This is a genomic window from Slackia equolifaciens (assembly GCF_003725995.1).
Lineage (GTDB): Bacteria > Actinomycetota > Coriobacteriia > Coriobacteriales > Eggerthellaceae > Slackia > Slackia equolifaciens.
Genome location: NZ_QIBX01000014.1, coordinates 1 through 57,671, shown reverse-complemented (window position 1 = coordinate 57,671; position 57,671 = coordinate 1). Strand labels below are relative to the sequence as shown.

Genomic DNA, 57,671 nt, shown 5'->3' with positions numbered 1-57,671 from the left:
AACGCAAGAAGCAGGCCCATGGCGAGCGTGAGCGATGCGAATGTTCCGATGGTCGCGATGGCTATCATGCTCTCACGCCCCTTGAGGTGCGGCGCTGTCGGAGCCCAATATGTTGGCGCTCTCGCCGGGGCGTTCGGGCCGCAGAGCACCGTCCTTGGGATCGAGCCCCAGCACGTGCACATCGCGCTTCGCTCCGGCGACGCCCGGATCGGCAAATACTCGATCGGCCTGCGCTTGCGCCTCTTTAAGAAAATCCTCCTCGGTGCCTCCCTGCGCGCAATGCTCGAGGGCGAGCTGGTAGAGGCTCGCGCCGAGCTTCTCGGCGCTGGCGGCCTTTTTTTCGGGGCTTGCCAGCTGCTTGAAATCGGCCACTACAGCTCCCGCCCGTCCCCTCATGAGGAGATAGCCTTCGTCGCGCAGCACGGCATACGCCTTGTTCACCGTGTGCAGGTTTATGCCCAGATCGCTTGCGAGCGCGCGCACGCTGGGCAGCCTGTCTGCCGGCAGCAGCTCGCCGCGCGCGATGGCGGCTACAATCTGGTCGCGAATCTGAAGGTATACGGGGTTGGGCGACATCTGGTCTATGCGAAGGATCATGACGGCTCCTTCTGACGCGAATAAAAGGTTAAATGTTATATATCATATATAACATTTAACGATGGACGGTACAAGTGCCGCGTTCCCCGAAAGTCTTTGCCGGAGCACCCTCTGTCGTGTGCGCATTTGGCAATGCGGTCGATTGAGCCTGCATGGTTCTGCGGTGTTTCCTGCCGGGCGGTGCTTTATGGCGATTTGCGTCTGTGAATGGCTCATCAGGGGAGCCGATCACGGACGCTTTCGTTTGGCCTGGCCTTTCGCTATAACCGCCAGATAGAACACCATCGCCACGCCGATGAGTCCGGCCATTGCGAGGTATACGCCGTTGTATCCCACCAGGGGAACGAATGCGCCTAGCAATACCGGGCCCAAACCTACGCCACCGTCCATCAGCACGTAGTACGTTGAGTTGGCCAGGCTGATGCGCCGCACCGACGCCTTCTGCAACGCTATGGTCAGGCCGCACGATTGCAGCGTGCCGATTCCCGCTCCCAAAAGCGCCGCGCCCAGCAGCAGGATTGCGCCGTTGACCGCCAGCCCCACCGCCGCCATTCCGGCAATCGCCAACACGAAAGCGGGAATCATGACCACATTGGCTCCGCGTCGGTCAAAAATCTTGCCAGTGAACAGGCGCGATATGAACATTGTGATCGCGTAGGCGACAAAGAAGAAGCTTGCGGCGGTTTGGATGCCCGCCCGTTCGGCGTACGACGATAGAAACGTCAGGATGCTTGCGTATCCGAAAAACACCAGGCACGCCACGACGCCGATAGGGATAGCCGTGGGCTCGATGAAATCACGCAGATGCGCCCCGCCGCCTGCGAACGGCTTGCGCTCCTCGCGCGGAGGTTTGAACCATAGTAGGCTGGCCAGGCAGATAAGAGCAATGGCCAGGCACACCGCGAACAGCCCTCGAATTCCGATTGCCTGTGAAATTGCCATGCCCATGAAGGGCCCGATGGCGGTGCCGAGCGTATTGCTCAGCATGAAATAGCCTACGCCTTCGCCCTTGCATTCCTCCGGAATAATGGAGGTCACGATGGTGCTCACCGCAATGGATGCCGCGCCGTATGAAATGCCGTGCAGGATTCTGATGATGAATAAAAACGCCAGCCCCAGATTGAGGAAATACAGTGCCGACATTACGCATTCGGCAACCACGGCAACTATCAGCATGCGCCGCCGACCGATGGAGTCCAGGATGCCGCCCCCAACTAGTCGGGCGATAAGGGCGCCTACGATGAAAATGCTCGCCACCAGGCCTGCGAACGATGCAGGAGCGCCGTATTCCTCCATTGCATAGTCGGCCGTGATCACCATGAGTGCGAAATAGTTCGCCATGATGAGAAAGTTGATACCCGCACCGATAATGAAGTCGCGCGTCCAGAGCTTGAGCTTTGGTTTAGGCTGTGCCTCTGTCTGTGCCATGGCTTATGCGTGCATCCCTTCTTTTGCGATGAGCACGGCGCATTTCTCCGAGCGCTGTACCACCGCGTAGCTTACGCTGCCCAGATATCCTTTGGCGCCGCCCACGCCGCGGCTACCCATGACGATCAGGTCGCACTCATTGTCGTGAGCGCATGAAAGCAGCAGGTCAGCGGGTGAATCGCCACGCAAGAGCTCCACACGGGTTGGGTTAGGCACCTCCGCGAGCTGCTTTTCAAGGTCGTCGGCCAGTGCTTCGGCTTGACGGATGATGCTGTCTTGCGCGACTCCAGCGCCATATATCTTCAGAATATGCGCCGCGATGATTTCTATATCTTGATCCTGTTTGGCTACGTCAACCGCCAGCTTGAGTGCATTCTTAGAAGCCGCCGAACCGTCATACGCTAAAAGAATCCGCTTGCACCACATACGCTACTGCCTCCTATGATTGCGTTGCCACATGCTGTATTGCTACACGCTGCGTTGCTGCACGCGCCCGATGATACTCTTCGTTCCCGAGGCGTTCCACCTTCTTTTCATCCGGCACGTGTTCCCGAAGTGCCCCACACCTTTTCATCCGCCGCGCGGAAAGGCTCTGCCATGGCAACGGTGTCGTACTCGCCTCGCCCGTCAGCATGGAGCATTCGCTGAAGATGTCTTGATCGCCCACTTCGAGCGCTTTGTTAAAACTCTTTACCCGCCAACTTCGATTCCTCGGTATAAAAAACGCTTTATCTGCCAACTTTTAAGGTCCTCGGTATAAAAACATCGTTATATGTGTGGCCGTCTAGCACGATTGATGTAAAAGTGTGCGGTGCGAGCAGGGCGGAGTTTTTTGACCTGGTATTTTGTGAAAGTTCCTGCTGAGTTTTTGGCAACACGCAGCGTTTACGGGTCGAGGGAAGGTTCATATAACGACGTTTTTATACCGAGGGCGCCATTTCTTAGCAGATAACGCTGTTTTTATACCGCTGGCAATGTGGCTGATTGGGAGCCAGGATGGGATCGAACCGGATGCCAGTCGACCTCGATCCCGAGCTCAATCCGTGTCGCTCAGTCACCTCGACCAGCGGCACGCCCCGCTCCGTAGCGTTCGCGCTCAGCCCGCGCCGTTCGGTCGCCTTCTCCTAGAGTGGGCTAACCGGCGTATCGTCTTTCACGCACACGAGAGGAATGTGGCTGCGTAGCAGCGCCACCCACCCAATAAGGCTTACCAGCATGAATCCCGCCATCAATGCGCCCACGCCAAACACGTAGGTGGGCCACGGCAGCGCGGCAAGCACCATGCCGAAGCTGCCGATGCATGTGCGAATGCAATTCATGAGGGCCGACGCGCTGCCGGCATCGTGTGCGTTCTGCTCCAGCAGGATGTTCATGCTGTACGGGCGCGTGCACGATTCCGCCAGCGCGAACACGATGAAAATGCCACAGAACACGAATGGGTTGCTTCCGCCTATGAGCATCTCCGCAACGCCGGTGCACGCCGCAAGCGCAATCATGACGGTCGTGAATCGCCTTACCGATATGCGCCTCGACACGGCTATCCAGATAAGCGGCCCCGCTGCGGTGACGATGGCAGCCACGGCGAAAAACGCGCTGTATCCGGCTTCTCCCACTCCGAAATAGTCAACGTAAATGTAAGATCCAACGGCGATGTAGCCCATGAAGCCCACTTCAAATAGGCTTGTTATCAGCAGAAACGTCATAAATCCAGGGTTGCGCCCCACTACGGCAAGCTGCCCTATGGTGTGAGCGAGTCCTCCGGTGTAGCGGTCGCCTGCATCAAGCGTCTCCTCGAAGAGCACGGCGAGCACCAGGCACAGGGCGCCCACAATCGTGAGGATCCAAAACGTCATGCGCCAATCGGCAACCGCCAGCACCCCGGCGCCGATGACGGGTGCGGCGGCGGGTCCCACCACGAACAGTACTTGAATGATGGAGAGGATACGCTCGCGCTGCTTTACTTCGAACGAATCCTTGACCGCAGCGGTGCACACGGCGCTGATGGATCCTGCGCCCAGCGCCTCTACGATGCGCGCAGCGATCAGAAACTCGATGCTTATGGATGCCGCACACGCCGCCGACCCCGCGACGTACAGCGCGATGCCCAGCAGCAGCACAGGACGCCGCCCGAACTTGTCGCTCATCGGGCCAAACACGAGCATCCCCAGCGCGAAGAAGAAGTAATATCCCACGAGCGTCATATTCACCATGCCGGTGTCGGTGCCGAAGTACTCCGCCATATGAGGCACCGCGGGCGTGTACATATCCAGCGAAAGAGGCGTGATGACCGATGAGATAACCAGCAGAATGAGGAGTCCGACTGCCCCCAAGCGGGGCTGCGGTTTCACAAGCCATGTCGAAATGGTGCGGGTCATGGGCCTTTCCTCCGGTTGGGGTTTGCTCGTCTTACTTCGTTTCGCGCTCTTTGCACTGCGACCTGCGGAGCGAGGGGCGCGCCTCGAGTTGCGTGCTCTATCGGTGGTGCGGACCGCATGCTCGTTTGAACGGCCGACGTCGCAATCGTTGGGCGTGTGGGTTTCCGCCTTTCGCTTCATGTGCAGCGTTCGCCATTCTAACGCAGGTGCGTGACAAACCCAACGTAGGCGCACGGCAATCGATGCGGGGCAAACGGCGCTTCTGCTTTGCGTAAGGTGTCCTAGAGTTGGGTGGGCAGAAAAACCTTTATAATGGCAAGTACCAAAGGAAAAGCGCAGGTGTGGGGAAAGATGCGGGCGCTAGGGGAGCGATACGCGTCCTAAAGCATAGCCTGCACCGTGAAAGCGCGGATATGAAAACATAGTGTGGAACCAGAAGGGGGCATCCGTGGGTGTATTCAACAGGATGTTCGAGGGCGCCCGAGCTGAAAGTGCCGAGATAGAGCAAAACTTTCAGCTCTTGGTGGACGATATCGTGGGCACCATTCGTAAGAATCAGATCGACATAGAATGCCTTTTCGTCCTTGCCGACCTTATGGCAGAGGATGTGACAATTTCTGAACCTGGAACGAGTATCGGGGATCATCTGCGTTACCGGTTCGCCGACCATGGCTTTGCCTCTCCGTCGAACCCCGCACGGCTCGCCCGCTCCCTTGCCCAGCGCCTGAATTGCGATGTGGTCGAAGTATACAACGAGAAGTACGACGGCAGTCGTGGTACCCTCCGGGGCTATAGATTGGATTCGCGCGATTTCGCTCAAAAGCGCAGGGAGGAAGAAGAGCGGTGCAGGCGCGAGCAAGGCAAGCTGAGGAGGTGCTAGGCGATGAACGTTTTATGCATGTATGAAGATCCCAATAAAGGCGGTCTGATTGAATCGAGGAATCACGGCATTGTTGTTGATCTTGATACTGGGGTCAATTACTTTGCGAAGGTTAATTACTGCGTCAATGAGGTGATTTGTCCGCGATTAAACCCTGATGGCTCGTTGTTCGTTACTCCGAAGGCAGAGCTCGAACGCCTGCGCGCCCAGGCGAAGGGCCAGAATCACGGCCCGCGGTATATCTAACGGCATCGCGCATCCGGCGGAACGTCGCACTCCCGGATGTTCGTGTTTCAAGGTTCAAAACTCCCATGTATTGAAGTCGCATTTGCAAATAGGGCGAGTTTTGAACCCTCGTCTGGCGATTCCGGGCGCCTCCGATATTAATCGCCGGCGTTTTCCCGGGTCAAAATTACTCAAGACTTAGGAGGCCGCTCTTCTTCAAGGGTGAAGGGTTCAAAACTCGCCTTATTCGCAACTCAGCTGCAATTGTGTTGAGTTTTGAACCCTGGCAGGCCATTTGGGTGACGTGGGGCCGAAGTGGGGCGCGCGGATGATTCGGAGTTGGGACGAGTTATGCGCGCGGCGATACGGTTTGAGCCTCCGAGGCTTAAGTAAGTGGCAAACAAGTGAGCGAAACCGCGCGTCCGAAAAACTTTTCGGAAACTTGAAAAAAGTTCTTGCATCGGTACGCGGGCGGCGTTATTATAACCGAGCTGCATTTGAGAGCTGCGCCGTTACCTCAGCTGGATAGAGGGACTGACTACGAATCAGTACGTCGGGGGTTCGAATCCCTCACGGCGCACCACTTCTTTTTAAGAGGATGCAGTTGCGGCGCCTAGGGCGCCTTTTTTATTTGTCCGAAGAAAGGTCAGACTTGAAGGTTCGAAAACACATCACCCGTTAACGACCTTCGCCTGGGGCTTCTGCCGCGGCGCTGGTCGTCGCGCGAAAGGAAGCCCATGTTCTACCTCTCCAGCATGCTGGGTCGGCCGGTGTATGATTCCGCCGGCGAAAAACTCGGAGTCGTGTCCGACCTCGCCATCTCTACCGGCGAGGTGTTCCCCCGCATCACATCGCTCGCCTTCAAAGGGCCGGGCCGCACCCCGTTCATGATTAGCTGGCGCAAGTACGTCGCTGATTTCACCGAGGACGAGGTCACGCTCAACACCGAGTCCTACAACATTCGCTTCAGCTACCTCCAGCCAACCGAGGTCCTGCTTGCGCGCGATCTGCTCGACCAACAGATCGTGGACACGCAGGGAATGAAAATCGTGCGCGTGAACGACCTCAAGCTTTCGCCATCGGGCACGCAGCTGCGCCTACTGGGCGCCGAGGTGGGCATTCGCGGCATTCTGCGCCAGCTTCACCCCTTGCTTGAACGTGCGGTGGTTGGCGTATCGGGGACATTCCATAAGAAAATAGATGAGAAAATCATCGCGTGGAACTATATGGACCTGCTCGATCGCGACCTGTCAAAGGTGAAGCTCTCCGTTACCCACAAGCGCTTGGATGAGCTGCATCCCGCCGACGTGGCCGACATTCTGGAGCAGCTCGATCCCAAGCAGCGCGCCGAGGTGTTCAAACATCTGGATGAGGCTCGAAGCGCCGAGGTTATCGCCGAGCTGGAAGACGACGTGCAGGCCGAGACCCTGGACGATTTGGATGATCGCCAGGTGTCCAGCATGTTGGGTCAGATGGATCCCGACGACGCGGCAGATATTATCCGCGATTTGCCGTACGAGAAAGCCGAAACGCTGCTGCGCCTGATGGGCGTGGAGGATGCGGCCGAGATTCGTGCGCTTCTGGGCTATCGCGAAGACACCGCCGGCGGCATGATGACCACGCAGTTCGTGGCCATGAGCGAGACCTCTACCGTGCGCGACACCGTGGAAGTGTTGCGCGGGTTGGACGAGGATTTTCCTACCGTCCACTTCGTTTACGTGCTCGAGGAAGATACCGAGAAGCTGGTGGGCGTGCTCTCTATGCGCACGCTGCTTTTGGCGCACCGCGAGCAGCAGCTGCATGAGATTATGTATGACGAGATGCTTACGATCTCTCCCGACGACCCTGAGGAGGAAGTGGCCGACGACATCGCCAAGTACGACATGGTGGCGTTGCCGGTTGTTGATGAGTCTGGCCGTATGTTGGGCCTGGTCACGGTCGATGACGCGCTGGATGTCATCGAGGAGAGCACCGAGAGCGAGAAGACCACCAACCTATGGCTCAGAATTTTGGTGGGCGCTCTGTGCGGCCTTGCGTTCCTTGCGGTGTACACCGCTGTGCTCCTGCGTGTCGTGGGGGTCGTGTGATGGTTATCAAGAAGAATGCATCGTATGACGAGGTAATGCAGGCGGTTGCCGAAGGGGATCGGGATGCCCAGCGCCTTGTGCGAGAAAACGAGCTCTCTTCGCGTCAGGATTTAGATGCTGCCGAGGGCGCGCAGGCGCTTGGCGAAGGGGCGGCTTCCGGGGCGCCGGATGCGGCGGGCAACTCCGCTGGCGTGGCTGCTTCTGGTTCCAAGGCGCGTCCTAAACTGCTGCTCATCCTGGCTGCCATGGGTCCTGGCGTTGTGAGCGCCATGGCCGGCAACGACGCCGGTGGCATTTCAACCTATTCGACGGCGGGCGCCAACTTCGGATACGCCACGCTTTGGGTTATTCCTATCATGTGCGTGCTGCTGTTGGTGGTGCAGACCACCGCCGCGCGCATGGGTGCCGTTACGGGCAAGGGTTTTTCGGCGCTCATTCGTGAGCGCTTTGGCATTCGCCTGACCACCTTGGCCATGAGCGCGCTGCTGGTGGGCAACGTGGCAACCACGTTCTCTGAGTTCGCCGGTATTGCGAGCGGAATGGAGCTTTTTCATGTTCCTACCTGGGTAAGCGTGCCGTGCGCGGCTGTGGTGGTGTGGCTGTTGGTGGTCAAGGGCAGCTATAAAAGCGTCGAAAAGATTTTCCTTGCGGTGTCGTTGGTGTTCGTCACCTATGTTGTGGCGGCGTTTTTGGTGGGGCCCGATTGGGGCCAGGTGGCGCACGATACCGTGGTGCCGCAGGTACCCGCCGACCCAAGCTTCATTTCGCTGGTCATAGCCATGATCGGCACCACCATTGCTCCGTGGATGATGTTTTTCACGCAAAGCAATGTGGTGGACAAGGGCGTTACTGACGACCCCGAAGAAATGATGCTTCAAAAGGTGGACGCATGCACGGGCACCATAGTGGCGTGTCTGGTGGCCTGGTTCATCATCGTATGCACGGGTTCGGTGCTCTACCCCCAAGGCATCGCGGTTGATTCGGCCGTGAGCGCTGCAAGCGCGTTGGCCCCCATCGCCGGAGAATACGCGCAAGTGCTGTTTGCGGCGGGTCTGACCGCAGCGAGCTTTTTGGCCGCATGCGTGCTGCCCCTTACCACGTCGTTTGTGATTTGCGAGGCGTTCGGCTGGGAGGCCGGAATGGATTTCACCTGGAAAGAGGCCCCTATGTTCAAGGGCATCTTTACGGGCGTGATTGTGATCGCCGCTGTTGTGGTGCTGATTCCGGGGCTTAATCTGATGGGCGTCATGCTCACCGCGCAGTTCATCAACGGCATCATTCTTCCCATCCTGCTTGCGTTCATGGCGTTGATTGCTGCCGACAAGCGCATTATGGGCAAGCATAAAAGCGGCCCCGTGGGCAAAGTGATTATTTGGGCCACCGTAGGCATCGTGGCCGTGCTCACGGTAGCGCTTCTGGTGATGCAGGTGCTGGGGATAGGGTGACGCTCAAGCCAGAGGTTCCTTAACCTCACTTCTTAACCTCACTTTGTGATGATGTGAAGTTAAGAAGTGAGGTTAAGACGACGTGACGTCAAAATTTGCTGTTAAACAGCCGATAGAATGTGGCAGGGAGATATTTGTTTGGTCGCAGATGTGCGATACGGTGAGCTTGGAAAACGACATGCGTTCGCATAGGTAATTGACTGCCGCTGCAACGCGTAGCCGCTTTTCTTCCGTTCCGCCTCTTTCGCGTGCTCATGCCGCTTGAGGTGAGCCGGGTGATCCGAGAAGCCGGACGTGTCCTTTAAAAACTTTTTCGCTCTATTGTAATAAAGTGGACGAGAATCTTACGAATTGGCGCTACAATAGGCTGACCCGCTCGTAAGGCGGGTCTTTTCGTAATGGAAATCAGTGTGGTGTCCTGGTAGACAGGCGGGCGCGTGCGGCGGAATGCGAATACCCCAATGGGGCCTGCTCGCCGTGGCGCTGGGCGCAGTCGTGGAGATGCTGCCGCAGTTGCGCGGGACGATTGCGCCAGTGCCACTGCATGCCGGCGATGAAGCGTGCGACGCTTTCGAGGATGTGCGAAGGAGGATAGGCGCCATGACAAAGGTGTATAACTTCTCGGCGGGACCTGCGGTTTTGCCGGAAGCCGTGCTGCAAGAAGCGGCGGCTGAGATGCTGGACTACCAGGGGTGCGGCATGTCCGTCATGGAAATGAGCCATCGCTCCTCCGCGTTCAAAGGCATCATCGACCAGGCCGAGAAGGACCTGCGCGACCTTGTGGGCATCCCTGAAAACTATCGCGTGCTGTTCCTTCAGGGCGGCGGCTCCACGCAATTTGCTATGGTGCCCATGAATCTCATGAGGGGCATCGCGGTCGGCGGCGCCGACGGCTCGGTTGGCCATGCGGATTACATCGTGACCGGCACGTGGTCGAAGAAGGCCCTCGCCGAGGCGCAGCGTTTCGGAGACGCGCGCTGCATCGCCACATCGGTCGATACCAACTTCGATCGTGTGCCTGACATGGCTAATATCCAGGTCAACGCCGATGCGGATTATGTCTACATCTGCATGAACGAAACGGTGAACGGCAACGTTTTGCGCGAGCTGCCCGACACGCAGGGCAAGCCGCTCGTGGCCGATATGTCGTCGTGCTTTCTCTCTGAGCCAATCGATGTGGAGCGCTATGGTCTCATTTTCGCCGGCGCGCAGAAAAACGTGGGTCCCGCCGGCGTGACCATCGTCATCGTGCGTGAGGACCTGATTCCCGAGGGCGATCTTCCCGGTGTGCCCACCATGATGCAGTATCGTACGCATGCCGACGCGGGCAGCCTTTACAACACCCCGCCGTGCTACGCCATCTATATATGTGGCAAAGTGTTCAAATGGCTGAAAAGCCAGGGTGGTCTGGCGGGCATGCAAAAGACCAACCAGGATAAAGCCGCGCTGCTGTACGACTATCTCGATAAAAGCAATCTGTTCCGAGGCTTCGTGCGCCCGCAGGATCGCTCGCTCATGAATGTCACGTTCACGGCGGGTGATGAGCTTGACGCTGCATTCGTCGCAGAGGCCAAGGCGCGGGGCTTCGAAAACCTCAAAGGCCACCGAAGCGTGGGCGGCCTTCGTGCGAGCATTTACAACGCCATGCCCGTTGAAGGAGTTCAGGCGCTCGTCGAATTTATGCGCGAATTCGAAGCGCACCACTCGTGTTCATCACAGTCTATCTAGGGGGAGTGCGGCACGATATGCCGCTCTCGCAGCGTATGCGCCTTGCGGCTCCCCCGCCTCTCAACGCCGTCACCAAGCGGCGTTTTCTGTTTGACTACATGCGTTACTCAGGTATCCATCCAGCAACACGAGGAGATTCATCATGCGATACATCAAAACCATCGACGACATCACCAAAGACGGCCAGGTGACTTTTGGCGAGGGCTACGAGTTTGTGGCCGACGCCGATCAAGCAGACGCCATCCTCATGCGTTCCACCGACCTTCATGGCTACGACCTGCCTGAAAGCGTTCGCGCCATCGCCCGTTGCGGTGCGGGCGTGAACAACATCCCTGTTGAGGAATACGCCAAGCGCGGCGTCGTGGTGTTCAACTCGCCCGGAGCAAACTCCAACGCCGTGAAAGAGATAGTCATCGCCATGATGGTGCTTTCGAGCCGCGGCGCGCTGCAATCCATGCAGTGGGTTCGTGACAACGCCGACGACCCCGATATCTATACGCATGCTGAAAAGGCCAAAAAGGCGTTCGTCGGCCATGAGCTCAAGGGCAAGCGCGTGGGCGTAGTGGGCCTGGGCAACGTGGGGTCCAAGGTTGCCAACGCCTGTGTTCAGCTGGGCATGGATGTGTACGGCTACGATCCGTTCATTTCGGTCGAGCATGCGTGGGCTCTTTCGCAGGAAGTCCAGCGCGTGGCCACGCTTGAGGATCTGTGCCGCGGCTGCGACTATCTGACCGTACATGTGCCCTCCAAGGCCGACACCATTCGCATGATCGGCGCGAAGCAGATCGACATGCTGGCTCCCGGTGCGGTGCTCATCAACTTTTCACGTGAAACCATCGTGAATGAAGACGCGGTTGACGAGGCGCTACGTGCGGGTAAGCTTTCGTGGTTCGCCACCGATTTCGCCACGCCCAAAACGGTGAAGATGCCCAATACGTTCGTGACCACGCATCACGGCGCCGGCACGCTGGAGGCCGAGGCCAACTGCGCCGACATGGCAATCTCCGAGCTCAAGGATTATCTGGAAAACGGCAATATCGCCAACTCGGTGAATTACCCCACATGCTCGATGGGCAAGGCGCGCGCCGCGAGTCGTATTGCCTGCCTGCATGCCAACGTGCCCAATATGATCGGTCAGATAACCGCCGTGCTCGCCAAAGACAACGCCAACGTGCAGCGCATGGTTAACGAAAGCGCCGGCGAGAATGCCTACACCATGTTCGATACCGACGAGCACCTGGACGATGAGACCATCGAGGAGCTCAAGCGCATTCCGTCGATCTATCGCGTGCGCGTGATCAAGTAGTCATCCGTTGCCGTCCGCCGGAAGGGTCGCCTGCCCCGAACGGCACACCCGTTCAGCTAGCGCTCGCTTCGCTTGCTATGCGCCTCACTAGGCTTATCAGTTTTTGAATTGAATTATTTGAGAAAGCCGAATGCTGCCTTTTCGGGACAAGCGACCCTTCCGGCTGCTGAGTGTGTAGCGGGGCACGATGAAAGGAACTCCCTATGCTTATTAAGCCGTTTGCAGCCATCCGCCCTCGCGAAGATGTTGCGGCGCAGGTGGCGGCGCTGCCGTATGACGTGTATGACCGTACCGAGGCCCGGCGTGCGGTGGAGGGCAAGCCTCTCTCGTTTTTGAATATCGATCGCCCCGAAACCCAGTTTGCGCCCGACGCTGATATGTATGCGCCCGAGGTCTATGCCAAAGCCCGCGAGCTGTTCGATGCGCGAGTGGAGGACGGAACGTTCGTGTGCGACGAAGCCCCGTGCTTTTACCTGTATGAGCTTGAGATGGACGGGCGTGTGCAAACGGGCATCGTGGCGTGCTGCCTGATAGACGATTACCTGAACGGCACCATCAAGAAGCATGAGAACACGCTTGAGGCCAAGGAGCGCGATCGTATCAGCCACATCGACGCGCTGGATGCCCAGACGGGTCCGATTTTTCTTGCGTACCGCGACAACGCACAAGTGGCGCAACTTGTGGAACAGGCGCGTTCGCAAGAGCCGCTCTACGATTTCGTGGCCGACGATGGCGTGGCGCATCGCGCGTGGCGCATTGGTGCGCCGGCCGATGTGGAGGCGCTTGCTCAGGCGTTCGCGGGTGTGCCGGCGGCCTACGTTGCCGATGGGCACCACCGCACCGCATCGGCCGTGAAGGTTGGCCTCGCCCGCCGCGCCGAGCATCCCGATTATGACGGGTCCGAAGAATTCAACTATTTCCTTTCGGTTCTCTTTCCTGCAAGCGAGCTGGCTATTTTGCCGTACAACCGCGTGGTGCACGATCTGAACGGCTTAACCGTAGAAGAATTTCTTGCGCGCGTGCAGGATACGTTCGAGGTTCTGCATAAGCAATCGCAGCTGCTCGATCCGGTGGACAAGGGCGCTGTTGGCATGTATGTGGACGGAGAGTGGTATGGCTTGGGCGTGCTGCCCGAGCTGGAAAACGATGACCCGGTGGCGGGGCTCGATGTGGCCATTCTGCAGGAGCGCGTATTGGGGCCCGTGCTGGGCATCGATGACCCGCGAACCGATCCGCGCGTCGAATTCGTGGGCGGCATTCGTGGTCTGCATGCGCTTGAGCATCGTGTGATGCTCGCTGATGAGTCCGCGCGCGAGGCGGGCACGTTGAAAGAGAGGGGGCCCGCGGTCGCGTTCGCGATGTTCCCCACGTCGATCGACGAGCTCATGGCTGTGGCGGATGCCGAACGCCTGATGCCTCCCAAGAGCACCTGGTTTGAGCCAAAGCTGCGAAGCGGCCTGTTCATTCATCGTCTCGATGACTAACCGCGCCTGAGGTAACGCGCAGCCTCGAATTCAAACGATTCCGAACTTTTCTTTGAATTGAGGAAAGTTCGGAATCGTTTTATTGTTCCGAGAGTCGCATAGCGATGCCGCACGCCCTTACCGCTCTCCGTAACGGCTGCGTCACAGCTTGATTTCGTCGTTCCCAACGTGCGCGCTATCGCGTACTATAGTGCCCATGCCTTGAAGGGATTCATGCATGACGAAAGGGTTTATATGAACATATCCGCTCACACCGGGCGGACGGCTCCCGGCTCCTTCGCTCCCGTCGAGCGAACCGCCGCTTCCGTCGCAGCTCAAACAGGCCTGTCCGATCCCGACAACCTCGCTGCCGACCCCGCCGTGGTGGCTGCGGAGATTAAACGATCGCTCCCTCTTTATTCCGATTTATCCCACATTCATTCGATTGACCCCTGCTACTACAGCGCATACGATGTGAAGCGAGGCCTGCGCAACGCTGACGGAACCGGCGTCGTGGTGGGTGTAACCAACATATCCAACGTCCACGGCTATGTGGTGTCCGAGGGGGATAAAATCCCTGATGAAGGGCGCCTGTCGTACCGTGGCTACAGTATCAACGATTTGGTTGACCATGTGGTCGAAGAGGGCCGGTTCGGCTTTGAGGAAACAGCGTATCTGCTGATGGCGGGCGAGCTTCCCACGGCAGAACAGTTGACGTCGTTCCGCACGTTGCTTGATGCGGCGCGTAACCTGCCCGATGGCTTCACCGCCAATTACATCATGAAGCCGCCCACGCGTGACATCATGAACGCCATGGCTCGATCGGTGTTGCAGCTGTACGCGTTTGACCCGCACGCCGAAGATCGCACGCTCGAGCACGAGGTGGATGCGGCCATCATGCTGCTTTCGCGTCTGCCGCGCATTATGGTGCTGTCGTACCACGTGATGCGCGATAAATTCTTCGGCGACTCGATGTTTATCCATCACTACATCCCGGGTCAGACTACGGCGGAGACCATCCTTTCCATGCTGCGCCCCGATCGCTCGTTTACGTCCGAGGAGGCGCATCTGCTCGACCTCATGCTCATGCTGCATGCCGAGCATGGCGGCGGCAACAACTCGACGTTCACCTGCCGCTGCTTGACCAGCGCCGATACCGATCCGTACTCGGCTTATGCGGGCGCCATCGGCAGCCTGAAGGGCGCGCGTCACGGCGGTGCGAACAACCGCACGCTCAACATGACCGACGACATCAAGGAGCATGTGGCCGACATCACCGACGAAGGCCAAGTGGCCGATTACCTGCGTAAGATTGTGCGCAAGGAGGCCTACGACCGGACCGGCTTGATTTACGGTATGGGTCATGCGGTGTATACCAAGAGCGACCCGCGCGCCAAGTTGTGCCACAAGTACGCCGAGCGCGTGGTGGCGGGCACCGAGTTCGAGGCCGACTTCCGCCTCCTCGAGATTATCGAGCGTCTGGCGCCCGTGCTGCTCGCCGAAGCGGGAAAGAGCAAGGATATCTGTGCGAATGTTGACCTGTACAGCGGCTGTGTGTATACCGCGCTGGGCATTCCGCGCGATTTGCTGACGCCTATTTTCGCGTGTGCCCGTATGGCGGGCTGGAGCGCGCATCGTTTCGAGGAAATCGTGTCCAGCAAACGCATCATGCGCCCCGCTTACAAAAAAACGGGTCACGCTCGAGATTATGTTCCCATGGAGCAAAGGCAATCGGGCAACTAAAGACTAAGCGAGAGTAAAGAATGGGCGGCTCTTCCGAGAGCCGCTTTTTTATGCTGGGGCCCCTCCTTCGACTGGCGTATTTCGATGCCTCTTTCGTCACGATTGGGGCTCGGATTGTGTTTCCGCCAACCGCGTACGTTATGATGCCAGTATCGGGGAAAGCTCCCTCTGGCGTATCGGTGGGGGTCGGGAGGGGAATCGTGGATATTAGGCAGTTGGAATACTTTGTCCAGGCGGCGGAAGCGGGGTCCTTTTCTGCTGCCGCGAAAAAAGTGTACGTGACGCAGCAGGCAATCTCGGCAGCGGTTTCTTCGCTCGAGCATGAGCTCGGTCTTCCGTTGTTCGACCGCCATCCCTCGGGCGTCTCGTTGACGGATTTTGGCTCGCGCGCCCTCGACGCCGCAGAGCGAATCATCGGTCAAGTAGGCGATTTGAAACTTACGGCCCTGCAGTATAAAAGCGCTTGGGAAGGGGTTGTTGGATTTGCCTACGCTTCGGCCGCCATCCCTTCGACCGGGGGATCGTTTTCTCTGAGGAGCTTGCAGGAGTTTAAGAATGAGTACCCCAACGTGGACCTTCGGGTATTCGAATCATCAAGCGATGCGTGCTTGGCGGCTATAGAACATGGAACGGCAGACGTTGCGTTAGTGGCCGGTCGCCCCGATGCGAAGTATTTTGAATCAATCAAGGTGGCCGATGCGCGGTTCAAGGTTGCGATGAGCGTGAGCCATCCTTTGGCCGATAAGGAATCCATCCACTTTTCCGATTTAAAAGGCGTTCCGATTTTTCCTCCACCCGACCTTAATCTGACCGTAAGGCTTCTCACTGCCGCGTGTGAGAGGTATGGGTTTAGGCCGACGTATGCAATGATGCCGTTTAGCGTAGAAAATGCCTACGATTTCGTGAAACGGGGCGAAGGGGTGAACTTTACTCCGGTGCATCTTGCGTTAAATGAAACCGAGGGGATCGTCTACAAACCTCTCGCTGACGAAGACGATTTCTCTCTCAGCCTATATCTGGCATACGGAGAGGCAGGAAAGATAAAGCCGGCGGCTCGGTTGCTGCGATCGTATATCGCGTCGTGCTGCGGCGTGTCGCTTGACGGCGGTGCTGTATAGCGTAATGCCCAGGATGTATCTCTGTCTTTTTGGGCAGTGGCGCGATGATTGGCTACACCGCCGCGCCCCAATATGCATCGCGCCGTGCTGCAGATACGTACGACACGGCGCGATGCGGAGGGAAGAAAGGAGGGGTTCTTCCTGGAGGAGGGGTGAGGTTGGTAGCTTTTGGACGCTTGTAGCCGTTCGCTGGGTTGCCGGGCAGTCGCGCGTAAAAACGACTGCCCATATTGAGACGCAGCCTTTATGCTTGCGCCGCCGTCACGCCTGCGAGATAGCCGCTTGCGACGCAGAAGCCCTGGCACGATCCACCTTGGAAATACGGTACGGCCCAGAAATCGCCATCAACGCCCGCGATGAAGAGGCCTTCGATAGGCTGGGAGTCGGCGTTGACCGCGCGGCAATGTCCATCGGTCTTGATGCCGCCGAGGGTCACCCATGCTGCGGCCTCGAGCTCGATAGCGTAGAAGGGTCCCTCTGCAAGCTCGCGCAGGAATTGAGCTTCTTTGAACATTTCGTCGTCATGGCCGTTCTGGCAGTAACCGTTATAGGCTTCGGCTGTGGTGGCGAGGTTGGCAAGGCTAGCGGCCTCGGCAAGTTCTTCGAAGGTGTCAGCACGCCAGACCCAGCCCTCTTCGATGCCAAGTTCGAGCTGGTCGGGCAAAGAACTCATCGTTTTGCCCTCGAAGCCCATTTGAACGTTGGGGGCCATGTTGGTGAAGGCGTCGTCGGTGATGAAATCGCGTGCAGGATTCGAGGCCAGCTGGTCAACAAAGCCCTGATCAACGATGGCGTAATAACGACCTTCACGCAGAAGGGGCTCGCCGCAGTACATGGTTTGCTTCGCCATCTTCCCCTCGTCGAGGAAACGGTCGCCCATACGATTCACGAACAATCCGCCGAACAGGGGCATGCTGAGCACGGGCGTCTCGTTGCAGTCAGTCAGGCTAACGAAGCGAACGGAAGACTTCATATTGCAGGCGCCAGACTCGTTGATGGAAGTGCTGAAGTTTTTGCCGATTTGAGCGCCTGCTGCGATAGCCATGTTGATGCCTGCGCCATCGTTGTACAGGTTGCCGGGACCGTACATCAAGCCGCCTGCGTAGTATTTGCGCAGCATCTCTTCGTTCTGCATGAAACCGCCGGTGGCAACAATGACGTTCTTGGCCTTGATGTCCACCGTGGAGCTGTCGGATGCGGTGTAGCGCACGCCAACCACTTTTCCATCTTCGACCAGAAGGTTGGTTGCCTCGCATTCCCAACGAGAATCAACGCCGAAAGAGTCCATCATGCCCTGCAGTGCCGTAGCACGCTCTTCGCCGCTTGTGGCATAGATATGGCCGCCGCGGTTGAGGAGGGCGGTGTTCTCGTCGGCTCCTTGGAAGGCGTACATGAAAGGCACACCGGCATCAATCATCAGATCCATGCCCTTGCCTGACGCTTCAAGGAGGTTGCGAAGAGCGGGGGCATTGCTCTGATAATGGGTGCCCTCCCAGATGAACTTAAACATGTCCTCAACGGTTAACGCATTGGGCTCGGCGAGTTCGGGTGTGGAGCCAACGGCGAAAACGCCGGACACATTCGCGGCGTTGGTTCCCGCCATTGAGTTTGCGCGGTCGAGGCCAATCACTTTGGCGCCTTCGCGCGCCGCAGCGGAAGCAGCGACGCAGCCGCTGGTTCCCATGCCCACCACAACAACGTCGCACTCCTCGGTGGAGTCGGCGGGGGCGAGCTCGCTGGCTTCGGCCTGACCCTGCTCGTCAGCGGATTCGTTGTTGGCGGGCGTGCTTGGCGTGCAGCCAAACATACCTAGGGCGCCAACGCCTGCGGCGGCGGCTCCGATTCCCAAGAACGAACGACGGGAAATATCGAGTTCCTTGGTCATAACTATCACCCTTTCTTTCGTGCCGTATGCGTCGGCACCTCCCTGTGTTAAGTCTTCGGCGCATGGCTTGCCCCGTTTATATGGATGCAAGTTGAGCACGTATGGTTCTTGGACCAAGTGCGCGCAAAAGACTTGCCGCGATGCTTTTCAACATCATCAGGCTGAATTGAAGTATCCGATGCGTTTGGCTGCGCGAGAAGCGGTTGCTATATTGGCGCGCTACAAATAATATTTGTAGCCAAAATCGCGCGGAGAAAAGCGCGCAGGGGTTGGGCGGTTTTGTGCGCCAGCATGCGATGGTGGGTAATCCGGCGGGTTGATGCCGCACAGGAAAGGGTTTGCGACCCATTTGCCACTGTGCCCCATCGTCCACTGTGGTGTTGAGATGCTGCAAGATACAAACTAAATGTCTGGCAGGCTATTCACTGCCGCCCGATGAAACGGTGCCGAATGTTTGTGCTGGCTCGCAGCTACAGAACGGGCGGTATAATCAGTCCTTGATCCCAATAACCAAGGAGTATGTCATGCCACTCACGCTCAACTCGACGCTCGACAGTTTGAAACCTTCCGGTATTCGCCGATTCTCTGCGATGGCCAAGGCCACGCCCGGCTGCATTTCGCTTACGCTGGGCGAACCGGACGGCAATACCGATGAGGCGGTAAAATTGCAGGTAACGGCCGATCTTGCCGCAAATCTGACTCACTATCCCGCCAATAACGGCCAGCCGTATCTGCGCGAGGCGATCGCTGCCCATATGCGTGACGTGCGCGGACTTGCGGCATTGGGCTACACGCCCGATGAAATCGTGGTGACCAGCGGCGCCACCGAGGCGTTGTTCGCCGCGCTCAGCACCATGCTCAATCCTGGCGACGAGGTGATCATTCCTGCGCCGGCGTATATCTTGTACGAATCCATCGCCACCCTCAGCCGCGCCACGCCCGTCTTTATGGATACGTGCCCGGCGGGTTTCCAAATTACGCGCGATATGCTGACTGCCGCCGCAACCGACCGCACCAAGGCGATCATCATTACATCTCCCAATAACCCCACCGGCTGCGTTCTGAGCGAAGATAGCCTTGACGCCGTGGCTGATTTCGCTCGCGAGCGCGATGTGTTCGTAATTTGCGATGACGTATACGGACGTCTCGTGTACGCGGAAGGGTTTCAGAGCTTTGCCGCACGTCATCCGGAGCTTCGAGACCGCATCGTGGTGTGCGATAGCTTTTCCAAGCCGTACGCGATGACGGGCTGGCGTCTGGGCTGGATTGCCGCCGATGCGTCGTTCATCGCGCAGGCTGCCAAGATGCATCAGTATATGGTGTCGTCGGTGCCGTCGTTCGTGCAACATGCGGCGGTAGCGGCGCTCGAATCCGATATCGAGCCCGCGCTCGAGGTGTATCAAGAACGTCGCGATCTGGTGCTTCGTAGGCTCAACGAAATTGGTTTGCCTGTGAATCGCCCCGACGGCGCTTTCTACGCGTTCCCTTCGATCGAGCGTTTTGGATTGACGTCGGAGGAATTCTGCGAACGCCTCATAAAAGAAGCGGGCGTGGCGTTGGTTCCGGGCGCGCTATTTGGCGCGGAGGGATACGTGCGCTTGTCGTATTGCTGCTCGATGGACGACATCGCCGAAGGCCTTAATCGCCTGGAGACGTTCGTGCGGACGCTGGAGAATTAACCAGTTTTCGCGCGATGCCAAGTTCGGCATCTTCTCGAAGGAGCCGTCTCTTGCTTGAGGCGTTGCAATTGCCCGACACGGGTCGATTCTGACAAAAGAGCCGCCGTTGCTTGATTGTCCGATCCATCAAATTTGGTGTTTCCTTGGGGAAACCCTCTTTGTTGGTTGTGGCACAACGCGTCGCCGAAAAATCGCGCAACACTTTTTGGCGCCATGAAGCCCGTTGCGCACGCTCGGCAATTCAGTCGTTTGAGGGTGTGCAACCGATGCGTTGCGAGGTGTTGCCATGTCGATTTGCCTCAGTCATCAATCTGCTCTCGAATATCTGAGGGCGAGTGACGAGCGTGACCCGCATGTAATGTCGGCGCCTCGAACCGGAAAGATAGATAGCGCATCGATATCGAATGCCGAGGAGGCGCTTGCTGAGGCATCGCTGCAATTCGTTCTCCAGCGACCGGTCCATCTTCTTGTGGCCACCGATAAGAACACCGCTGGAACATCCGGGGTGGTGCGGCACGTGAATACTGCGCCGCTTCCTCGTCGCGCCATAATCCAGGCAGCTCCTGGCCTGCTTGTTGCGGCTCCTGAACTGGTGTTTCTTCAGATGGCAAGCCAGCTTTCGGAGGTCGATGCGATGCTTCTCGGTTTTGAGTTGTGTGGAACGTATTCTCCTGACCCTCATGATGCTCGGGGCTTTCGGCGGAGGGAGCCGTTGACCAGTGTTAGGCGTCTGCGTGCTTTTTTGGGTGCCTGTTCAGGTCAACGGGGCGTAAAGGCGGCGCGCGCTGTGGCGACGTATGTGCTCGACGGCTCGGCCTCTCCGATGGAAACCGCCATGGCTGCGATGCTAACCGCCCCAACGCGTTTGGGCGGAATGGGGTTTGAACGACCCGAGCTTAATCGGGAGGTATCTACTGAAAAAGGGATTCGCAAAGTCGATCTGTTGTGGTCAAGCCTTAAGTTCGGCCTCGAATACAATGGCCGACCCTACCATGCGGGTGAACAGGCTCATGAGCGTGATGAACGCCGCAAAAACGCCATTCTCGCCTGCGGAATCGAGCTCATGACCGTCTACTATCGCGATATCGCAGAGCCACTCTATTTCGATCAGCTCGTAAGGGACATATGCAGAGCCACCCACCAACGGCGTAGGGTCAGAGTGAGAGATTTTAAATTCAGGCAGAGTCTTCTGCGTGCAAAGGTGCTGCCGGCGCTGCAAAGCCATAGGTACTGGATGAGCGATTCAAACATGTAAGTGGGCGATTTGCCTGGGTGGTTGCCCGTGGATGTTGCGATTCGCTCCGCTGGTCGTCGCACAGATAGGGCGATACGTGATTTGTTTGGGTGGTCGTCTCCGCAAAAGTCATGAGTCGTTCAGGTAGTGCCCCTGCGGATGTCGCGATTCGTTCGAATGGGCGCCCTGCGGTCTTGTGGATGGTCAAAATTACTTCGAATGGGCGCTGTACTTGTCCGTTTTAACATGCATGGTCAATTTTTCCCCGAATGGGCGAATGGGATGTTCCCAGAAAGGGGTTGAAATAATTTTTCCTGCCATGTATGCGTGTTTTGGCGATTGTTGTGAAGCAAAAAGTGTCGCCTCTTCCTCGTCTGCGGGATATATGGCCGTAAATCTTCATATTGGGGGATTTGCGAACTGAGGAATCGCCCATTCAAGGAAAAATTGACCAGGAGTTAAAAACCAAACAGGATTACCGCCCAGACAAGTGAAATGTGACCACTTAAGGGGTGTTTCCATGGCCTCATTAAGCTTCTTATCCCGTTGTTACGGTTGCTGTCCCTCCGTCTCGGTTGCTTTATTGGCTCGCCTTCCGCCATGGCTGCTCTAAGCGGTCCGCATCTGTCGTCATGGCCTCCGCTTCTCCGCAATGGTTGCTTTGGCTGCTAGCTACCGCCGAACCCCTCCGCTGCCGTGGCCGCTTTCGTTAATTCTTAGCCAAATAGATATGGCTTGTTGGTTGTTAATGGGGCTATGCTTCAAAGTCGCTGAGCATTGAAGCTATACTGAATAGCCGTTGCTGGCTACATGAAGGCGAAGGAACGTCCCGCACGAGCTTCGTGCGTATAGATGCAAGATTGGGGAATCGATATGTCCGATAAGAAAACCATCCTCGTGACTGGCGGTGCCGGATTCATTGGCAGCCATACCTGCGTTGAACTGCTCCAGGCGGGATACAACGTGGTCGTGGTAGACGATTTGTCCAATTCCAGCGAGAAGGCGATCGAACGCGTGCGCGCTATTGTCGCCGACGCCGAGGCGGCGGGCAAGGCTCCTGCGGGTGCCGCGAGCAGCATCGCTTTTCACCAGCTCAATATTCTCGATCGCGATGCGCTTTCCGCCGTGTTCGACGCGCAGCCGGTCGATGCCGTCATTCACTTCGCCGGTTTCAAGGCCGTGGGCGAAAGCGTGGAAAAGCCGCTCGAGTACTATCACAATAATCTGACCGGAACATTCGTGCTGTGCGATGTGATGCGCGAGCACGGCTGCAAAAGTATCGTGTTCTCCAGCAGCGCCACCGTGTATGGAGAGCCCGATAGCGTTCCCCTGACCGAGAGCGCGCCCAAGAAGCCTGCGACCAATCCCTACGGCTGGACCAAGTGGATGATTGAGCAGATTCTGACCGACTTGCATACGGCTGATCCCGAGTGGGATGTCGTGCTTCTGCGTTACTTCAACCCCATCGGAGCGCACGAGAGCGGCCTCATTGGCGAAGACCCCAAGGGCATTCCCAACAATCTAGTTCCCTACGTGGCGCAGGTGGCTGTTGGAAAGCTCGAGGCCGTGGGCGTGTTCGGCGACGATTACCCCACGCCTGACGGCACCGGCGTGCGAGACTACATTCACGTGGTCGATCTTGCGCGCGGGCATGTGGCCGCGCTCGATTGGATGACGGGTCGTACGGGCGTTGAGGTGATTAACCTGGGCACGGGCAAAGGATCCAGCGTGCTGGACGTGATTCATGCGTTCGAGCGTGCGTGCGGTCACGAGCTGCCGTATGTGATCAAACCTCGCCGCGCGGGCGATATTGCCGAGAACTACGCCGACCCCGCCAAGGCGCGCGAGCTTCTGGGTTGGCAGGCGGAATACGACCTCGACCGCATGTGCGAGGACAGCTGGCGCTGGCAGTCGGGCAACCCCAACGGCTACGCGGATTAAGCAACTGCATGCCCACGGGCTCGCAAGCGCGATCGAAATCATAAAGCAACAACCGGTAAGCGCCGCGATGTCGGCGCTTACCATCAGAATTCCTGGCGTTCTTTTGTGAACGTCAGGAATTTGCGTACAAAGGGGTCCGCATACGGCCTAGTTCACGAGCGCATACGAGCGAGCCGAATGCGCAGGACTCCTGGAATTCGTATTGTTATTGCTCGGCGGAAGCCGATCGAGCCTTGAGAAGCGGGTCGTGCCGGCTTTGCTTCGATGAGAATAAGGTTTGTTTAGAGATCCAAATCGAGACAGGAACTGGCTTATGTCGAGATGGCGCTCCTAATTTTCATGGTATGGTGTTTGGAGCTTGACGCGGTACGATTGCTTTGAGTGTGCGCGGGAACGCCACGTTCGGGGGGTTTGTTGTATGAGGAAGCAACAGATTTCTGATATGACCAAACAGCAGCTGGCAAAAGCCCTTTTCTCTTTTATGCGCATCAAACCGCTCGATAAGATCAGCGTGACCGAGGTGGCGGAATGCTGCGATGTTCCTCGGTCAACCTTCTACTATCATTTCGAGGATATCTACGATCTTGCTTCATGGGCCTTGTCCATGAAGCTCCTTGAATGCCTCGGGGAGGGCGGCACCTGCTTTTTGTGGGGCGACGGCCTCAAAGAGCTCTTCCGATGCTGCCATGAAAACTACGATATCTGTCGATGTGCCGTCAGGGGCAACGATGTATGGCGCATGGCCGATTCGTTCTGCGACCGCTGCATGGACGGAATCATGAAAGGCATGCGTGAATTCGACGGAGGCCGCGGAACCGATGAGCGTTTTTTACGTTACCTCGGTCTGTTTTACGGACACGCCGTCTTAGCCACGCTCATTGCTTGGTTCAGGGGCGATATGGCTGAACCTTATGAAAAAATCACCGCCGTAATCGACTTCATGGTGAAAGATGGCATGGATTCGGCGCTCAACAACGTGCAGAACAATCCCGAGATTCTCGAAGCATTGCGGGACGGGGATTCTTCCATGCCCTGCCGTGCGCCGCTTCTTGTCAGGTAGCCTTAAAACGGACCGCGTTAGCAGTCGAAACGAAATCATCTGGCAGCGAGGGTGAGCGCTCAATGGTTCGCCGCCGCACATATGTCTCTGTGCTCATATCGATTTCATCCGAATCGATTTCTCCTCATGCTTGAAAACCGCTTTTCAGATGCCAAATGCTGGACATTGTCTTGCGAAGTGTCTTGTAACTGACGCGGATAATTGAATTTGCCCCATGTTATGACAGCGCATCGAGAGCTGCCTCATTTCTGTGCGGCTACCGCTGTTCTGCAGATTGTCCCGACGGAGCGCGCCGTGTAGCCTATGTCTCAAGAAAGGCCGGATGACCTGGTATTAGATTCGAAGACGGTATCGGCTTGCGTCCTGTTAGACGCCCGTGCGTTGCGCGCCGCTGCCTTTGCCGTTTTCGCAAAAGCCAGCATTCGGCCCGCGTGATCGGCGTGAGACGGAAGGCGGTTCGACCATGTGGTACATGAACGAAAATCGGGAGCTCATTCGAGATTCGGCACGGGAATTCGCGCAGAAGGAGCTTGCGCCTGTGGCGCTTGAAATGGATGCAAGCGAAGATTTCCCCTTGGCGCAATTCAAGCGTGCTGGAGAATTGGGATTTCTGGGCATCACGATGCCCCAGGAATACGGCGGCATGGGAGCGGATTACACCACGCTCGCTATCGTCTATGAAGAGATTGCCAAGGTGGCGCCCACGCTGTGCGTTGGCATGGGAGCTCACAGCATTCTCGCCGGCGAGCTGATTATGCTGTTGGGAAGCGACGAGCTCAAGCGCAAGTATCTGGCCCCCGCGGCCACGGGGGAGAAAATCCTCGCCTGCGCGCAAACCGAGGGCGTTGGCGCCATGAACCACGAGGAGTGGAGCTGCCGCGCAGTGGAGGACGGCGACGACTTCATCATCAACGGCACCAAGATTTTTTGCAGCAATCTCAAGGTCGCCGACGCTTACGTCGTGCTCTGCGTGACTTCTGACCATGTTGACCCGGTGACCAAGCAGGGAATCAGCGCCATCATTGTCGATGCCGATACGCCCGGCCTGTTCTGCGGCGACTACGAGCAGAAGCTGGGATGGCATGGCTCCGCGAGCGGAACTCTGTCGTTTGTCGATTGCCGCGTTCCCAAGACCAACCTGGTGGGGCCTCTTGGAGGAGGGCTTATCGGCCTGATGACGTCTGCCACGAATGAGTTCATGACCTGCGGACCTATTGGCCTCGGTATGGCGGAGGCGTGCTACGACGCTGCATACGAATATGCGCTCAGCCGCGTGCAGAAGGGCAAGTCGCTGTATGACAATTATCAGGTAGTGCGCCATATGTTCGTCGATATGTGGGGTCAGATTGAGGCCATGCGCGCGCTCGTCTACAGCGTGTTCTCTGAAAAGGACGAGGGAAAACTGTGTCTGGCAAAGGGTCGCCTCATGAAGATTCAGGGCGCAACGGTTGCCGAGTACGTCGCGCGCCAAGCCATCCAGATTTTCGGCGGCCTGGGCGTGGTCAACGAGATGGGCATCGAGCGCTTCTGGCGCGACGCGAAGGTGATGGCCATCGGTGGCGCGTCGCTCGAGGCGCTGCGCGACGACATCGCCCGCATGATCGCAGGCGGAATGCAGGATAAATAGGCAAGCGGGGATCGATCGGGTTCCCAGCTCTGTTGAGCAACGAGCGCGTCGTGCGCCGCGATGCGGACAAAGGCGCCGACGGCCTCTCGCGGCCCGGTCGATTCCTTATACATCGGACACATTGGAAGCGAACGAAAGAAAGGACGAGCCATGACTACATGCACGTTCGCCAAAACGCCCGAAGAAGTGCAGAAGATGTACGCCACCGTGGGGCAGATGGATCACTGCGAAGGCCTGTTTGTCTCTTGGGTAACCGACCCCTCCGCTATCGCCGCGGCATTGCCCGAGCAGCTGACGGCGATCGCGCCCGTGTGCACGCTATATTCGGTGCTTGTGGGCGACGCGAACTTCTCGACGCCCTACAAGGAAGTGGCGCTCATCATCCCGGTCATCTACGACGGCGTGCCCGGCCTTTATCCCGTCTCCATCATGCTGACCGGCACCGATAATGCCGTGTTCGTAGGCCGCGACCAGCTCGGCATGCCCAAGAAGACCGCCGATTCCATCACGCTGTGGCGCAGCGGCAGCCGGGTGCATACCGACGTCAAGCGCCTGGGCCATACCATCTTCGACCTGGATATGGAAGTGGGCGAATACAACGACCCGGCAATGGCCGCGCAGATTTTCGGGACTGATTTCACTGCTCCGCAGGATGGCATGCAGTACTTCTATAAGTTCGATATGGGGCAGGACAAGGATGCGCGCATCTTCGTGGACAACGTGCGCCTGCTTTCCTATCACGGCCGCATGACATATCACGGATGGGAGCCCGCGAGCGTGAAATCGATAGCGTCCGAACCTTCCGACAGCGATCCGTGGGCGATGTTCCCTGTGGTGAAGCCTATTGGCGGCGGCTGGACGATGCTCGACATCAGCCTGCTGGGAACGCAGAAGGAAACCCCGGTCGAAGCCACGGACGAGACGGTGGGCAAGCTTCTTGCGGGCAAGTATGACTCGCCGCAGTTCGGGTATCCCACGCGCATGTTGTAGGAGGGCGCACGCGGCGCTTGGGGCCGTGTCCCTTGGGGCATCCTCGTGCATGGCGCAGGTCAGCCCTGCGCTATCGATTCGCGCTGAAGTGTCCCTTGGGACGCCCCAAGCGCATGCTGCAAAGGCTTTTCAAAAGTGGAACTCTGCATTTCATTCGGGAAAGGATCCATCATGTTTGAATTGACGGGAAAAGTTGCTGTAGTGACCGGTGCATCGAGCGGTTTGGGCGCGGACGCTGCACGCGCGTATGTCGAGGCGGGCGCGAATGTCGCACTGCTGGCGCGAAGGTTTGAAAAGCTCGAGGCTCTTGCGGAAGAGCTGCGTGCTGCCGGCGCAGATGCTCTGCCCGTGCAGTGCGACGTCACCGATGAAGATTCGGTCAAAGCCGCCATCGAGAAGGTGCTCGAGCATTTCGGGCGTATCGACATCCTGCTGAACAACGCCGGCGTCGCGGTGCGCGGCGGCGTTGACACCCTGACCGTTGAGGGCTGGAACAAGTCGATGGACACCAACGTGAAGGGAATCTTCTTGGTGAGCAAGTATGTCGTGCCGCATATGATTGCCCAGAAGTACGGGAAAATCGTCAATGTCGCGTCGGTCAATGCGGTCATCGCCGACAAACAGGACGTGTTCATTCGCCACGGCTACAACGCGTCCAAGTCGGCCGTGCTCGGGCTCACGCGCGGCATGGCGGCGAGCTACGGCAAATACAACATCACGGTCAACGCGGTGGGCCCCGGCCTGTTCGAGAGTGAAATGACCGCGAACACGTTGTTCAAGAGCGAGGAGTTTCTCAAGGGCTACAGCTATCAGTGCCCGCTCGGCCGTCCGGGCGCACGCGGCGAAGAGGCTGGTCCGGTGCTGTTCTTCTCAAGCGACGCCTCAAGCTATGTGACCGGCGAGTTCGTCATTATCGACGGCGGTTCGAGCATCGTGTAGGCATCGCACGGTATGACGGTAGGATCTCCTTGAGGCGCCAACGGCATGCCTGCTGGGGCGCGATGATCGCCAAGCAGCGATGCGTCTCATGGCGTACCGGCGGTTTACGCGCCTCGCCGCCATAGCGATAAGGATTCACGGGCGTGGGGCTCTCGGGCTCCGCGCCTTTTCCCTGCCTTAAATACCCCACTCCTGTGGTAACGGCATGAATACAAGTCGGGTTTTTGCGCTTCATCTCGGACGGCTGCGTTATCCTACGATGGATTTACTGTTGCCGCCGCGCCGAGCCGTGCGTCATGTCCGTCAAGGAGCGTCCTGCGCCCGCGCCTGCGGCCCGCACAAGAAAGCGAATCCGTATGCTCGAGCTCAGGGATATAAAGAAAGATTACGTTTCCGGCGATACCACGGTTCATGCGCTTAAGGGCGTGAGTCTGCAGTTCCGCGACAGCGAGTTTGTGGCGGTGCTCGGTCAGTCGGGCTGCGGCAAAACAACGCTGCTCAACATCATCGGCGGCCTGGACCACTACACCTCGGGCGACCTGGTGATCAACGGCACGTCCACCAAAAAATACATGGATCGCGATTGGGATTCCTATCGCAACCATAGCGTGGGCTTTGTGTTTCAGAGCTACAACCTTATCCCGCACCAAACCGTGCTCTCCAACGTGGAGCTTGCTCTTACGCTTTCGGGCGTATCCAAGCGCGAGCGCCGCGAGCGCGCTGCAAGGGCGCTCGAGCAGGTGGGATTGGGCGACCAGCTGCACAAGAAGCCAAACCAGATGTCGGGCGGTCAGATGCAGCGCGTTGCCATCGCGCGCGCTCTGGTGAACGACCCCGCTATCGTTCTGGCCGACGAGCCCACTGGCGCGCTTGACTCCGAAACCAGCGTTCAGGTGATGGAAATCCTCAAGGAAGTCTCCAAAGACCGCCTGGTGGTCATGGTTACGCACAACCCCGACCTGGCCTATCAGTACGCCAACCGTATCGTGCAGCTGAAAGACGGCACGTTGGTGGATGATTCCAACCCCTACGAAATCTCGCAGGCCGATCGCATCGCGCTCGAAGACCGCTCGCTGGGCGCTTCGCCGCGCACGTCCATGAGCTTGGCCACGGCGTTCTCTCTCTCGATGAACAACCTGTTCACCAAGAAGGGCCGCACGTTACTCACGGCGTTCGCCGGGTCCATCGGCATCATCGGCATCGCGCTCATTCTCTCGCTCTCAAGCGGTGCGCAGGACTACATCAAGGACATGGAGGAATCCACGATGGGAAGCTACCCGCTTACCATCCAAACCTCCACGATGGACCTCGCATCGCTGATGGGGTCCATGATGGGTACCATGGCCGACGACACCGCCGCATCTGAAGATGGCACCGTGCGATCCAAGGACGTGATCACCAGCATGGTGACGTCCATGGCCAACGACACCACCGAAAACGACATGGAGTCCATCAGGGAATGGCTGGATTCCAACCCCGATAACCTACAGGACTACGTGACCGACATTCAATATAGCTACAAGACTCCGCTCAATGTGTACCGCGAGACCGACGATGGCACGTATGTTCAGGTGAATCCTACAACCGTTATGGAGGCGATGGGCGTTTCCACGAGCGGCGCCACGCAAAGCGAGCTTTTGAGCAGCATGTCGGCTACGGGCAGCGGATATGACGTGTGGTCGGCGCTGCTCAACAACCAGGAATCCATCGAGCGCGATTACGACGTTGTGTACGGCAGCCTTCCCCAGAACTGGAATGAGGTGGTGGTCTGCCTCGATTCCGATGGCAATATCTCCGACTACACGTTGTACTCGCTGGGGCTGAAGGACCAAGACGAGCTGCGCGATATGATGACCGACGCTCTCGCCGGCAAGACGCTCGATGAGCCCGAAGCCGAGGAATACAGCTACGATGAGCTGATGGATCTAACGTTTAAGCTGGTGCCGCAGTCGGCGTACTACGAGAAGCAAGACGATGGGACCTGGGAAGACATGTCCGAGGATGCCGACTACGTGGACGAAGTGGCCGCGGCGGGCGACGAAATCAAGGTGGTAGGCATCGTGAAGCCCTCCGAAGATTCTTCGGCCAGCAGCACCAACGCCATGTATGGGGGCGTGCTCTACACCAATGCTCTTATGGAGCACCTGATCGAGCAGGTGAACGAGAGCGAAGTGGTCAAGGCGCAGCGCGACGACGCTAATACCGATATCTTTACCGGCTACGCCTTCCCTGCCGAGGATGAGGAAGATCTGACCATGGATGGCATCCAGGAAATGATCGACCAGATGCCCACGACGCAGGGCGAGCAGATTCAGGCATACATCGATCAGATGCGCGACCAAGGCATGTCCGACGACGAGATCGTGACCGCGTTCCAGAGCCAGATGTCGCGCCAAACCAGCAATGCCACGTACGAGGGCAACCTGGATAAGCTGGGCGTGGCCGATGTAGACGACCCCTTTGCCATAAGCATCTACCCGATTGACTTCGAGGCCAAAGAGCAGGTCGACCAGATCATAGAGAACTACAACAATCAGATGAGCGACTCCGGCCAGGATGACAAGGTGATTCATTACACCGACATCGTAGGCGCCATGATGTCGAGCGTGACCGACATCGTGAACTCGATCACGTACATCCTCATTGCGTTTGTGGCAATCTCGCTCGTGGTGAGCTCTATCATGATCGGCATCATTACCTACATCAGCGTGCTCGAGCGCACCAAGGAGATCGGCATTCTGCGGTCCATCGGCGCGTCCAAGAAAGACATCAGCCGCGTGTTCAACGCCGAGACCTTCATCATCGGCTTGGCGGCGGGCCTTTTGGGCATCGGCGTTACGGTGCTGCTGGATATACCCATCAATATGATTATCGAGATGGTGGCAGGCGTGAAGGATATGGCCGCCGTGCCTGCAGGCGCCGGTGTGGTGCTGGTGATTATCTCGGTGGCGCTCACGCTTATCGGCGGCGTGATTCCCAGTCGAATGGCCGCCAAGAAGGATCCGGTCACTGCGCTGCGCACGGAGTAGGCGGAGCGTTGTTTGCGCGATGCGCACGGCGTGACGAAGATCGCTGTGCGCTCGCCTTTGCGACGCGCCAGGCATGCGGGCGAAATCCATCCGCGCCACAAGCTGGCATCGCTGTTCTCGCAATGTACGAGCCCGCCGCCCGGGGAACACGCCGCGCGGCGAAGAATGACGTGAAGTTGTGCCGCGCGAACATTGTTCCGCTTTGCGGCGTATGGAATGGTACAATAGCCCAGTTGCGATGCCTCCGTAGCTCAGGGGATAGAGCACCGCTCTCCTAAAGCGGGTGTCGGCCGTTCGAATCGGCCCGGGGGCACCATCGATTATCGCAGGCCATCGAGTTTCGGTGGCCTGTTTTGTAGGGAGAGAGGCCTCGTGTACGCATCGAGCGCGAAAACGAATCGAGCTGCAGTCGAAGTTCGGCTGGACTCGTTTGTTTTAGCCTTTGTGGCGGCCGCCCTGATTGCGTGCGTATTCCTGCTCTCCGGTTGTTCGGGCGGCTCGAACGAAGGGGTGGGTGCTGACGCATCCGGTTCGGGTGATGCTTCGGGGTCCGGTGGGGCCGGCGGTTCGGGTGCAGGCGGCAACGTGGCGCTTGCTGACGAAGGCGAAACGAGCGGCCCCGCATGGAGCGCGCCATCGTCTATCGTGCTTTCCCCATACAACCCCGATGGCCTGGAGGGCACGCCGGAAGCGGGGGTTGATACCTCGTCGCTTTCGCAGGGCTATGTGTGTGCCGTAGGCACGTCCGACAGCCGGCTGAAATTCCAGGTGGCATGCGGCGATGCGGCCTACAACTACGATTTGCCGCAGGACGGAACCCCCATCGTGTGTCCCCTCAACATGGGCGACGGCTCCTATACTTTTCGCGTGATGCAGAACACCTCGGGCGACAAATACGTGGAGCTATTCTCAACATCCGCCCAGGTCAAGCTCGAGTCCGAATTCGAGCCCTTTATCCGCCCCAGCTTCTTTTGCTCTTATGACGCCTCGAGCGCCGCGGTCAAAAAGGCCGCCGAGCTTGCCGCGGGCGCTGCCAATGAAGGCGATGTGCTGCGCGTCGTGTATTCCTACATAGTGTCCAACGTGACGTACGACAGCGATAAAGCTGCGGAGCTCGCAACCCAAACCGGCTATGTGCCAAATCCCGACGAAACCCTCGCATCCGGCAAGGGCATCTGCTTCGATTACGCGTCGCTCGCGGGCGCGATGCTGCGCAGTTTAGGTATTCCCACCAAGATAATCACGGGATACGTTTCGCCCGATGGCATCTACCATGCGTGGAACATGGTGTATATAAACGGCAGCTGGCACACCATTGAGATTTCGGTCGATTCCGACACGTGGACACGGGTCGATTTGACGTTCGCGGCGTCCGGCGCGCTTGACACGGTGGGGGATGGGTCCTCCTACGAGGACCGTTATGTATACTAGCGACGTGGCTTCGCGCATGCGCCAAAAGCGTGCGCGATAAGGCACGGGAGTGAAGAAAGAGAGGTGCCCATGGCAGCAGCGAAAACGCCGGTTGACGTTGAGATGCTCGACGGCGCCATGACGAATACCGAGAAGCGCGGCACGAGCCACGAGGCGGAGAGCCTTCCGGCGGTCAAGCCGCTCGAAAGCGGTGCCGTGAGCGCATTCTGCGAAGGCGTGGCCATGATGCTCGCCGCCGGCATACAGACCGACGAGGCCGTGGGACTTCTGGGCGAAAACATGAAGCCCGGGCCGTTCAAGCACGCGTGCGACCAGGTGTATCGATCGCTTATCGGCGGACACTCGCTCTCGCGTGCCCTGCGTGAGGCGGGCTGTTTCCCCGAGCGCGCAGTGTTCATGGTGGCTTCGGGCGAGGAATCCGGCCGCCTGGAAAACGTGCTGCGCAGCCTTGCCGTGCAGTATGGCGAGGAGGAGCGCCTGTTCACCAAGATGCGCAGCGGCATCGTATACCCCGCGGCTCTGCTTGCGGTCATGACCGTGATCCTGGCGTTCACCGTGGTGGTCATCCTGCCCGTTTTCATCGACGTGTACGAGAACCTGTCCGGCAGCGTGACGGCGGGTGCGTTCGCCTACGTGAACGTGTCGGTGGTCATCGGCTGGGTGGCGTTTGCGGTAATGGCCCTGGTCACGCTGGTTGCCATTGCGATTGCCGTGGTCAGCCGCGGGTCGGGTCGCGGCCGTGTGGTGGCTGCGTTCTCGCGCCTGCCGTTCACGCGCGACGCCATGTATCGTCTGGGGCTTTCGCGCTTCACCTCGCAGCTCGCCACGTATATCTCAGCTGGATTTGACACCAACAGCGCTATGGAGCGCTCGACCGCGGCGGTGGAACATCCTTTGCTGCGTGCGCGACTCGATCGGGCGCTTGCTGATATGACCAGCGCGAATGACCCCAAAAGCCTTTCGCAGGCAGTGTATGACAACGAAGTGTTCGACCCCATCTACGCGCGCATGCTCATGGTAGGTTCGCGTAGCGGTTCGGTTGAGGACGTGCTGCAGCGCCTGTCCGACGCGTTTTTCGAGGATGCGGTTGCGCGAATGGACGATTTGATCGACGGCGTAGAGCCGGCGCTGGCGGCGTTTCTCACCATAAGCGTGGGCGCGACGTTGGTGGCGGTTATGCTGCCGCTCATTGGAATCATGGGCGCAATAGGGTAGATCATGCGCGGCCTTTACGAACAAACCGACTCTCGCACGCGGCGCCGGCGCTTTATTGCGGCGGTTGTTGCCGTGGCGGTTGCAGCGGTTATCGCTTGGTTTGCGTGGGCATCGATATCGACTGACCTGCGCGAACAGGGCGCCGAATCCATGAGACAGGTCATCCTTGACGCCGCTGTGCAGTGCGCCGCCATCGAGGGGTCGTATCCGGCTACACTTTCATACCTGGAAAGCCACTACGGCGTGACGGTGAATCATGACGACTACATCATTACGTACGAGGCGTTCGCGTCGAACGTGATGCCCACGGTAACGGTGGTGCCACGATGAGCGAGCGCCGCGACATATATGGGACCACTGGTGCGGGCGACGGGCTGGCTGGCAGCGGCATGTCGGGCGCGCCGCTTTGGGCCGATGCCGAGCAGTCGGGCCGTGGTTTTGATGACGGATTCGACGCAGGCCATGCGGGTCGCTCGTTGTGGGCTGGCGTTGGGTCGACGGGTTACGGCGCGTACGGCGGATTCGGCGTGCACGACGCAGGGCGCTCTTCGAGCGACCCTCGTAAGGAGGCCGCCGCGCGAGCTATGCGAACGGCCGATTTGCGTGCTCTTTCTCGCATGGGCTCGGGGGGCTCCGGGGGATCGAGCTTCTCGCGGGCGGCTGACCGGGCGCTCATGCTTGTGTTGTTCGCCGTGGTGGTGTTGGCGTTGCTGGGGCTGCTTGCCCTGGGTACCAATGCCTATCGCACGCTCGCGGAGGATCGTGACGACGCCGCGGCCTTGCGTCAGGAATCGGGCCTGCTCCTGAATACCGTGCGCGCCAACGATACGGCCGATGCGGTCGAGGAAGGCGTGGGTCCCGAAGGCCCTTCGCTCGTGTTGGTGGAGCGTTTGGATTCGGGCACGTTCGAAACGCGCCTGTATGCGTATCAGGGATTCATTATGGAAGAATACGTGGTTGCCGGCGCCGAGTACGACCCGGCAAGCGCGACGCGCGTGGCGGAATCGAAGACGTTCGAGTTCTCATACGATGGGGCATCGGGCCTGCTCACGCTTGTGACCGATGCCGGCGAGGCACGCATCGCCCTGCGCTGCGGGGGCGGTGCCTCGGACGCCGGATCGTCTGCAGATGGCGCATTCTCCATGGAGGCCGATGATGAATAGGCTGTCGCTCTCCCGCACCTCCTTTGCCGACGATTTTTTTGCGCATACCGGCGCGTCGCGCGAGCGCTCTTCGTGGCACGGAGCTGCGTTCGTTCTTGAGGTCATGCTGCTTGTGGCGTTTATCGCTGCTTCGCTCGCCGTGCTCGCCGCGGTGTTTTCCGGCGCGCAGATGCGGGGCATCGAGGCCATCCGCCTGACCGACGCCGTGACCCTTGCCGCCTCCGGCGCATCCAATGGGGCCGAGGATTTTGCCGCCGACCCCGAGGCTGCCTATGCTGAAGGAACTTCAACCACGTATTACGCCGTGGCAGCAGGTTCGGTTTCCCCTTGCGACCCATCCGCCGCCAACGCATGCGAGGTAACGCGCGTGATCGATCGAAACGTCACTCAGGCCGGCGCCCTCTACGACGCGACCGTCACCGTAACGCGCGATGGAGAAGTGCTCTACGAGTTGAAGACCTCCGCTTACGTGAGCGCCCGTGCAGATGGTGCCGCAGACGTTTCGACGTCCGGTGCTGCTTCTACGGCTTTTGCCTCGGTGTCCAACGCCTCGCTCGTCGATTCCGGCCAGGTTGATGCGGAATCCGGAGACACTTCATTCACTTCGGCATCGGTCGATTCCCCGTCCTCCTCCGAAGGGGTGAGCGCTTATCTGATGTCGGCGTCCACCCTTTTCCCGGATGAAAGGGGTGATAGTCATGGCGCGTGAGAAAGGCTCGGTACGCATTGGCCCCGTGAGTGTGTTCGCGCTCGTGGTTATTCTGGGGCTTGCCGTGCTGGCGGTGCTTTCCGCTGCGACGGCTCAGGCGTCGCACACCGAGGCTCAGGCTCAGGCGGACTTCACGCGGAGTTCCTACGTGAACGACGCGGCGGCGGCTCAGGCTCTTGCCGATATCGATGCCGCTCTCGCCGATGCCGCGCTTGCCCAGGAAGCGGCTGCTGCAGATGCCGATGCCGTGCTTGCCCAGGAAGCGGCTGCTGCAGATGCCGATGGGCGGGGCGATGCGTCTGCCTACGATATCGATGCGGCCATGTCGGCCGTTTCCGCCGTGCTTCCGCAAGGCCAGGTTGCTGATGGGTGCGCTGTGGAATCGTTCGTGGACGGCACCGCCGTGCGGATGACGTTCTCGACGGAAGATGGCCGCACGCTCGATGTGGAGCTTGCTGTGCGTGATGACCTTACGTACTCTCTCGAGCGATGGGTTGTGACCACCGCTTGGAATCAAGAACCCGAAGAAACCAAGCTCTGGCAAAGCGGCTAATCGTTCCGGCCGATCGTTCCGGCCGATTGCGTCCCGGCCAGCCACCGCCCGCCAGACGCCGCTCGGATTCCCCATCCCGACCACGTTCACCCCGCGTCCGTAACCCATACCCGCCCGACCGATAAGGAGAAAGTACCCATGGAACTCAAGGACATCCTGAAGCAGATGGTAGATGCCAAGGCATCCGACGTATTCGTGGTGCCCGGTCTTCCGTTCACGTATCGTGTCGACGGCCGTCAGGTGCGCGCCGGCGAGGCGCCGCTCATGCCCGCCGACACCGAGCGGTTCGTGCGCGCGGTGTATGACGCCTCCGGCCGCGACATCGGCGTTTTCACCTCCAACGTGAACCACGATGACGACTTCTCGTTCGCGCTGCCCGGCATCGGCCGTTTTCGCGCCAACGTGTTCCGCCAGCGCGGCTCGCTTGCCACGGTCATTCGTGTGATTCCCTTCGGCCTGCCCGATCCCGTGGCGTTTGGAATCACGGAGGAAGTTCTGTCGTGCGCCGACTTCCAGAAAGGGTTGGTGCTGGTCACGGGGCCGGCGGGGTCGGGCAAGTCCACCACGTTGGCATGCATCATCGACCGCCTCAACCACGCACGCCAGGGGCACATCATCACCATGGAGGACCCGATCGAGTACGTGCATCGACACGGTAGTTGCATCGTGACGCAGCGCGAGGTACCCACCGATGTTGCTACGTATTCCGAGGCTCTGCGCAGCGCTATGCGCGAAAGTCCCGACGTGATTCTGCTTGGAGAGATGCGTGACGCTGACACCATTGCCACAGCGGTCACCGCGGCCGAAACGGCACAGCTCATTTTCTCGACGCTGCACACTACGGGTGCGGCGAGCACGGTTGATCGTATTGTGGACGCGTTCCCGCCCAGCCAACAGCGCCAGATTCGCATTCAGCTTTCCATGTCGCTGCAGGCGGTGGTAAGCCAGCAGCTTGTGCCTACGGTGGATGGCTCGGTGGTGCCCGCGTTCGAGATCATGCGCGCCAACCACGCGATTCGCAATCTGATTCGCGAGGAAAAGACGCACCAAATAGACAGCGTGATTGCAGCAGGGGGCGCGGCGGGCATGCGCACCATGGATCAAAGCCTGTTTTCCCTGGTGAGTGCAGGACGAGTGGAAAAAGAAACCGCCCTGCAATTCGCCGTACACCAAGAAGCCCTATCCAAGCGCTTCGAAGCCGAGGGCATATAGCCCGCCCGCAGGCGACGCACAGCGGTTGGATTTGGCGCTTCGCCCAGCAAACCCAACCGCCGCTGGGGCGTTACAGGCACATGGCCATATAGAGGGGTAAATACACTACCTCGCCCTCACGTTGCAGGTCTTTTGTGTAAAGCACGTAGCGTTCGCTTGCCTTGGCGTTGTATTTTTCAAAAAATGCATCCAGTGATCTGTGTGTTCTGTAAGAGGAAGACTTGACCTCTATAGGGCATACATGCTTCCCCCGCACAAGTATGAAATCTATTTCGTACTTTTTGGGTTGCTTAAGGATGCCGTCTCCGCTTTTTGCGGCATGCTCAAATTCATGAAAATGAAGCACGTGCCCGTTTGCTGTGAGCATTTGTGCCACCATGTTTTCCATGACCATGCCAAGGTTAGTGCCCAGTTTGTCGAAAATAAGGGCTTTATAAAGCGATTCTTGCGCCGTCCCTTGGTTGCCCATGGCCTGTGTTACCAGCAACCCTGTGTCGGCCATGAACATTTTGAAGTTTTCCTTCTGAACGTAGAGGTTCATGAAAACCTCTGGTGAAGTGACGTTTTCGCATACATTCACCGTCATGGATTCCTTTAGGAATTCAAGGGAGTTTACCAGGCGGTCGTATCGGGCGTTTTTGTCAATAGCAGCAAATTTGAAGTGCATGTTGGGGTTTCCCAGTTGCTGGGAAACCATGTTGAACATAGCCGATACTCTGCCATTCTGCTCGCTGCCGTACTTGTGCAGATCTTCTTCATACAGTGAGAGGATAGCGCGTTTAGTGAAATCTATCTGCTCAAATGTAGCGCCGTTGACAAATGCGGCAACCGCTTGCGGCATGCCTCCTATCGCCATGTATTCCCTAAAAGACTTCATGATGGTGCGGTGGATGCCGTCTCCCAACGCACGCTTGCGGTCAAATGCTTCTCGAATCGCATCTGCGGTTACGGCGTTGTCTTTCGCCCAGAGAAACTCCTCGAAGTCCATGGGGTACATTTTTATTCGATATTCCTCGGAAGGAATCAGAATGTCTTTGGTGTTTTGCTTGATAGAGATAAGAGAGCCGGTTTCAATATAGTGGTAACGACCATCTTTGACCAGTTCTTTTATGGCTTGCCTAGCAAGAGGGAACAGTTGGACCTCATCGAAGATGATGACGGATTCTTTGGGTTTTAGGCTTTTGCCTTTAAGCAGGAAAAGGTTGCGAAAAAAAGCATCGAGGTTGCCAATGTTCTCTTGGAAATTGCGGCGCACGTCAGCGCTTTCTTTTGAGAAATCGAGAAGCAGGTAGTCGGTATACTCTGCCTGGGCAAACGCTTCGGCTACGGTACTTTTTCCTATGCGGCGTGCACCTTCTACAAGGGCGGCGGTGCTTCCGTTTGAGACTCGTTTCCATTCGACGAGGCTGTTGTATGCTTTGCGCTTAAACATGTAACCTCCCAGTTCAAATAGCCGTATGCCCGAAAACACAAAATGTTTTTGAGCGATTTTGCCCGAAAATACGAAATGTTGAGGTCTTGAGTTGTTGCGCCCCGTCCCTGTTTTTATGCTCCCTGCGCCGCCATTCCCCTGCCGCTCATGGTAACGCTTAATATTGCGTGCGAATAGACCACCGGGCTTCTCAGGGGCGAAACGCCGATGAAGTTCAAAAAAGTATTCATCTAACCTGGTAATTTATGCGGATTGCATCATTTCTTTGCCTTGCTTACCAATGGTTTTCCATCCGAATAGTTCACCTGCAAACTCATCCGTTCGTTGAAAGCCTTTGTATATACGGAATATCTTTTGGACAGAGGCTAGCTAGCAATCTGCCTACAGTTTGGCACCAGCGTCGCGATGTGGCAATCATCCTTCGTGGCGCAACAACTGCTTGGGCAAGCTTGTCGGTCGCAACTCTACTCCAAGCAGAAAGGTATATTCCCGCGAAAAAGGAGGCAGACGATGGAGTTTTACATGAACGAGCAGCGCGAACTTGTGCGCGAGATGGTTCGTGAGTTCGTGGAGAAAAACGGCGGAGCCGAAGCCTACACCACGCGCGCCGTCTTGGACGGAGATGAATGGGTAATCAACGGCAGCAAATGCTTCGTTACGCTCATCGTGCCTTTCAAATACGTGAAAGCGTCGGAAGACTTACGAATCGGAGCCGATGGGCTACTTGATACGAGTTTGGCGCAGTGGGAGGTCAGCGAATACGATTTGAATGCCGTAGAGGCGGCGACTGCGAAGACGAGCGGAGGACGGTAGATTTGCCAAGCGCGGATGCGGATGGGGCATGTTGGCTGCGTTCGCATAAAACAGGGGCCGAATGCGAGATATGCCTCCGGCCCCTTTCACATGTTGTCTCACATTCGGGCGGATGAATTGTGGAATTCGTCGCCTTAAAACTCGATCAGCTCGTAATCGCGCGTGCCATACCCCAGCGCGGCGGCGGTGGCGATAGCGCGCGTGCCATTGCGGCTCATGACGCGTTCCATAAAGTGCGCGCGGCCGGGATCGTCGGACCCCATCACCAAATCGATGCACGCCTGGTCGATGGCAACCGGGTCGAGCGACGCCAAAATTCCCACGTCAGCCATGCAGGGGTCTTCGGCGTTGCCAAATCCGACGCAGTCGCAGTCAACCGAGAGGTTCTTCATCACGTTGATATAGGCGATGTTGCCCGCGAAATGCTGATGCACCGTCATTGCTGCCTCGGCCATGGCATCGGGGAATGCATCCTTGCTCGCGTGCTTCTCCCAGCATTCGTAGCGATCGTCGGAAGCGCCGGCGGAATGGATGAGCGCCTTGCCCGCGCGGCTTGCGCATCCGATAGAGAGCTGCTTGATCGCACCGCCGTAACCGCCCATGGGATGACCCTTGAAGTGGGCCAACACCAGCATGGAATCGTAATTCACGATGTTTTTGCCCACCAGGTTCTCGTGCAGCTGCTTGCCGCCATCGATGGGCCACACCAGGTCGGGGCCTTCGGCGTCCATGATGTCCACGTCGAAGTACTTGTTCCAGCCGTGCTCTTCGATGAGCTTCAGGTGCGACTCGGTGTTGTCGCGCACGCCGCCGGATGCGTCGCCGTACGCGGTGTTGCATTCGACGATGGTGCCGTGAACTTCCTCAACCATGGGCTTCCAGAATTCGGGATGCAGGAAGTTCTGATTGCCTTTCTCTCCGGAATGGACCTTCACGGCCACTTTGCCCGGAAGCTGAATGCCCAGCTTGCGATAGATCTCGACCACCTTTTCGGGGGTAATCTCGCGGGTGAAATAGACCTTGGCTGCCATGAGTTCTCCTCGCTCTCTTCTGATAGTCGATGGGTGAAAACGGCATTGCTGGCGACGATTGCGTGCGGAGCGTGAATGGCGGTGTCCCGCGCGGGCGTTCCCTCGTGGTGGCCCGTATGCGCATCTGCGGCAAGCAGCGGTGCCCTTCGCGCGGACGCTGCGGCGCGGTGGCTTTCATGCGAACCCGCGGCACGCGACAGTCCCTGTGTGCGGGCGACCTCGCTTTCGCCCGAAAGCCCGCGAGACCGTTGTGGGCTCGCTCCCTGCACGTGGATGACCCCGCAGGGGGGCGTTTCCTCGGGCAACGTTGCTCGCATTTGCGCATCAGATGCATAACGCTCTGACACAATGTCAGCTATATCAGTATACCACCGCTGCGAGGCGCTCGTGCTGGGCATGCCCTTTTGATTGGCTGTTTCTGACGCTTTGCTGCGGCCTGCTGCGATTCGCCATGGGCCGCCGCTGCCATCGCAGCTCGCCACGGATTGCCACTGCCGCAGCTTGTCATGGATCGCTGCGCCTCGTCATGTTCAATATGGCTCTGCTTCCGTTGGCGCTCATCTTGCTGAGGCGCTCACGTTGCATGCGGTGCCTGCGTTTCCCAAAACGGATGAGCCTCGAAATTTTGGACAAAATTACAGGTTAGCCGGGGGGATGGGAGGAAAAATTGATGATAGAAGAGTTAGCCTCGTCTTTTAGCGGGTGAAACTGCACGGGGTTGTTTACGAGCGGGAGCTAACCATTGGATTTCGGGATTGTTCCGCGGCGTAACGCCCGGCTAAGTTGAAATGTTGTCCAAAAAACGGAGGCTAGTTCGTCGGGGTGGCACAAGCCAACCGCGCCGAACCAGAAGCCCTCCTCGTTGAGGGGCAGTGGTGTCGAGGAGGAGCCTGCCACGTCGAAGGGTAGTCGTGCCGAGGAGGAGCCCGTCGCGTCGAGGGGTAGTCGTGCTGAGGAACATGAGAAGGTGCTTGCCGCGGGCGGTCTGGTCGTCATCGGCACCGAGCGCCACGAGTCGCTTCGAGAAAGAAACTCGTCGCGTCGAGGACGGTCGTGTCGAGCGGGAAGCTCGCCGCCGAACTCGACGACGCCGCCACTGCCCGCGGCGGTCTGTCTCGTTTTTGGTGGCGCTTTGGGCTTGTCGTTCTGCTCGCATGGCGCTGCGCGCTGGCGTGGGCAGTCGGTGCGTGCCGCATACGGTGCGCATTACATAAATGCAAGGTCGTCGATGATATGCAAGGGCGTCGATGGGGCGGGGTAAGCGGCAGGCAAAAGACGTCCGCCAGGCCGAGTTTGCGGCCGATGTGCTTTTCCCTCTAGACAGGCGGAAAGCAAATAGCGAGCAAGTGAAAAGCAAGTGGCGAGCAAATTAGAAACAGATGCAATTGCCCCAGAAAGCAAATAAGAAGCAAGCGGAGGGCAAATAGCGCGCAAGTGAGGCCGCCCAAAACGGGTGGCAACCAACCAGCATCCACAAAAAAACAAAGCCCACCAGTAAGCGCCGCCCGCCGCCCATCTCACAAATAAGCGGTTTCCTTCAGAAACTTTGCTTAATGGCGTCTTAAAGAGTGCTAAACTATACACATATGTCGGCTCGCGCAGGCGCGTCGGCGTTGAAAAATGAATATCTCAAGATGTAGAACCCCGCGACTCACGAATTCATAGGCACGTCCGACAACGTAATAAGCACGTTAGCCCAAAGCTGTACGGCAAAGTCAGATGCAAGCTAGTAGAGGTGTATCGGCATGATGAGGCTAATCGAACTTAAGGATACGTTCGTCGGCAAAGCCCTTGCGGTGTTCGTATCCGTCCTCCTGGCCACGTCGCTCATAAACGTGGCCGCATTCGCCACGGGCGAGGAGGGAAATTCCACCACTCCTTACCAGGAGACAATTGAAGACAGGGCGACCGAAGAGGCGCCTGCTCAAACCGAGCAGGTGTCCGACGACGCTGCGCAACAGCCGACTGCTGACCAGTCGGCCACCGAGCAGACCGATGAGTCTGCAACGGTGGATGACAGCGCAAGCCAGGCGTCGGGCTCGGACGTAGAGGCCACCAATGAGGCTTCTTCTGAGAGCGGTCAGGAAAAGGCTCCGGCCGACGACGGCGATAGCTCCGGCGCGTCCACCGAGCAGGACAACGCCGGCCAGGCGGCCGATCAGACTGAGCAGGTGCAGGTGCAGCTCAAGCTGGCACATGCCACGCTGGTGGTTGACAGCAAAACCGTTGCGTCTGACGCTACCAACCTCACCGCTGATGCCAACAAGAAACTCGAGTTCAAGGCCGTTGCCGATACCGGCTATGAGCTCGACAAGGTGAAGGCCGAAAACAACGGCCAGGCAATTGAACTGACGAAAAAGGAAGGCGCCCAGGACACCTACACGGTGGCGGCGTCCGATGTTGCTAATGGGCTAACGATCAAAGTCGAAACCAAGGCCGTGGAAGAAGACCAGGCCAACGAGTCGACGGATGAGTCGAAGGATGAGTCTGCGGAAGGCACCGAGGGTACCGAAGAAGGTACCGACGATGCCGCATCCACCGACGAAGCCACCGAGGGCGAAGAGGCCACCGAAGGCGAGGACGCTGCCGAAGAGTCCACCACGTCCGAGGAAGTCACCAATGAAGTGACGGATGCCATGGATGCCGTGAGCAACGGCATTTCGCTGCTGGCGGCAGGAGATTCGGCTGACGACCCGATTATTCTCGAGCCCGGTGAAAGCTATCCTCTCACGACAGGTTATGAGCGGGATGCCACCTGGTGGATGAAAAAATCGTCGGATTATAGTTGGACCCAAAGTAGAAACGAGCGGGATATCACCGCAGTTGCTGGTGCAACATTGGAAGGCATCAGCAATGGTGGTTCCGCATTTGGCTACAGCTGGGACGCGGAAGCAACCTTCACCCTCAACGAGGACGCTCAACCCGGTGATACCTATCAGGTCCGCTATAGCCGGAACAATACTGTCTATGCTACCTTCTACTTCCAGGTAGCTGATAGCACTCGTGCGACGCTTAGGTTCGATGACAATATCGACTATGGTTATGTTGAAAACATGCCCTCGAATCAGACCGTTAACAAGGGGGATGAAGTCATAATCCCCGATAATGAACCTTCGCGCTACGGTGATTACACTTTTGCAGGATGGTCCACGGATCCCGACGCGACAACCGCGGAATATCAGCCTGGTGACAAGATTGAGAACTTCACCGAGAGCATGACGCTCTACGCTGTCTGGCAGCAGCAGGTTACTATCCAATTCAGTCTCAACGGTGGTAACGGGACTACACCTGATAGCATCAGTGCGAAGACGGGCGACATCATCAACCTGCCTGATGGAAGCGGAATCTATCGAAACGGATATGAGCTTCTCGGCTGGTCAACCGAGCGTGACTCAAATACGGTAAACAATGAGACGGGCGTAGATGCCGAAAAGCCTCCCGTGTATGCTTTGGGGGATGCGTTTGAAGTATCCGAAAGCGATACCCTTTACGCTGTTTGGGCGCAGGTGGAGGGCACGCAGGACGGCAAGATTTCGATCGCGGTTCGTTACGATGGTGTAATTCCGTCTGAGCCATCGCTAAATAATGACCATTACGAGTACTTAGTGAGCGGTCGGTACGTAGATAACGTCTTAGATTACTTTACGCCTGCTCACACTACGGTTGGTGCGGGTGCTGTCGAAGGGGCGCTGACCGAGTATTTCTATTCTGAAGTTGAGCGGATTAACGAGCAGAGCGGCAATAGTTTCTGGAATCCCGAAACTCAGTATATTGAATGGTATGTCATCAAGTATCAGGGAAATGACAGCACTTGGCATATCGACGGTGTTTGCCGTGATATTTCTAAGGTGAATCTGGACTATAGCGGCAATGGCTATACCACAGGTTTGGTTCCGCGTGGCGCGCAGTATGACAAGGGCGAGACCGCTACAGTGTCTCAACCTGGTGCCTATGGGTACTATGGGGAATGGCAGGAGATGGTCAAGTCCGGATATGTGTTCGTATGCTGGAATACCGAGAGCGATGGTTCCGGGCAGGACTATTATCCCGGCGGTGAAATCACGCTAAATGAAGACACCACTCTGTATGCAAAGTGGGAGCTCAAGAATAATGTAACAATTAAATATGAAGCGGTTGGAAACGGCATGGTTTCACGCGATTCTGAGGGACTGAATCCCGATACCGGAGTGGCTAAGGGCTCGACCGCGACAGCCAACGACGGAGCAAAGTTTGTCGGCTGGTACGACGATGAGAAGTGCGAAGGCGAGCCGGTATCCACGGATGCCACCTATGTGCCTAACCGTCCCGATGGCGGCTGGGTCAACGGAACGACCTACTACGCCAAGTTCATAAGTGGTTCTCGCGTTCAATTTGACCTGAACGACACCGAGGGTTCCACTCAGGCTACATGGGAAAATGCCCCCGACAACCTAATTGTTGGCAAGAAGGCCACGTGGAACGAAGACTCCGGTGTCATGGAGATTGAGGATAACGACAACTACTATCTCCATGAGGGCTACTTCTACTATCGGGACACCGTAACCAAGCCAGAATCCGATCCGCGGCGTCCGGGCTACACTTTTGCTGGCTGGCTGAAGCAGGACGGAAGCGACCAGTATTGGCTGACCGACGATGGCGCATCGCTTAGCTATCCTTATAACGAGGATGGCCTAGGCGATGACACCCTAACTTTCAAGGCTCAGTGGGTTGAGAATAAAGTTAAAGTCACTTATGAAGCTGAGTCCAACGGGTCCATTTCCAATCCGGGAACTATAGAGATTGGCAAAGCAACCGCAGACGGTATTCAGGCGAGCGCGGCAACCCCGAATACGGGATATGAATTTGCGGGTTGGTATAACGGCGAAACCCTCGCTTCTGAGGATGCTACGCTGACGACGGCTGAGGCAATTGCGGCATTGAATAAGGCCGAGGATGGCACATACGTCAATACAACTTTTACTGCAAAGTTCGCACCGCGGGACGACACCGCCTACACGGTCAAGCACTGGTTCCAGAACGTCGAGGACGACGACTACAGCCAGAACACCGAGTCCTACCCCGACGAGAGCCTGACCGGCACCACCGGCCAGCAGACCGCCGCGGCCGCCAAGGACGTCACCGGCTTCACCGCCAAGGCCTTCGAGCAGGCTGAGATCGCCGCCGACGGCTCCACCGTGGTGAACATCTACTACGACCGCAACGTCTACGACGTGGTCTACAAGATCACCGGCGAGTTCTTCGCCAACGACAACTACAAGACCGTCGAGGACGTGCGCTTCGGCGCCGACCTCGAGCTCATCGGCGACGACATGAGCAAGCAGGGCTACGTCTGGAGCGAGTGGTCCGGCCTGCCCGGGACCATGCCCGCCGAGGACGTCGAGGTGACCGGCTCCTACAGCGCCGCCACCGACACCGCCTACACGGTCAAGCACTGGTTCCAGAACGTCGAGGACGACGACTACAGCCAGAACACCGAGTCCTACCCCGACGAGAGCCTGACCGGCACCACCGGCCAGCAGACCGCCGCGGCCGCCAAGGACGTCACCGGCTTCACCGCCAAGGCCTTCGAGCAGGCTGAGATCGCCGCCGACGGCTCCACCGTGGTGAACATCTACTACGACCGCAACGTCTACGACGTGGTCTACAAGATCACCGGCGAGTTCTTCGCCAACGACAACTACAAGACCGTCGAGGACGTGCGCTTCGGCGCCGACCTCGAGCTCATCGGCGACGACATGAGCAAGCAGGGCTACGTCTGGAGCGAGTGGTCCGGCCTGCCCGGGACCATGCCCGCCGAGGACGTCGAGGTGACCGGCTCCTACAGCGCGATAACTGATAACCTGTCCGTTAAGGGCTACAACGACGTCTATGACGGCGATCCTCATGGCGTGACTGTCGAAGGCACACTTGATACCGACGAGATTCGTTATCTGGTCAACAATGAAGAAGTTGAGAACTCCTTCACCAACGTGGCCGATAGCACCGACGAGGTGACCGTTAAGGTTTATCGCGACGGTGTTGAGATTTGGTCTGGCACCGCTGCGGTGACCATCTCCCCGCGCCCGGTGACTGCATCTGGTTCTGTGAGCAAGGTGTATGACGGCACTGACGACCTGCTTGAGGATGTTGAACTCACGCTTGCTGGCGAAGAGGGCAATATCGATAGCGGCGTGGTCGATGGCGACGATCTCTTCGTTACCGCCATCTCCAAGGGCGATGTCTCTTACGCTCAGGCTGACAAGCATGAGAACCTCTCGCTCGTTACTGAGAACGAGGACGGTCTCATCGGTCTGGCTGACTTGACGGGTGACGACGCGGATAACTACAAGCTGCTCTCCGTCGCGGTCAACGGCACCATTACGCACCAGACCATCGACCCCGGCGAGGACCCGGATAATCCTGATCCGTCTTACAACGGCATCAAGATTTCTGACCCTGAGGACCAGGTGTACGACGGCGGCTATCAGACGCCTGAGATTCGCGTGACCGACAAGGACGGCAACGCGCTTACTCTGGGCAAGGACTACACCATCGAGTATGACAACAACGTCAACGCCACTACGGGCGAAGAGTTGGCCACCGTCACCATTACTGGTATGGGCAACTACAAGGGCGAGGTTACTAAGTCCTTCAAGATTGCTCCGTCCGCGGCGACCATCCTGGTCAACGATTCCTCTAAGGGGTCTACGGCGAGAAGGATCCTGAGGGCTACAACGGTTACTCCGTGGTGCTCACGGGCACCGATAAACCGCTCTACAGCAATGTGGAGAATGAGCCCGGCGTGGTCGACACTTTAGGCGACATCACTGTCGTTCGCCCGGGCGAAGGCACCGACGAGAACGTTGACGTGTACGCCGACGCGCTCGATGCCACGGTTGAGGGCCTGAACCCCAACTACACCTACACGGTGGACAAGGGTAACTTCACCATTACCGCTGCCGATGGTAACGAGGTGACGATTAGTCACGACGCTACCGCCGAAGGCTTTACCAAGACCTACGACGGTCAGCCCATCTCCATCGAGGCCACGGCCTCCAAGGACGGCTCCACGCTGTGGTTCTCTAAGGATGGTGAGACTTGGTCCACCGAGAAGCCCAGCATCACTAACGTTGGAACCCTGACCATCTACGTGAAGGCGACGAATCCCAACTACAAGGACTCCGCCGTTGTGAGCGCTACCATTCAGGTAACCGCCCGTCCGGTGACCATCACCACCAACGACGCAGCCAAGGTGTTTGACGGTACCGAGCTCACCAACGAGACCTACGAGGTCACCTCTGGCTCCTTCGTCGATGGCGAGACCTACGGCGTGGACTTTGGCGATAGCGGCCAGACTGCTGTTGGCGTGAGCGAGAACGACGCCACGGTTGTGTTCGCGGGCGAGGGAAACGAGTACACCGCACAGGCCGACAACTACAGCGTTACGGTTGCGCCCGGCACGCTGCAGGTGTTCCCGCAGTCCATCGACCCGACTGACCCCGATCCTGAGAATCCGGATCCGGACGATCCGAACCCCGGTGACCCCGATCCCGACAACCCGGATCAGCCGTTCTACACGGGCGCCACGGTCGATGATCCTCAGGATGTGGACTACAATGGCGAGGCTCAGGCTTGGGAGCCCACGGTGACCAACTCTCAGGGCGTCGTTCTTACGAAGGACGTTGACTACACCGTCACGTACTCCGAGGACGTAGTGAACGCCGGTACCGTTACGGTGACCATTGAGGGCATAGGCGACTATCGCGGCAAGGTTGAGAAGACCTACGAGATTCGCCAGGTGGAGCTTGTTATTACTACGCCTAGCGCGAGCAAGACCTACGACGGCACGCCCCTCACCGCTGACCGCTATGTGGTTCAGGGACTGCAGGGCGATGACGATGTGGTTGTGGATGTGTATGGTTCGCGCACCGAAGTGGGCCAGAGCACCAATGCGTTCGCGATTACCGATTGGGTTAACACCGAGCGCGGCAACTACCGTGTGATTTCGAACCCCGGTATCCTGACCGTGAATCCCGCGCCGGCCGACCCCGACCCCACGCCTGATCCGACGCCCGACAACCCGGGCGGCGGCGACACGCCCGGAACGCCCACCCCGGGCACGGATACCCCCACCACGCCCACCGGCACGGATGAGGGCGCCGACGAAGGCACCGAAGACGATGCGACCGCCGAAGAGGCCATCGCCGACGACACCATCCCTATGGCTTCCGGCGACCGCGGCACCACCGAGTCCATCGCCGACGATGCAACGCCTCTGGCGAACGGCGCTGACCAGCATGAGAACTGCTGGGTGCACTGGGTGATGATCCTGGGACTCGTGCTCTCGGTCATCTACTTCGCAGGCGTGGGCATCCGCCGCAGCCGCTACACGAGCGACCTGCATGTTTACGAGAACCAGGTTCTGGGCGTCGATGACGAGCAGAACCCCAACCAAAACGCCGCAGCGTAAGGGAGGAGGATTAGGATGAAGAAGATCAACGTCGTTCTTACCGTTGTCCTGGCAGCCGTTTCCGCCTTCCTGCTTTGGCTATGGTACTGGCTGGGCTTCAACCAGGTCGACCAGCCGCTGGACCTCATTGTGAGCGTCGTCTGGTGGGCGGTCATCGTGATTGGCGTGATTGCAGTGGTGAAAACCGAGCAGAAGCGCCAGCACCAGATTCGCACCATGTTCGTGGCCGATGGCCAGTTCTACAACAGCGAGACGGGGCTGCGTTCCGTGGCCCCCGGCGCCACCGCCACCGCCTCCATCGCAGGCGCGCTCGCCAACCTGGAGTACGGCTTCTCCAAGGCCAACGAGCCCGATCTGAAGGATGCGAACAACCCCATCGAGTACAAGTGGGTGGTGCGCACCGATAAGTTCAAGCCCGCTGAGGCCGGCTCGCAGACGGGGGCTCAGGGTGGAGCTTCTGCCCAGTCCGCCGAGGGTCAGCCTGAGTCTCAGGAAACCTGGGAGGGCGAGGTGGTCGAGGTTGCCACCGGCACCGCGAAGCCTTTCGCCTCGCGCGAGGAGCTGGCCGCCATCATCGGCTAGTGCTTTGCCTCAATAGCAATTCGCATGAAGCGCCCCGGTAATTCCGGGGCGCTTCTGCGTTGTGTCACCACGTGGGTGGCGCGAACACCTCGCCTTTAAGATTGCTTCCGTGAAAATCGCGTGCAATAGCGGGAAGCATGTAAAGGGGAAGGTAATGCACCGTGCCGCCTTCGCGTTCTTCGGCGGACACATTACCCTCGGACAGTACATACGCGTACTCGATGGCATACTCCCTGTTCTTCATCAGATTGTTCAGCGCCACGTGTCGTTTGTAATCCTTGCCCGATTTCACCTCAACGGGCACGACGTCGCCCGCATCGGTTTCGGCGATGAAGTCCACTTCGCCCACACGGCTGGAATGGAAGTAATGAAGCGGCACGTTGGCAGCGGCAAGCTCTTGGGCAACCGCATTCTCGTACACCGCGCCAAAATTAACCCGCTTCTCGCCGGCAAGTGCCGCCAGAGCAACGTTTGAGCGGTAGCGGGCCATGAGCATGCTCACATCCGATTGGTACAGCTTGAACCTGCCTTTTTCCTCGCTCCGTTCAAGCATGGGGCGCGGGTCGGTGATGTTGGTAGTTTTGAGAGCGGCCTTGGCGCCCACGAGCCAAGCGAAATCGTTGGCGTAGCGCTCGTAGCGCGGGGTGCCGTCAATGGATTTTATCTGGAAGCGTTTGCTCTCTAGTTGCGCTAGAATCGTGCGGCAGAAGAAGCGCGAGCGCGAATGCGTTGCCCCATATACGCAAAAGGATGAGGATAGACGTGACCCAGCAAACCAGCCAGCAACTCTACAGCGATCACGACGGTTCGGCCGCTTGCGCGGGCGAGACCGCCACGGACATAACCTCCACGGGCATGGTTATCACGAGCGTAACCGACACGGACATAGTCACCGCGGGCGAGACAGCCACGGACGCAGTCACCACGAGCGAGACCGCCACGGACGCCACGGGTGTAACCGCCCACAAGGCCCCCGCCGACCGGGCAACCGCGGCGCGGCAGATACCCCGATATGCTCCCGCCGAGGATCCCACTCGCGCCGCCGAACGCAAGGCGCTCACCATGTTCCGACGCCATCTGCATCGCATTCCCGAGCTGGATTTCAACCTGCCCGAAACCATTGCCTACGTAACCGAGCAGCTCAACAAGGCGCGCGATTTGGTTGCGGAGTCGCACGGCGAGGGTGCGTGCACGGTGTTCTCGCCCTGCAAGAGCGCAGTGTGCGCGTTCTTCGACCGCGGCTCCCAGCATGCAACTGCCATTCGCTCCGACATGGACGCGCTTCCCGTAACCGAGATGACCATGATGCCTTACGCCTCGCAGCATAAGGGGCGCATGCACGCCTGCGGGCACGACGGTCACATGTCTATGGTGCTGGCGCTGGCGCAGTGGCTTGCTGCCTACTTCGACGATTTGCCGCGTAGTGTGCTCTTGGTGTTTCAGCCTGCCGAGGAGACCACGGGCGGCGCCAATGATATATGCAAGTCGGGCGTGTTCGAGCGCTATAACGTAGATCGCATCTTTGGCTTCCACCTTTGGCCCGATTTGCCTGCCGGTCAAATTGCCAGCCGTCCCGGCGCGCTGCTCGCCGCCGCCAATGAAACCACCGCGATGTTCTATGGAAAATCGACCCATATCGCAAAGGCGGCGGATGGCGCCGACGCGCTTGAGGCGTGCGCGCGTTTTTATCTGGATGCGTACGATTACATGGCGCAGCGAGAGAAAGAGGAACCGTGCCTGCTGAAGTTCGGCCACATGGAGGCGGGCACGGTGCGCAACGCCATCGCGGGCCGTGCGGTGGTGGAGGGCAGCCTGCGCACCTTCTCGGTTGAGATGGGCGAGCGGTGCCGGCGCGAGCTGCCGGAGCTTGCAAAGAAGCGGGCAGAGGAAACGGGCTGCGCGTGCAACGTGTATTTCGCCGACGGGTATCCGCCTGTCGTGAACGACCCCGCCTTGTACGAGATGGCCGCGAAGGCCCTGGCGGCCGCCGATGCGCGCCGCAACGCCGGGGCGTGCGGGCAGGCTACGGCGCAGGGCAAGGTGGCGGGACAAACGGCGAATACCGACCGTCCGGCAACGGGGCGGGAGGCTGCCGATTGCCAAGCGGACGAGGCCGGCAAGCGCCAGGCAGTCGCGCTTAATGCCCCGCAGCCGAGCGTAGACATCGTGGGCGCCCCTCACTTCGTGCGTGACGAGACGACCGTCCTGTCCACCCCGGCACCCGCCCTTGCGCCCGTCGAGCTGCCTGATCCTTTGCTCATAGCGGAGGACTTCGCCTTCTACCAGCGCCATCTTCCCGGTGTGTTCCTGCTGCTGGGAACGGGCACCGGCATCCCGCTGCATAGCGACGTCTTTGACTTCGACGAAAGCATCCTGCTGCAGGGGCTCGATGCCTACAAAGCGCTGGTCATGATGCCGTGATGGCGTGACACGGCGATGTTGGGCGCGGTGACATCGCGCCGCGTAACACGTGTCAGAGGCAGAATCGGCTTACGACGTCGATTCGCGGGGAGCAGTCTTCTTCAAGGCCATCTGCTATATAGGGCGCAGCCGGGAATCTATCAGCGACCTCGTTTGCCGCGGTGCGGATTGCGGGAATCAGGCCGTTCGCAATGGTTCTGCAGATGCGCTTGAGCGCGTTCGGCTTGAGTTCGAGATCGTCGGCGAGCCCTAAGAAATGTTCCGGCTCAATGCGTTCGATTTTTCGCTCCCCGCCAAGCGCCATTCCCATCTCGGTGGAAAACCGGGCGTAATATGTCGTGCTTACAAGGTCATAAAAAGGAGCCAACCGGAATCCTGTCTTGCCTGCACCGTGCGATATCGAAACGTTTTTCAAATGGTTGTCGCAATTGCCGATGAGATAGCAGTAGCAGAGCATGGCGACAAATCGGGATATGTCTTCAAGGGGCGTGGCGGATTCGTTGCGCAGGAAGCGTGCGATGGAATGCACCGTGCCGCCGGGAAGCTCCGTGTATTTGGATGCGGGATTCACTCCAAATGCCTGCGCGAAATCCTCCTGATGAAGCCGCTTTATAGTGAGAGTGCCGCGCTCGAAGCTCATGTGTCGGTCAAAGCGCTCGCTGCATACAATTGGGCCGCCAAGGGTCAAAAGCGCCGTCGTTGCAGTGGGGATTCCGCATGTTCGCGCGGCGCTCATACATATATATTCAAGCTCGGCCAGGCCTTCGAGACTACATCGCTTGAGTATGTGGCTCGATGCCGAAAACCCCAGCGGGCGGAGCCAGTTTCGATCGATGGGACAATTGGGCAAATGAGAAAGCCCGACTTTTCCTTGGGCTCCGGCAAGCGATAGGCTCGATGTCGCGTTTTGGCGCGCCATTGCAGGGAGGGACGAAAGAATATGGCGCATATCGTCATTGGAAAGCGGCGCGTAGCCCTCCTTCTCTTCTTCTATTGTCTTTTTCAAGGAGTCGGCGTTATCGCGGGAGTCGGACCCGACAACAATCAGGTCACCTATGCAGTCTTTCCCGCATGCCTCAAGAAGGCTCAAATAGTCTTCTTCTCGGATGCCAAGGCTGCCTGCAAGTGCTGTTCTTGCCGTGGCTTCAGGCAGAAGACCCTCGAAATACGGCCTGAATTGAGTTTCGGGAAACGGGGCTTGGCCGATGGGAAGCGAAACCGACAAGGGAAATCGGGCGTTTTGCTCGAGATATGATTGCGCATAAACAAAGATGCGCTCATCACGGCTTATGGTACCGATATGGGTTGGCGAATGGAGCTCAAGGCGGAATATGTGGAGAAAAGAGCTGTCATTCATTGTCCAGCCTGCTTTCTGCGAATAGATTGATGCCGAGGGTTTGCGTCACGCGTAGCGTTTTTTCCAACTCGGCGGTGGGTTTTCCGCGTTCAAGCTGGGACACAAATGTAAGCCCCACGCCGCTGAAGTCGGCGAGCATGCTTTGGGTGTATCCGCGTCTTTTTCGTTCGGCGCGAATAATCGAGCCGAGTTCTTCTGCGCTATTAAAACGAATCATGTGTAGTCCCTTGTTTAATGCGTACGCATAAATATAAGTAATTTGTATGGTAATTTATGCGTACGCATAAATCAAGGCAATGCAAGAAGGAATTAATACGTACGCATAAATCTATGGATCGGGATAGGCCATCAGGCAGGGCTGGATTTCGAGGCTTTTCTCGCCGCCAACGAGCTTGTGCTATGCATCAAGCTGCAAATGAGCCCTTTTTCATGCATCCTGCCGCGTAACTGTTGACTACAGCGCGCTAAAGCGGTACCTTCAAACGCACGATAGAGGCGCGAGTGCGATGAGCTGCGGAGGAGCCGGCAGGCTGCGATTCCGCGGGGAGGCAAGCTCGCCGAATTCGGGCGCCGGGCGCGGCGTTCCGGGTGGGCCTGCGGGAAACACCTGCAGGACTGTCTGCGGGGAGGCTGCAGGTGCGCTATCTTGCTGAAGGCTCGTCTGCGGCGGGTCGTGCGTAACGTTCGCCAGCAGGGCAGCCGCCTTGCTGGCGTTTTTCGTTTGCGGCAGCAATGCAAACGAAAGACGTCGTTTTGACGGTGGAAATCGGCATTTCCGTGAATTTCACCGTCAAAAATGACGCACAGCGCGCGTTGCACCGCGCTCTCTCCGCAGCGCCCGACAACAAGAAAGCGAGATTGAAAGCACCATGCAAAAGAAGCCCTTCGCCACAAAAGAGCAGCTGGAGGCTATTGCGGCACAGTTCCCTACGCCGTTTCACCTCTATGACGAGGCAGGTATCCGCCGCAACGTGGAGGCCATGCGCGATGCGTTTTCGTGGAATCCTGGCTTCCGCGAGTATTTCGCCGTCAAGGCAACGCCTAACCCGTTCCTCATCAACATTCTGCGCGAGTACGGGTGCGGCTGCGACTGCGCCACCGGCGTGGAGCTCATGCTGGCCGATGCATGCGGCGCTCACGGCCACGATCTGATGTTCTCGTCCAACGAGACTCCGGCTGCCGATTATGCGTTGGCCGATGAGCTGGGTGCCATCATCAACCTGGACGACATCACGCACATCGATTTCCTCGAACAGACCATCGGGCACATTCCCGATACCATCAGCTGTCGCTACAACCCCGGCGGGCTGTTCGAAATCAGCAACGGCATCATGGACAATCCAGGCGATGCCAAATACGGCATGACCACCGAGCAGCTGTTCGAGGCGTTTCGCATTCTCAAGTCAAAGGGCGCCAAGAACTTCGGTATACATGCTTTCCTGTGCAGCAATACCGTGACCAACGATTACTACCCCGAGCTTGCGAAGGTGCTGTTCAATCTGGCCGTTCGCCTGCAAGAGGAGACGGGCGCGCACATTGCGTTCATCAATCTTTCGGGCGGCGTGGGCATTCCGTACTCGCCCGACCAAGAACCCAACGACATTCGCGTGATAGGCGAGGGCGTGCGCCGCGTGTACGAGGAGGTGCTGGTGCCCGCCGGTATGGGCGATGTTGCCATCTATACCGAGCTCGGCCGCTTCATGATGGGCCCCTATGGCTGCCTGATCACGCGCGCCATTCACGAGAAGCATATCTATAAGGAATACATCGGCGTGGATGCATGCGCGGCCAATCTGATGCGCCCGGCCATCTACGGCGCCTACCACCACATCACGGTGGCGGGCAAGGAGGATTGGCCCTGCGACCATATCTACGATGTGGTGGGCGGCCTGTGCGAAAACAACGACAAGTTCGCCATCGACCGCGCGCTGCCGCGCATCGACCGAGGCGACCTGCTGGTCATCCACGACACGGGCGCGCATGGGCACTCTATGGGCTACAACTACAACGGCAAGCTACGCAGCGCCGAGGTATTGCTGCGCGAGGACGGAAGCGCCCAGCTCATCCGACGCGCCGAGACCCCGGCGGATTACTTTGCCACCCTGGATTGCTTCCCCGAATACGAGCAGCTGGTCAAGCGAAAGTAGCGGCCGCGCGGGCGGGATGTTGGCCTGAACAGGATGGACGTTGCCCCTAATAGGCGGGTCGTTGGTCCGAGAGGCAGACGTTGGCCCGAGCGGCAAGGTTTTCGTCGGCGTGCGGCGGAGGGCCCGTGCTTGACGGCATGCCCCATCGGGAGGGTCATGCGGAGCCGTTAATCCGACCGCGAGGCGCCGTTAACCCGGCTGTCATCCGGGGGCGCCATAATGCACAGAGCGCTGCGAGCGCTAGTTCCGCAGCAGGCGCGAGATGACAAACGAAAGAGAAGATAGCGCGTGAGCGTCAACCCGAAGGAGATTGTCATGGGAAAGAGCTTGAGGGATTTGCAGGGTTCCATCGTTGCGTTGGTGACGCCGTTCGCGAAGGACGGCAGCGTTGATTTTGACGCGCTGGGCCGCCTGATCGATTTCCAGCTGGAAAACGGCACCGACGCCATTTTGGTGCTGGGCACCACGGGCGAGTCGTCCACCATGTCGCACGAAGAGGACGATGCGGTGTGCGAGTTCGCCGTTCAGCGTGTGGCGGGGCGCGTGCCGGTGATTGCGGGCAGCGGCTCCAACTCCACCGAGACCATGCTGGAGAAGTCGCTGAGCTTCCAGCGCCTGGGCGCCGACGGCCTGCTGCTGATCACGCCGTATTACAACAAGAGCAACGAAGAGGGCATCTATCAGCACTTCAAGACGGTGCTGGATGCGGTGGACATCCCGTGCATTCTGTACAACGTGCCCGGCCGTACCGGCTGCTCCATCAGTGAAAACAACGTGAAGCGTCTGTCGGTGCATCCTAACGCGTTCGGCATCAAGGAGGCGTCGGGCAACATTTCGTACGCCACCAAGATCGCACGCTACCTGTCGGACGACTTCGTGATGTTCTCGGGCAACGACGACATCGTGGTGCCCATGATGGCGCTGGGCGCGCGCGGCGTGATCAGCGTGTGGGCCAACGTGATGCCGGCCGAGGTGCACGAGATGTGCCAGGCTTTCATCGACGGCGACACCGACCGCGCGCTGTACACGCAGCTCAAGTGCCTGAAGTTCATCAACTCGCTGTTCTGCGAGGTCAACCCCATTCCCGTGAAGGCGGCGCTTGAGATGATGGGCTTCGGCGAGGCCGTGTATCGTCAGCCGCTGGGATCCATTTCTGATGCGGGCCGCGCTCAGGTGGCCGAGGCCATGCGCGAGCTGGGTTTGATTATCTAGCTCGCCCGGATTTTCGTTCGATTCGATGTCGACGGTCTGCTTCGGGTTCGTCGGCATTCACAGAGGCCGTCGGCCTCGCTCTAGGAAGATAAGGAAAAGGACTGCAATGATTAACGTACTGGTTATCGGCGACGGTCGAATGGGAACCATCGTTCGCGAGCTGGTCGAGGCTGATCCCGATATGGAGCTTGCGGGCGTTATCGGCTCAGGCAACCGCGAGGATTTGCTGGAAGCGGCCCCTGCTGTTGCTGTGGCTATCGACTTCTCGCACAAATCAATGTTCGATCTGGTGGAAGCCTATGTGAAGCGCACGCATGCGGCGCTGGTCAGCGGCACCACCGGCTACGACGATGATGAAATGGCCCGCTTGCGCTCCCTGGGCGATTTGGCGCCGGTCATTCACGCAGCCAATTATTCGCTGGGCGTTGCCGTGCTCAAGCGGCTTGCCGCCGAGGCCGCCCAGGCGCTTGAAGGCTGGGATATTGAGATCGTGGAGACGCATCATAACCAAAAGGTGGATGCTCCCAGCGGAACGGCGAACCTGCTGCTTAAGGCCGTCGATCCCGACGGCGCATGCGAGGTTGCCCATGGGCGCGAGGGCTTTACAGGCGTACGCCCCGCGAAGCAGATCGGCATGCATGCGCTGCGCGGGGGCACGGTCGCAGGCGTGCACGACGTGCACTTCTTCGGCCAAGACGAAGAGGTCACGCTCTCCCATCGCACGACTAGTCGCCGCATCTTTGCAACCGGTGCCCATGCGGCTGCAAAGAAGCTGGTGTCAAAGAAGCCGGGCTTCTATACGTTCGACCAGCTCATGTTCGAATAAATTGCGCTCGCTCGGGCTTGTGCGAGGTCATCCGCAAGCCCCAAGCGAGCATTCCGGTAAAGTGCGTAAATTTCGCACTCGTCCTGACACAGTTGTGCCCGAGTTTTGCCTTCCAGGCGCAACGATTAGGCTCGAAGATGGCGGATATATATGGCACAATCTGAATTTGGGATAAAAAATTGCGGTTTTCTACCGTTTGCGGGAGAGACCCTGATCGCGTGCCGAAAGTTGGTGTCACGGGCCGCTTTGAAGGAGAAGCGGCCATTGCCTAGAATCGATCGTTGCGAAGGTAACCGATTCGAGAGAAAGGCAACGGCCACCATGGACACTCTACAGGAA

44 protein-coding genes, 2 tRNA genes and 1 riboswitch (1 of these 47 running past the window's edge) are annotated in these 57,671 nt (G+C 58.4%); of the genes, 35 read left to right on the top strand and 11 right to left on the bottom strand.

The genetic code is table 11. The annotated features are described in order from the left end of the window. From DMP06_RS08050 to DMP06_RS08030, 5 genes are all read right to left on the bottom strand, one after another. A protein-coding gene (locus DMP06_RS08050; RefSeq protein WP_123209228.1) for a DUF1648 domain-containing protein crosses the window boundary here: on the bottom strand, nt 1-68 show its 5' portion. It extends 1,075 nt beyond the left edge of the window; only the first 68 of its 1,143 coding nucleotides appear in the window; the start codon lies at nt 66-68; its stop codon lies beyond the left edge, outside the window. 4 nt (nt 69-72) lie between these two features. Next, a complete protein-coding gene (locus DMP06_RS08045; RefSeq protein WP_123209227.1) occupies nt 73-597 on the bottom strand; it encodes a GntR family transcriptional regulator in 525 nt (174 codons plus the stop codon). A gap of 228 nt (nt 598-825) precedes the next feature. Next, nucleotides 826-2,025, bottom strand: coding sequence for an MFS transporter (locus DMP06_RS08040; protein ID WP_123209226.1), 1,200 nt, complete (start codon nt 2,023-2,025; stop codon nt 826-828). A gap of 3 nt (nt 2,026-2,028) precedes the next feature. Continuing rightward, the gene (locus DMP06_RS08035) at nt 2,029-2,451 is read right to left on the bottom strand and encodes a universal stress protein (RefSeq protein ID WP_123209225.1); all 423 of its coding nucleotides are present in this window, start codon (nt 2,449-2,451) and stop codon (nt 2,029-2,031) included. Between the two features lie 698 nt (nt 2,452-3,149). Beyond that, entirely contained in the window at nt 3,150-4,400 is a 1,251-nt protein-coding gene (locus DMP06_RS08030; RefSeq protein WP_123209224.1) for a multidrug effflux MFS transporter, read from the bottom strand. Between the two features lie 448 nt (nt 4,401-4,848). Between DMP06_RS08030 and DMP06_RS08025 the strand changes: the two genes are divergently transcribed. From DMP06_RS08025 to DMP06_RS07980, 10 genes are all read left to right on the top strand, one after another. Continuing rightward, the gene (locus tag DMP06_RS08025; RefSeq protein WP_123209223.1) at nt 4,849-5,280 is read left to right on the top strand and encodes a hypothetical protein; all 432 of its coding nucleotides are present in this window, start codon (nt 4,849-4,851) and stop codon (nt 5,278-5,280) included. An 18-nt stretch (nt 5,281-5,298) separates the two neighbouring features. Next, nucleotides 5,299-5,526 (top strand): hypothetical protein, encoded by a 228-nt coding sequence (locus DMP06_RS08020; RefSeq protein ID WP_148042514.1) that lies wholly within the window; start codon nt 5,299-5,301, stop codon nt 5,524-5,526. A 485-nt stretch (nt 5,527-6,011) separates the two neighbouring features. After that, nucleotides 6,012-6,088 (top strand) — tRNA-Arg (locus DMP06_RS08015). A gap of 154 nt (nt 6,089-6,242) precedes the next feature. Beyond that, complete coding sequence (locus DMP06_RS08010) at nt 6,243-7,592, top strand: magnesium transporter (protein WP_123209221.1); 1,350 nt, start codon at nt 6,243-6,245, stop codon at nt 7,590-7,592. Then, complete coding sequence (locus DMP06_RS08005; RefSeq protein ID WP_123209220.1) at nt 7,592-9,037, top strand: Nramp family divalent metal transporter; 1,446 nt, start codon at nt 7,592-7,594, stop codon at nt 9,035-9,037. Before DMP06_RS08010 ends, DMP06_RS08005 begins: the two co-directional genes overlap by 1 nt. Nucleotides 9,038-9,484: 447 nt before the next feature. Continuing rightward, nucleotides 9,485-10,765: a 3-phosphoserine/phosphohydroxythreonine transaminase gene (gene serC / locus DMP06_RS08000; RefSeq protein ID WP_245962434.1), complete on the top strand. Its 1,281-nt coding sequence runs from the start codon at nt 9,485-9,487 to the stop codon at nt 10,763-10,765. 142 nt (nt 10,766-10,907) lie between these two features. After that, entirely contained in the window at nt 10,908-12,071 is a 1,164-nt protein-coding gene (locus tag DMP06_RS07995; RefSeq protein WP_123209218.1) for a phosphoglycerate dehydrogenase, read from the top strand. Between the two features lie 203 nt (nt 12,072-12,274). Further along, entirely contained in the window at nt 12,275-13,555 is a 1,281-nt protein-coding gene (locus DMP06_RS07990) for a DUF1015 domain-containing protein (protein WP_123209217.1), read from the top strand. 234 nt (nt 13,556-13,789) lie between these two features. Continuing rightward, nucleotides 13,790-15,277 (top strand): citrate synthase, encoded by a 1,488-nt coding sequence (locus DMP06_RS07985; RefSeq protein WP_123209216.1) that lies wholly within the window; start codon nt 13,790-13,792, stop codon nt 15,275-15,277. Nucleotides 15,278-15,297: 20 nt separating this feature from the next. Beyond that, nucleotides 15,298-16,395 carry a LysR family transcriptional regulator gene (locus tag DMP06_RS07980; protein WP_123209215.1) on the top strand — a complete coding sequence of 366 codons (1,098 nt, stop codon included), beginning with the start codon at nt 15,298-15,300 and terminating at the stop codon, nt 16,393-16,395. 244 nt (nt 16,396-16,639) lie between these two features. Here DMP06_RS07980 and DMP06_RS07975 read toward each other — a convergent pair whose 3' ends face one another. After that, nucleotides 16,640-18,280, bottom strand: a complete 1,641-nt coding sequence (locus DMP06_RS07975) for an FAD-dependent oxidoreductase (protein WP_123209214.1) — start codon at nt 18,278-18,280, stop codon at nt 16,640-16,642. Nucleotides 18,281-18,804: 524 nt separating this feature from the next. Between DMP06_RS07975 and DMP06_RS07970 the strand changes: the two genes are divergently transcribed. The 16 genes from DMP06_RS07970 (at nt 18,805) to DMP06_RS07895 (ending at nt 37,062) form a co-directional block, all read left to right on the top strand. Next, entirely contained in the window at nt 18,805-19,959 is a 1,155-nt protein-coding gene (locus tag DMP06_RS07970) for a pyridoxal phosphate-dependent aminotransferase (RefSeq protein ID WP_123209213.1), read from the top strand. 286 nt (nt 19,960-20,245) lie between these two features. Then, the gene (locus DMP06_RS07965; RefSeq protein WP_123209212.1) at nt 20,246-21,214 is read left to right on the top strand and encodes a hypothetical protein; all 969 of its coding nucleotides are present in this window, start codon (nt 20,246-20,248) and stop codon (nt 21,212-21,214) included. A gap of 852 nt (nt 21,215-22,066) precedes the next feature. Beyond that, on the top strand, nt 22,067-23,134 hold the full coding sequence (gene galE / locus DMP06_RS07960) for a UDP-glucose 4-epimerase GalE (RefSeq protein WP_123209252.1): 1,068 nt from the start codon (nt 22,067-22,069) through the stop codon (nt 23,132-23,134). Nucleotides 23,135-23,552: 418 nt separating this feature from the next. Continuing rightward, nucleotides 23,553-24,194, top strand: a complete 642-nt coding sequence (locus tag DMP06_RS07955) for a TetR/AcrR family transcriptional regulator C-terminal domain-containing protein (RefSeq protein WP_148042513.1) — start codon at nt 23,553-23,555, stop codon at nt 24,192-24,194. A gap of 463 nt (nt 24,195-24,657) precedes the next feature. Continuing rightward, on the top strand, nt 24,658-25,821 hold the full coding sequence (locus DMP06_RS07950; protein ID WP_123209210.1) for an acyl-CoA dehydrogenase family protein: 1,164 nt from the start codon (nt 24,658-24,660) through the stop codon (nt 25,819-25,821). A gap of 150 nt (nt 25,822-25,971) precedes the next feature. After that, nucleotides 25,972-26,811, top strand: a complete 840-nt coding sequence (locus DMP06_RS07945; protein WP_161957866.1) for an acetoacetate decarboxylase family protein — start codon at nt 25,972-25,974, stop codon at nt 26,809-26,811. A gap of 171 nt (nt 26,812-26,982) precedes the next feature. Continuing rightward, nucleotides 26,983-27,750 (top strand): SDR family NAD(P)-dependent oxidoreductase, encoded by a 768-nt coding sequence (locus DMP06_RS07940; protein WP_123209208.1) that lies wholly within the window; start codon nt 26,983-26,985, stop codon nt 27,748-27,750. A 356-nt stretch (nt 27,751-28,106) separates the two neighbouring features. After that, entirely contained in the window at nt 28,107-30,779 is a 2,673-nt protein-coding gene (locus tag DMP06_RS07935; RefSeq protein WP_123209207.1) for an ABC transporter ATP-binding protein/permease, read from the top strand. A gap of 240 nt (nt 30,780-31,019) precedes the next feature. Continuing rightward, a tRNA-Arg gene (locus DMP06_RS07930) sits at nt 31,020-31,095 on the top strand. Nucleotides 31,096-31,151: 56 nt separating this feature from the next. Beyond that, nucleotides 31,152-32,210, top strand: coding sequence for a transglutaminase-like domain-containing protein (locus tag DMP06_RS07925; protein WP_123209206.1), 1,059 nt, complete (start codon nt 31,152-31,154; stop codon nt 32,208-32,210). Nucleotides 32,211-32,279: 69 nt separating this feature from the next. After that, the gene (locus tag DMP06_RS07920) at nt 32,280-33,425 is read left to right on the top strand and encodes a type II secretion system F family protein (RefSeq protein WP_245962433.1); all 1,146 of its coding nucleotides are present in this window, start codon (nt 32,280-32,282) and stop codon (nt 33,423-33,425) included. 3 nt (nt 33,426-33,428) lie between these two features. Next, nucleotides 33,429-33,755 (top strand): hypothetical protein, encoded by a 327-nt coding sequence (locus DMP06_RS07915; RefSeq protein WP_123209205.1) that lies wholly within the window; start codon nt 33,429-33,431, stop codon nt 33,753-33,755. Next, a complete protein-coding gene (locus DMP06_RS07910; protein WP_123209204.1) occupies nt 33,752-34,588 on the top strand; it encodes a DUF4860 domain-containing protein in 837 nt (278 codons plus the stop codon). The genes DMP06_RS07915 and DMP06_RS07910 overlap by 4 nt, the downstream gene beginning before the upstream one ends. Further along, nucleotides 34,581-35,297, top strand: a complete 717-nt coding sequence (locus DMP06_RS07905; RefSeq protein WP_123209203.1) for a hypothetical protein — start codon at nt 34,581-34,583, stop codon at nt 35,295-35,297. Before DMP06_RS07910 ends, DMP06_RS07905 begins: the two co-directional genes overlap by 8 nt. Further along, nucleotides 35,287-35,850 (top strand): hypothetical protein, encoded by a 564-nt coding sequence (locus DMP06_RS07900; RefSeq protein ID WP_123209202.1) that lies wholly within the window; start codon nt 35,287-35,289, stop codon nt 35,848-35,850. Before DMP06_RS07905 ends, DMP06_RS07900 begins: the two co-directional genes overlap by 11 nt. A gap of 138 nt (nt 35,851-35,988) precedes the next feature. Then, nucleotides 35,989-37,062, top strand: a complete 1,074-nt coding sequence (locus DMP06_RS07895; RefSeq protein WP_123209201.1) for a type IV pilus twitching motility protein PilT — start codon at nt 35,989-35,991, stop codon at nt 37,060-37,062. Nucleotides 37,063-37,132: 70 nt separating this feature from the next. On the opposite strand, the gene DMP06_RS07890 is transcribed toward DMP06_RS07895, so the two are convergent. Beyond that, nucleotides 37,133-38,494, bottom strand: coding sequence for an ATP-binding protein (locus tag DMP06_RS07890; protein ID WP_123209200.1), 1,362 nt, complete (start codon nt 38,492-38,494; stop codon nt 37,133-37,135). 510 nt (nt 38,495-39,004) lie between these two features. Between DMP06_RS07890 and DMP06_RS11485 the strand changes: the two genes are divergently transcribed. Further along, a complete protein-coding gene (locus tag DMP06_RS11485; protein ID WP_123209199.1) occupies nt 39,005-39,307 on the top strand; it encodes a hypothetical protein in 303 nt (100 codons plus the stop codon). A 134-nt stretch (nt 39,308-39,441) separates the two neighbouring features. Here DMP06_RS11485 and DMP06_RS07880 read toward each other — a convergent pair whose 3' ends face one another. Continuing rightward, nucleotides 39,442-40,338 (bottom strand): DUF362 domain-containing protein, encoded by an 897-nt coding sequence (locus DMP06_RS07880; RefSeq protein ID WP_123209198.1) that lies wholly within the window; start codon nt 40,336-40,338, stop codon nt 39,442-39,444. A gap of 862 nt (nt 40,339-41,200) precedes the next feature. Between DMP06_RS07880 and DMP06_RS11840 the strand changes: the two genes are divergently transcribed. From DMP06_RS11840 to DMP06_RS07865, 4 genes are all read left to right on the top strand, one after another. Beyond that, the gene (locus tag DMP06_RS11840) at nt 41,201-41,599 is read left to right on the top strand and encodes a preprotein translocase subunit SecA (protein WP_338056810.1); all 399 of its coding nucleotides are present in this window, start codon (nt 41,201-41,203) and stop codon (nt 41,597-41,599) included. A gap of 484 nt (nt 41,600-42,083) precedes the next feature. Then, nucleotides 42,084-47,135 carry an InlB B-repeat-containing protein gene (locus tag DMP06_RS07875; RefSeq protein WP_123209197.1) on the top strand — a complete coding sequence of 1,684 codons (5,052 nt, stop codon included), beginning with the start codon at nt 42,084-42,086 and terminating at the stop codon, nt 47,133-47,135. Then, a complete protein-coding gene (locus DMP06_RS07870) occupies nt 47,063-48,787 on the top strand; it encodes a hypothetical protein (protein ID WP_123209196.1) in 1,725 nt (574 codons plus the stop codon). Before DMP06_RS07875 ends, DMP06_RS07870 begins: the two co-directional genes overlap by 73 nt. A 15-nt stretch (nt 48,788-48,802) precedes the next feature. Continuing rightward, on the top strand, nt 48,803-49,369 hold the full coding sequence (locus tag DMP06_RS07865) for a hypothetical protein (protein ID WP_123209195.1): 567 nt from the start codon (nt 48,803-48,805) through the stop codon (nt 49,367-49,369). Between the two features lie 64 nt (nt 49,370-49,433). Here DMP06_RS07865 and DMP06_RS07860 read toward each other — a convergent pair whose 3' ends face one another. Beyond that, complete coding sequence (locus DMP06_RS07860; RefSeq protein WP_380783531.1) at nt 49,434-50,066, bottom strand: DUF4143 domain-containing protein; 633 nt, start codon at nt 50,064-50,066, stop codon at nt 49,434-49,436. A gap of 65 nt (nt 50,067-50,131) precedes the next feature. On the opposite strand from DMP06_RS07860, the gene DMP06_RS07855 reads away from it, so the two are divergent. Next, the gene (locus tag DMP06_RS07855; protein ID WP_123209193.1) at nt 50,132-51,790 is read left to right on the top strand and encodes an amidohydrolase; all 1,659 of its coding nucleotides are present in this window, start codon (nt 50,132-50,134) and stop codon (nt 51,788-51,790) included. Nucleotides 51,791-51,842: 52 nt separating this feature from the next. Here the strand turns inward: DMP06_RS07855 and DMP06_RS07850 are convergent, their stop codons facing one another. Together DMP06_RS07850 and DMP06_RS07845 are read right to left on the bottom strand one after the other, a co-directional pair. Then, nucleotides 51,843-53,147, bottom strand: a complete 1,305-nt coding sequence (locus DMP06_RS07850; protein ID WP_123209192.1) for a HipA domain-containing protein — start codon at nt 53,145-53,147, stop codon at nt 51,843-51,845. Continuing rightward, entirely contained in the window at nt 53,140-53,364 is a 225-nt protein-coding gene (locus DMP06_RS07845; protein WP_123209191.1) for a helix-turn-helix transcriptional regulator, read from the bottom strand. The genes DMP06_RS07850 and DMP06_RS07845 overlap by 8 nt, the downstream gene beginning before the upstream one ends. A 265-nt stretch (nt 53,365-53,629) precedes the next feature. Next, nucleotides 53,630-53,799: riboswitch (Lysine riboswitch) on the top strand. 217 nt (nt 53,800-54,016) lie between these two features. Between DMP06_RS07845 and DMP06_RS07840 the strand changes: the two genes are divergently transcribed. The 3 genes from DMP06_RS07840 to dapB all read left to right on the top strand — a co-directional run bounded on the left by DMP06_RS07840 (nt 54,017) and on the right by dapB (nt 57,332). Continuing rightward, entirely contained in the window at nt 54,017-55,294 is a 1,278-nt protein-coding gene (locus DMP06_RS07840; protein WP_123209190.1) for a diaminopimelate decarboxylase, read from the top strand. A gap of 288 nt (nt 55,295-55,582) precedes the next feature. Then, nucleotides 55,583-56,506, top strand: a complete 924-nt coding sequence (dapA, locus tag DMP06_RS07835) for a 4-hydroxy-tetrahydrodipicolinate synthase (protein ID WP_245962432.1) — start codon at nt 55,583-55,585, stop codon at nt 56,504-56,506. Nucleotides 56,507-56,612: 106 nt separating this feature from the next. Then, on the top strand, nt 56,613-57,332 hold the full coding sequence (gene dapB / locus DMP06_RS07830) for a 4-hydroxy-tetrahydrodipicolinate reductase (protein WP_123209189.1): 720 nt from the start codon (nt 56,613-56,615) through the stop codon (nt 57,330-57,332). The last annotated feature ends 339 nt before the right edge of the window (nt 57,333-57,671 follow it).

What these genes read in the sequence shown, in the direction of transcription:
- DMP06_RS07980 (WP_123209215.1), top strand. Translation starts at nt 15,298, where the DNA reads ATGGGCGGCTCTTCCGAGAGCCGCTTTTTTATGCTGGGGCCCCTCCTT.
- DMP06_RS07965 (WP_123209212.1), top strand. Translation starts at nt 20,246, where the DNA reads ATGTCGATTTGCCTCAGTCATCAATCTGCTCTCGAATATCTGAGGGCG.
- DMP06_RS08005 (WP_123209220.1), top strand. Translation starts at nt 7,592, where the DNA reads ATGGTTATCAAGAAGAATGCATCGTATGACGAGGTAATGCAGGCGGTT.
- DMP06_RS07900 (WP_123209202.1), top strand. Translation starts at nt 35,287, where the DNA reads ATGGCGCGTGAGAAAGGCTCGGTACGCATTGGCCCCGTGAGTGTGTTC.
- DMP06_RS07940 (WP_123209208.1), top strand. Translation starts at nt 26,983, where the DNA reads ATGTTTGAATTGACGGGAAAAGTTGCTGTAGTGACCGGTGCATCGAGC.
- DMP06_RS07910 (WP_123209204.1), top strand. Translation starts at nt 33,752, where the DNA reads ATGAGCGAGCGCCGCGACATATATGGGACCACTGGTGCGGGCGACGGG.
- DMP06_RS07920 (WP_245962433.1), top strand. Translation starts at nt 32,280, where the DNA reads ATGGCAGCAGCGAAAACGCCGGTTGACGTTGAGATGCTCGACGGCGCC.
- DMP06_RS07915 (WP_123209205.1), top strand. Translation starts at nt 33,429, where the DNA reads ATGCGCGGCCTTTACGAACAAACCGACTCTCGCACGCGGCGCCGGCGC.
- DMP06_RS08040 (WP_123209226.1), bottom strand. Translation starts at nt 2,025, where the DNA reads ATGGCACAGACAGAGGCACAGCCTAAACCAAAGCTCAAGCTCTGGACG.
- DMP06_RS08045 (WP_123209227.1), bottom strand. Translation starts at nt 597, where the DNA reads ATGATCCTTCGCATAGACCAGATGTCGCCCAACCCCGTATACCTTCAG.
- DMP06_RS07875 (WP_123209197.1), top strand. Translation starts at nt 42,084, where the DNA reads ATGATGAGGCTAATCGAACTTAAGGATACGTTCGTCGGCAAAGCCCTT.
- DMP06_RS07985 (WP_123209216.1), top strand. Translation starts at nt 13,790, where the DNA reads ATGAACATATCCGCTCACACCGGGCGGACGGCTCCCGGCTCCTTCGCT.
- DMP06_RS08010 (WP_123209221.1), top strand. Translation starts at nt 6,243, where the DNA reads ATGTTCTACCTCTCCAGCATGCTGGGTCGGCCGGTGTATGATTCCGCC.
- DMP06_RS07895 (WP_123209201.1), top strand. Translation starts at nt 35,989, where the DNA reads ATGGAACTCAAGGACATCCTGAAGCAGATGGTAGATGCCAAGGCATCC.
- serC (WP_245962434.1), top strand. Translation starts at nt 9,485, where the DNA reads ATGCGAATACCCCAATGGGGCCTGCTCGCCGTGGCGCTGGGCGCAGTC.
- DMP06_RS07905 (WP_123209203.1), top strand. Translation starts at nt 34,581, where the DNA reads ATGAATAGGCTGTCGCTCTCCCGCACCTCCTTTGCCGACGATTTTTTT.
- DMP06_RS08020 (WP_148042514.1), top strand. Translation starts at nt 5,299, where the DNA reads ATGTATGAAGATCCCAATAAAGGCGGTCTGATTGAATCGAGGAATCAC.
- dapB (WP_123209189.1), top strand. Translation starts at nt 56,613, where the DNA reads ATGATTAACGTACTGGTTATCGGCGACGGTCGAATGGGAACCATCGTT.
- DMP06_RS07840 (WP_123209190.1), top strand. Translation starts at nt 54,017, where the DNA reads ATGCAAAAGAAGCCCTTCGCCACAAAAGAGCAGCTGGAGGCTATTGCG.
- DMP06_RS07955 (WP_148042513.1), top strand. Translation starts at nt 23,553, where the DNA reads ATGAGGAAGCAACAGATTTCTGATATGACCAAACAGCAGCTGGCAAAA.
- DMP06_RS07850 (WP_123209192.1), bottom strand. Translation starts at nt 53,147, where the DNA reads ATGAATGACAGCTCTTTTCTCCACATATTCCGCCTTGAGCTCCATTCG.
- DMP06_RS07995 (WP_123209218.1), top strand. Translation starts at nt 10,908, where the DNA reads ATGCGATACATCAAAACCATCGACGACATCACCAAAGACGGCCAGGTG.
- DMP06_RS07990 (WP_123209217.1), top strand. Translation starts at nt 12,275, where the DNA reads ATGCTTATTAAGCCGTTTGCAGCCATCCGCCCTCGCGAAGATGTTGCG.
- DMP06_RS07950 (WP_123209210.1), top strand. Translation starts at nt 24,658, where the DNA reads ATGTGGTACATGAACGAAAATCGGGAGCTCATTCGAGATTCGGCACGG.
- DMP06_RS07865 (WP_123209195.1), top strand. Translation starts at nt 48,803, where the DNA reads ATGAAGAAGATCAACGTCGTTCTTACCGTTGTCCTGGCAGCCGTTTCC.
- DMP06_RS11485 (WP_123209199.1), top strand. Translation starts at nt 39,005, where the DNA reads ATGGAGTTTTACATGAACGAGCAGCGCGAACTTGTGCGCGAGATGGTT.
- DMP06_RS07890 (WP_123209200.1), bottom strand. Translation starts at nt 38,494, where the DNA reads ATGTTTAAGCGCAAAGCATACAACAGCCTCGTCGAATGGAAACGAGTC.
- galE (WP_123209252.1), top strand. Translation starts at nt 22,067, where the DNA reads ATGTCCGATAAGAAAACCATCCTCGTGACTGGCGGTGCCGGATTCATT.
- DMP06_RS07935 (WP_123209207.1), top strand. Translation starts at nt 28,107, where the DNA reads ATGCTCGAGCTCAGGGATATAAAGAAAGATTACGTTTCCGGCGATACC.
- DMP06_RS07945 (WP_161957866.1), top strand. Translation starts at nt 25,972, where the DNA reads ATGACTACATGCACGTTCGCCAAAACGCCCGAAGAAGTGCAGAAGATG.
- DMP06_RS08030 (WP_123209224.1), bottom strand. Translation starts at nt 4,400, where the DNA reads ATGACCCGCACCATTTCGACATGGCTTGTGAAACCGCAGCCCCGCTTG.
- DMP06_RS08035 (WP_123209225.1), bottom strand. Translation starts at nt 2,451, where the DNA reads ATGTGGTGCAAGCGGATTCTTTTAGCGTATGACGGTTCGGCGGCTTCT.
- DMP06_RS07845 (WP_123209191.1), bottom strand. Translation starts at nt 53,364, where the DNA reads ATGATTCGTTTTAATAGCGCAGAAGAACTCGGCTCGATTATTCGCGCC.
- DMP06_RS07970 (WP_123209213.1), top strand. Translation starts at nt 18,805, where the DNA reads ATGCCACTCACGCTCAACTCGACGCTCGACAGTTTGAAACCTTCCGGT.
- DMP06_RS07880 (WP_123209198.1), bottom strand. Translation starts at nt 40,338, where the DNA reads ATGGCAGCCAAGGTCTATTTCACCCGCGAGATTACCCCCGAAAAGGTG.
- DMP06_RS07975 (WP_123209214.1), bottom strand. Translation starts at nt 18,280, where the DNA reads ATGACCAAGGAACTCGATATTTCCCGTCGTTCGTTCTTGGGAATCGGA.